Below are 57671 nucleotides of genomic sequence, written 5' to 3'. Positions count from 1 at the left end.
TCAAATTCACCGACAGATCGATCACTCCAATTATCTGGAATCTGATCACAGCTTTGAATATTACTGGATGGATGAGCTGGCATTTTGCCTCCGATGGATTAACGGTACTGTTCATCATATCGATTTAAAAACCGTTGAGCTAATGTATAACCATATTTATGCTCTTCATATGTTATTACGTTTTGACAGCGGTTCGACGGCGAATATCTACGTCAATGTTACTGCTGAAAAAACGGAACACCACAGGCTGGCAGCCAACAGTCATTATTTACTGGATTGTGACGTGATCAATCAATCGGTGCGGCTGGGCGAAGAAAACGAAAACGGTCATCTGTATTTCAACAAACAAACGTTCGATGCCTCTAAGTCGGCCGAACTTGCAGCACTGGAATTTATTAAATCGATTCAGTTTAATCGCTCCACTATTTATAACGCCTATCATCTGTGGGAGCTGAATAAGACAATGGATAAAATTAAAAAGCGACTTAGTCGGGTTTGATTAGATTTGGCGTTACCGTAGCTTCACTCTTAGTTACTGCCCCCTAATCAGTCATTCCGAGGAAGCCGTGATTTCCGGTGACGAGGAATCTCAAGTGGAGTTAAATGCAGTAAGTTTCAATTGGTAAAAGCCACTTTCAACGCCTGAGATCCCTCACAATGTTCGGGATGACAGAAAAGGGGAAAAGTTTTACAATTTTCTCATCATTGTGTTAGCTTTGCCGATTATCCCGGGTTAACTATTACGCTTATGCATCATCTTGAAAAAACCTTTTAACTCTTCTCGCGACCCCAGCTTATCAACAAAGTTAAACTGTCCTGCCGACAAGCGTTCTCCTCCGTCAATTACCACGCATTCCCCCGTCATATAGGATGCCATATCTGACATTAAAAAAGCAGCTAAATTCGCCAATTCATCCTTCTCACCATAGCGACCGGCGGGAATTTTCGAAAGAAATTTCTTTTCAGCCTCCTCATCCGGAATCAGCCGCTTCCAAGCGCCTTTTGTAGGAAAAGGTCCAGGAGCTATTGCATTTAGTCGGATTCCATATGTTGCCCATTCGTAAGCAAGTGACCGTGTCATCGCCAGCACGCCCGCTTTTCCACATGCTGAGGGCAGCACAAATGCAGACCCTGTATTCTCTGAATAAGTCGTAACCATGTTTAGAATATTGCCTTCCCGCCCTTCATCAATCAAGTAGTTACCAAAAACATGCGTACAGTTGAACGAGCCATGTAATACGATATCAACTACGGCTTTAAATCCACCGGGACTCAAATCCTCGGAGGCCGACAAAAAGTTACCCGCCGCATTGTTAACCAGTCCGGTCATCGATCCAAAATCTGCAATAATTTCCCTGATCATCTCTTCTATTCGATTATATTTCCGTACATCTGCCACATAATATTTTGCCGAGCTCTCATTGGCGCCCTCTTCTATTTTCTGAACGGCATCTTGAAGTTTTTCTTCTGTTCGACCACAGATAGCGATATCACTGCCGAGCGAGGCAAACTTTTTAGCCATGGCCAGTCCCAACCCGCTGCCACCACCTGTTATAAGTATCACTTGATCTTTAAGCGTATCTTCTGTGAACATAATTTAATTCCCAATTAAAAAGTTATTTGATCCAATTTATTATTTTGAATAGTAGTAATCAGATTCAATTTGATTTTGCTTTACTATGAGTACTGCTTACACAATCGGTCACTCTACTCGAGAAATCGACGAGTTTATCCGTCTCCTAAAAGAACATAATATTGAACTGCTGATCGATGTTCGTCGTTTCCCAGGCTCCCGGCGATATCCTCAGTTTAACAAAGGGAATTTAAAACAATCACTTAATGATGCTGATATCAACTATCAGCATATGGAAGTGATGGGCGGACGACGAGGAAAACCTGATAAAGACAGCGTAAACGACGGCTGGCGTAACAATGGCTTCCAGGCTTATGCAGACTATATCAATACTTCTGAAGTTCAGGACATTATCAACAATTTAGCCAAACTTGCAGAGAATACAAGGTATGCGCTGATGTGTGCCGAAGCCGTGTACTGGCGTTGTCACCGGAGGCTCATTGCTGACGCTCTCTTAGGAAGAAATATTACTGTTTACCACATTTTAGGTCCTGACCAACTTAATGAGCATTCCCTCAATGATATGGCTCAAGTTCTTGAAGATGGACGAGTTATTTATCCCTCCAATCAACAAAAATTATTTGACGATTAGAACGTCTAAACCGGAAAACATATTTGTGTTAAACCCGCTCAATCAGCGTAGTCTGTGTTCTATGTTATGTAAGATTCTCAAAAATACCGGCTGCTCCCATGCCGCCGCCCACGCACATGGTCACCAATCCTAATTGTTTGTCCAATCGCTTGAGATCGTGCAAAATCTGGGTCGTCAGCTTGGCACCCGTACAACCGAGCGGATGTCCCATGGCAATAGCCCCACCGTTGATATTGACGATATCCTCATCTAGTCCTAATTCTCTGATTACAGCAACAGACTGTGCAGCGAATGCCTCGTTGAGCTCAATCAAGTCAATATCGCTTAATTCCATGCCCATTTGCTTCAGCACCTTCGGCACCGCTTCAACGGGACCAATTCCCATGATTTCTGGTGGCACTCCGGCTACTGAAAAACCGTGATATTTAGCTATTGGTTCAAGGCCAAGTTCATCAGCCTTTTCGCGGCTCATGACCATAACCGCAGCTGCAGCGTCATTCATTTGGGATGAATTCCCGGCCGTAACTGTTCCGCCCTTCTTAAAAGCGGGACTTAATTTTGCTAGAATTTCTTCGGATGTATCACTTCGGGGACCTTCATCCCTATCAAAAATAAATTCTGTCTCCTCAACTTCTCCATCGGCCGTCACTTTCTTTTCTTTCACTTCAATCGGCACAATTTGATCATCAAAATAGCCTTTGTCCCATGCATCTAATGCACGTTTGTGACTTCGATATGCAAAAGCATCCTGATCTTCACGACTAATCTCATACTTTTCAGCAACATTCTCGGCAGTCAATCCCATGTTGATATATATTTCGGGGTAGTTATCAACCAAATCGGAATTAAGTCGCGAGACATATCCGCCCATTGGCACGAGAGACATCGACTCTACACCGCCGGCAATAATTACATCTGCGGCTCCCACCATAATACGCTCGGCAGCCTGGGCGATGGTCTGTAACCCAGATGAACAGAACCGATTCATCGTGGCAGCAGGTACAGAAGGCGGCAAGCCCCCTAGTGCAGCACATTGGCGGGCAATATTGAGTCCCTGTGCCGCCTCGGGAAAAGCACAGCCCATAATCACGTCATCAACCTGATCGGGCTGGAGGTTCGGAGCCTGCTCCAGCAGATTTTTTATCACTTCTCCGCCAAGCGTATCGGGCGGCGTAAATCGCAGTGATCCTTTATTCGCTTTTCCGGTCGGTGTTCGCGCAGCAGCAACAATTACAGCTTCTTTCATAGTTATTGGTTGTTGGTTGTTAGTTATAGAACACGGATGCAGCTGATTTAACCGATAACCGCTGATTTTAATCTGTAAATATCTGCTTAATCCGTGTAATCTGCGTTCTAGTTTCTCAACGGTTTTCCTTTCTTCAGCATGTGCTCAATTCGGGCTTGGGTTCGCTCATTTTCCAGCAGCTCCATAAAAGCCTCGCGCTCTAGACGTAGAATATAATCCTCCGGCACCTCCTGCGGCTCGCTCAGATCTCCCCCGCTCATCACGTAAGCAACTTTCTCGGCAACAACCTTATCATAATCGGTAATAAAATTCCCTTCGTGCATAATGTGTAACATCATCTTTAAGGAACTCAATGCCTGTTTCCCCAGTACTTTAATCATCGGTTTTTCAGGCGGATAGTAACCCGCATCTGCCATTCGTCGTGCTTCGGCCTTTGCATTAGCAATCAACAGGTCACGATTCATAATTACGAGATCAGAATCACGCAGATATCCCAGCTTCCTTGCCTTAGGTGCGCCGTCTGATACCTCGGCCATACCAATATTCTTGAATTTTCCTCTGATATTCGGCAGCGGATCGACCTGTTCATCTTTCATCAGATTTTGCATCGTTCGCAGAAGCATCTCTTTGGTGCCACCACCAGCCGGAAGCAATCCAACACCCACTTCCACAAGTCCGGCGTACAGCTCATGATGGGCAACCACTTTATCTGCATGCAAAATAAACTCTACGCCCCCGCCCAGAGAGCGTCCAAATGGTGCAACGACTACCGGAAACGGCTGGTATCGTAATCCAACTGCTGTATCCTGGAAATTCTTAGCGGCTTTTCGAACACGTTCCTTATCCCCCTGTTGCCAAGTCTGCATCGCCTCCATCAAGTTAGCGCCATATGTAAAATTGTCGCCATCATGGCTAATAACTAAGGCATCAAACTGCTTTTGAACCACTTCACAAGCTTTTTGCAGCGACTGCACAAGCTCAAAACCGAGCGTGTATTTTCGGGTTCGGAATTCAAACAGGGCTATGCCATTCCCCAGATCATACAGACCGGCGCTGTCGTTACCAAAGACTTCTTTATCATGGGCTTTCAGCGACGAAACAGTAATCGCCCCTTCAGCAGGTGGAGTAAGCTCATCAATCTCTCCCGTCACCAAATTATAAACAGTACCTTCTTCTTTGTCATAGAATTGATTGCGACCGCTCTCCAACATATCCACAACATTTTGCGGCACATTCAGTCCCTCATCTTGCATACGTTCGACTGATTCCTGAACACCGATAGCATCCCACCGTTCAAACGGACCCAGCTCCCAGTTGAAGCCCCACTTCATGGCACGGTCAATAGACTCTACAGAATCGGTGATTTCAGGAATACGATTCGCCGCATACAACAGCAGATCGCAATTAATCTTCCACAAAAACTGCCCGACTTCATCATCCTGATTGACTAAGAAACGAAGTCGTTCTTCCGAACTGGAAAATTTCTTTTTTGCTTCTGTCGCGCTTTCAAACTCCGGATCGATCTGAGATTCGTATTCGCCTGTCTCGGGATTGATAACTCTATACTCCTTTCCCGACTCCGTGCGTACTTTCTTATAAAAACCTTCACCGGCTTTATTGCCATGCTTGCCCTCCTCTACCATCTGCTCAAAAACATCGGGCAGATCAAACACTTCTCGGCGCTCATCATCGGGTATAGCGGGATATAAGTTCGTTGCTACGTGGTGAATCACATCCAGGCCCGACATATCGGCCGTACGAAAGGTAGCCGCTTTGGAATAGCCGGTAAGTGTACCCAACAGATAATCGATCTCTTCGGCACGAAAATCCCCATTAAAAAAGTGTGGCATGATACTGGCCATAGAAAATATGCCGATCCGATTGGCAATAAAGTTGGGGGTATCTTTGCACTGTACCACACCCTTGCCCAGATCCCGTTCACAAAATCGGGACATAAATTCTGTGACTGCTTCGGAGGTTGACTCTGTCGGAATAATCTCCAGCAGCTTCATATAGCGCGGTGGATTGAAAAAATGCGTACCCAGAAAGTGATTCTTAAATTCTTCGGAGCAATCTTCGCTGATCTTGCCAATCGGCAAACCGGAGGTATTTGAACTAATGATTGTCCCCTCCGTTCGCACCTCTTCAATTTGGGACATCATATCCTTTTTGATATCCATCTTTTCAATGATCGCCTCGCAGATCCAGTCCACATCACCCAGTACCTCTAAATCATCAGAAAAATTACCCGGCTTAATACGATCGGCGTATTCAGGCAAAGCCAGCGGGGACGGGTTCATTTTTTTCAGCTTCTTAATGTTATCGAGCACGATCTGGTTGGGATTTTCGCTCTCTTTATCTTTCAGATCGAGAAGCCAAACCTCTAATCCGGCATTCACACAATGCGCTGCAATTTGGCTTCCCATTGTTCCCGATCCAAGTACCGCTACTTTCTGAATAGAATAGTTATCTGAGCTCATATATATCTTTTTTAGCCGCGGATCAGCGCGGATATTTCAAATTTTATTTTATAATAAGATGATAAGATTTAACCTGCCTGAATGTTAAGCCGTTTCTTTTTTCTCCTCGTCATACATTGATTCTATTTCATCCTCATAACGTTCTTTCACCACTGGTCGTTTAACTTTTAGTGTTGGGGTAAGTTCTCCCGAATCAATAGAAAATGGCGTTTCGAGAAGCACGAACTTTTTAACTGTTTCCCAAGGCGAAAGCTGGCTGTTCACTTTATCTACTTCGCTCTGAATCAGATTCCGGACATCAGGATCTTCATTGATAGGTTCAGAAACAGATTTTCCGCGCCCTTTCAATCGCTTCTTGACGTTTTCATAATCAGGTACAATCAGTGCTGAACAGAATTTCCGCTGATATCCAATCACCATCGCCTGATCTATAAAGCCGCTTTCACTTAACAGGTTTTCCACTGTCTGCGGAGCTACATATTTACCTGTAGAAAGCTTGAATACCGATTTTTTGCGGTCGGTAATATACAGGTAGTTATCCTCGAGCTTGCCTACATCTCCGGTCATGAACCAACCATCCTCATTAAAAACTTCTTCTGTTTTCTCGGGATTGTTATAGTACCCTTCCATCACATTGGGTCCTTTGGCTAATATCTCACCATCATCGGCAATCCTAATATCCACATTGGAAAGAGGAGTTCCCGAACTGCCCACGCGCATGTGATTTTTATCGTGTACTGACAGTACCGGCGAAGTTTCTGTAAGTCCATATCCCTGCATGCAGATAAATCCCAGGGCATTCATAAACCGAAATAAATTATCAGAAAGCGCTGCGCCGCCACTTACCATGCCAAGCAGATTTCCGCCGAACATGTCCCGAATTTTAGAATAAACCAATTTATCGGCAATTTTGTGCTTTATGGCATCGAATCCGCTTGGCGGATTTTCAGGATCATAATTCTCGGCCCGATCAATAGCCCAGTAATACAGCCGTTTTCTCAGTCCGCTGAATTCCTGTCCCTTTACTTTAACACCGGTATGAATCTTCTCCAATAATCTCGGTACCGTAGCAAAATAGTACGGTTTTATTCGCGCAAAATCTTCTCGTATATCATCAACATCTTCAATGTAATATATCGGATATCCCATGTTCAGATACAGATAGGTAATCATCCGTTCAAATACGTGGGAGAGCGGTAAATACGAAAGCATTCGTTCGTCTTCGCGTACCGTCTCATCAAAAGGCACACGTTCCAGCGAAGCCAGCAAATTAGAGGCAATATTATTGTGGGTGAGCATCACTCCTTTGGGATCCCCTGTCGTGCCGGAAGTATATATAAGTGATGCCAGATCATCAGGTTTAACATTTGCCCTAAGCTCTTCAAAAAGTTCAGGGTTTTCGTCATGCTTTTGCTTTCCCTTTTCCAGGATAGCATCAAACGTTTTAAGCTTCTCATGCTTTGATCCCAAAATTGATATAACCGCCTTAACGTTTTCAATACCTTTGATGATCGACTTTGTATCGGCAAACAGTTCATCATTCGAGACGATATGAACTTTAGCTTCGGAATTTTTGAGAATGTATTTAATTTGTTCTCCGGGCTGGGTAGTATATATCGGAACATTAACGGCGCCGATAGAGAGAATCGCCTGGTCACAAATCACCCATTCGGCACTGTTTTCTGAATGCAGGCTCACCTTATCCCCTTGGCGAATACCCAGCTCATACAAACCCAATGCAAAGTTGCGGACTTTTTCACGGAATTCTGATTTGGACGTGTCTACCCATTTTCCGTTTCGCTTGGTAGAAATAAAAACTTCCTTGTCGTGCTTTTCGAGTCCCTTTTCAATTTCTGCAATAATAGTAGTCGGATCGTAAGCCATAGCTCTACTCTGTTTAGTTGATGATGACACCCTTTGTTAACTTAAACGAATATGGATGATTTAAAAGTCTGTTTAAATTTTTTATTGCGCCATTATAATTATCTTAACTTCCACTAATCAATTGTAACAGAATAGTTTATGTATATCCAACCCAATATTGAAAATCGCGTTAAAAAGTTCCTCGATATCTCTGAGAAAAATATGGGTGATGCCATGGGGATCACTTTTACTTCCTTTAAAGAGGATGAAGTAAAAGCCACCATGCCGGTCGATGAAAATACCATTCAGCCATTCGGACTGCTACACGGTGGAGCCTCTGTTGCCCTGGCAGAGACACTGGCGTCTATAGGAGCATGGCTGAATATCAAAGAGGAAGGGAAATCAGCTGTAGGAATAGAAATTAATGCTAATCACATGCGTGCTGTCAAGAAAGGCGGAAAAGTTATGGGAGTGGCAAAACCCATCCACCGGGGGCGACAAACACAGGTCTGGGAGATCAAAATTTATAACCAAGATGAGAAGCTGGTTTGTGTGTCGCGGTGTACGTTGGCGGTAGTAAGGCAGTCTTGAGTCGTGAGTCTTGAGTTGTAGGGATGTGTAGAAGATTTTTCGTAAGGAAGAATTAGGTTATCGGTCTTACATATAAAACAATCTTAAACGTAAGACTGAAAAATTATGAATAGATTTAAAAATCTGGAAATCTGGAAAAGAGCAGTCCCATTAGCCACTCAAATTTATAAAATCACTTCTAATTTTCCTGCTGAAGAAAAGTATGGCCTTGTTTCCCAACTACGGCGATGTGTTGTTTCTATAGGATCAAATATTGCTGAAGGAGCCGGACGGAATACAAAGAAAGATTTCAAACGGTTCTTAAGTCTATCATATGGATCTTCATATGAGCTTGAAACACAACTGATTATTGCTACCAATCTTGGTTTTGTAACAGAAGGTAAAAGCAAAAAGCTATGTCAAGAGATAAATGAGCTTCAAAAAATGATCTTTACATTTTCAAAAAAACTAGAGAGCAAATAGTATGATGCAGCTTTCACACCACTCTCATGACTCAAAACTCACAACTCATGACTACCCATAGAGCTGCTGCAAAAGTTTTCGCTTGGTAATCGGAAAAATTGTTTCGCGAAAAGGAAAATCGAGATCTGTGTCAAAAGCATACGTAGCGGGATTGGGCAACTTTTTATGCTCATCTATAAGCTGCAACTTAATGGCATTCGGCGAACGGTGAGCTCCTTTTTTATCCAGCCCCTTCAAAAAGGCCGTTTTCAGTGACCGATATTTGTCCTGAGAACTTTCAAAAACAGTAAGTTCATACTCGAATAACAACAATTTTGACTCCTCGTTATCAGGTACAAAGAAATAACCCTCATCGGTATAATTGGGGACAATCCCCACCTCTTCAAGCTTGATTTCATCATCTACAAACTCATAGATAGCTTTCCCTTCTTCGATTTTTGCCTTTATCTGCGGCAAAGCCCATTCAATTAAATCCTCTACCTTAGAAAGGTCCTCACCATCTACAAACACGACCTCATGCTCTATTACTTCGTTCACAAAGTCGATCTTTTTAATCCGCTTGGGGAACTCATTACGAAGATCACGCAGTCGATTCAGAATATCATCAAGCGTTTTGTACAGATCCACCAAATGACTTAAGTGCGGATATATCTTGTTCATCTGAAAATCATCTGATACCGCTTTAAGCGCTGCAAGAATCTTGTATTGCTGGGATTCAAAATCAGATTGAACACGCGTAAAAAGATCGAGATTAAGTGAATGACTCATGGAGACCTCTAACTTTTTTAACCGTAACGTAGATAATGTTTCCTAAACCTTAAGTAATAACGACGTTAGGGGCAAATTTTATTGTGTTTATTGTGATGAAGGGTGCAAGTTTCAGGAATCAGAAAATCCTAACATGGATTAATCCTCTTTAAATTGTACATCTTTCCACTGCTCAAAATGATGTGTCACCTTTCGACGCTGATATTTCCCCGTTGATGTCACCGGAATATCATCTCCAAAAACTACCACTTTGGGAGACTTTGAAAACGGCAAATGCTGCCTGCAAAATTCCAGGATTGCCTCTTCATTTTCGTCAGCTCCCTCTTTAAGCTGAACGTATGCCCCCACTTCTTCACCGTACCACTCGTTTTCAAATCCCACGGCGATCCCCGCCTTAACGCCGGGCGCCTTGTTGATCACTTCATCGATCTCTAACGGAGCCAGATTTACCCCGCCGCGAATAATCAACTCCTTAAGACGACCGGTAATAAAAAAGTAAGGACAACCCTCCTCATCTTTTACATAAAAACCTTCGTCGCCGCTGCGAAACCAGCCGTGCTTGAACGTTTCTTCATTCGCTTCCTGATTATTATAGTATTCCAGCATCACGTTCACACCACGGACAACAATTTCACCGCGCTCCCCTTCATCAAGATCATTACCATTCTCATCATGAATAGCCATTTCATTTGCCGGAATAGGTATACCTATACTGGGATATCCATAGTCTGATATCCACTTTTTATGCTCTTCTTCGTCCAAATCAACAGGCAGAAAACAGGAGTAACAGGTAGTCTCCGAAAGTCCATATCCGTGAATAATAGGAATATCAAATCGCTCTTCGAACGTTTCGGCAACTTTGATGGTCAAAGGACCCGCACCGCAGATCACATGGTGTAATGTAGAAGTGTCTGGCTGTTCTTCATCTTTATAATAATTGTTGAGATACTGAAGTAGTGTCGGCACCATGCTCACAATATGTACACCCTCTTCTTCGATAATGGGAAAATAGCGACTGACCCGGAACCGCTGATTCAGCACCGTAGATCCGCCAGCAAAAAAAGGAGTGATTAACGTGACTACGGTCCCGTTCACGTGATGAATAGGCAACACACACATCATGCACGTATCTTCATCAATCTCATGCCAATCAGCAATGCTTCGTGCATCCTCCAGCAAGTTACGCTGACTCAATACCACACCTTTTGGCGCGCCGGTAGTACCTGATGTAAACACTATAAATGCCTCTGATTCGGCCATAGAATCATCAGGAATATCTAATTCTCCCTCGGCTTTGGTGAACGTGTCTTCTCTTTCCTCACAAACAATCCATTCGATATGTTTTAAATTGTCATACGTTTCCAACACACCGCGAAGACGATCCCGGTAGTCTGTACGTACAAAAGCCAGCTCTACCTGACCGTTTTCAAGAATATAGGCAATCCGCTCATCATCTTCGCTAAGGCTGACCGGCACCACTACCAATCCCAACAGCCAGGCCGCAAAATAATGGACTACGGTATGCCAGTGATTATGAGAAATTGTGGCAATTCTGTCTCCCTGACTCAATCCCGAATCCTGCAAAAAACGAGCACAGTTTAATACTAGCTGAAAAAATTCTGAATAGCTTAGTTCCGTCCGATTATCATCTTCATCAATATAGGTTAGAAAATTTCTCTCATCATTTGCTCTATTTTGTATCAGCTCCCGAAAATCCTCAAATGGTATCGGAGGAGGCGGATTTTCCAAACTGCGTGCGTGATCGATTTTTTTCCGAAGCTCTTTATAATCCATAGTACTATTATTATTTCTCTTTCAGCCTGTTTCCCAATTTTAGTTCTTCAATTGCGGAAAGGCAAGCGTACCCACATTAAGATGAACTAAAGATGTTCTGTTTATCGTTTTAAAAACAGAATAAAACAAGGAGATCACCATGAAAATTACTCAAAACTTACTTCTTTGCCTTTTTCTCATAAGCACTATAGGCTGGTTTTTTTCGGATGACAGAGCTCCCCAGCCTTTCCACGAAAATGCCACAATTGATACACCAGCCGATACTGTCGAATGGAATCGTCCGCGTTTCTCCGAGCGTGAAGATGATCGGCACGAAATGGTGGAAAAGGGTATCAAGCAACAGGGTGTTACCGATCCCGATGTACTCGAGGCCATGAGAAACGTACCCCGGCACCTGTTTGTACCGCGTCCCTATCAAGAGCATGCTTATCTAAATCGACCGCTGCCCATCGGTCACGACCAAACAATATCACAGCCCTATATTGTGGCTTATATGACCGAAATGCTGGACCTTGAAGCTGGTGAAAAAGTTCTGGAAATCGGCACCGGCAGTGGATATCAGGCAGCGGTGTTATCCGAATTAACCCCGTATGTATATACTATCGAAATTGTTGAACCACTGGGAGAACAAGCACGTCAGAGATTTGATGAATTAGGCTACCATACAATTGAAACCAAGATTGGCGATGGATACAAAGGATGGCCAGAACACGCCCCCTTCGATGCCATTATATTGACGGCGGCTCCTGAAGAAATTCCCAAACCATTAATTGAACAGCTAAAACCGGGAGGCATTTTAGTTGGACCAGTTGGCAGCACTGACGAGGCGCAGTTTTTAACAAAAGTCACAAAATCCAAAGATGGTGAAATAGAATCACATCGAAAAATCCCGGTTCGCTTTGTTCCCATGACCGGTGAATCGCAAAAGCACTAGTCAGCGAAATGTTTTCACAGAAATGATACTCCAAACCGACGCTTAGAGCCAACAATCCGTTTTTGGTGACAAAAAATAGACAGTAACTCCTGTTTGGGAGTACAACTCCCTCACAACTAAACCGGTTAATGGCACAAATATAACTAAGACAAAAAGACACCGGCTAAAGTCGCCGGCGCCTTGTCAGTTGCCTCTAATTTATTCATTCAAATAACCCATCTTTTCTTTGGGGGAATCCAATATCCGGGTAGTAGTCAATTCAATATCGGCATATTTCCAGGCCTCATCGAACTGTTTTCTCACCTTTTGAGCTTCTTCTGTTCGTCCCTGCGCCATCAAACTTTGATGCAATCCAAACAATGACCAACCATTATTCGGAAACTCCAGAAGATCTGTACGATATACCCGCTCTGCTTCGACTGGTTTTTGAGCATCAAGCAAGACGGCACCGAGATTGTGCCGCACCGGGAAAAACCAGTCCGGCGGTTCGTTATAGCTCATCTGATCCTCTATAGCAATTGCTTCGTTCAATAACTCGACCGCTCTGTCATATTCTTGATTGGCAGCTGCTATTTCTCCCTCCAAAACGCGTTTGGCCACTTGCATCAAATCATAAGCATTATTCATAATTATAACTTCCTTCAGAGAATCGTCATCAGCAATGGTATGTAATTTTTCCAGCTCTTGCTCTGCATTTTCGATTTCTGCGCTGGCAACATACGCCATACCACGTGCATAATGCCAGACACCGCGAGGATAGCGCAGGTCATGGTCTGGTTCTGGTGTAGCCAAAATTTCATCCCACTCTCCAAATCGCACATTTCCGTACAGCGGAATAGTCCAGAAATGCTGAAGTATTCCCATACCCGGCGCCCGCATAATCTCTGTATCAACATGTTCGAAAGTATGCTTAGCGGCTTCCATACTTAACTTTTTCCGTCCCTCCAATGTAGCAGTGGCCCACAAAAAGTGATGATTGTGGGGTATATATCCTATTGGATAAATACCCTGCTGATGACATTGAGCCACATATTCATTATCCGACTCAATCGCCCGCTGATTAGCCAGTGATCCTTCATGATACATACCCAGGCGAATATAGGTGTGAGCCGGCATATGCACTAAGTGTCCTGCACCGGGTACAGCATCGCCAAGTCTATTTGCACTCTCCAGCGCTTTTTCGGGATTGGGCGACGCCTCTGTTGCATGGATGTACAAATGATTGGCCATCGGGTGATCGGGATTCTTTTCTATCACCTGCTCCAATACCTCCAAAATTTCCGGTGTCCATGGCTGTATCTCTTTTTCTTTTGTCCAGAAATCCCACGGATGCAGATCCATCAATGCCTCAGCATACAACACTTGTGCATCCAGATCATCGGGATATTTTTCGGCTACTTTCTCCATTGCCTCGGCATAGGCTTCATCCAGCGGCGTACGATCCTCAGGCGGACTTTCGGAATAACGTTTTGCCAGGGCATCAATATATTCACGCTCTCGCTCTGTTCCGTTATCCCTAAGCTCTTTGGCTTTTTGGATAGCTTCCCACGCCACGGGAACGGACTCGGGCAGCATCGGTAAATTCAGATTTGGTCCCTGCACTAAAGCTACCCCCCACCAGGCCATCGGATGGTCAGGCTCCAATTCTGTAACCTGGCGAAATGATCGTTCGGCTTCTTTATGGTTAAAACCGTAAGTCAGCATTATGGCTTGATCAAAGTATTTTCTGGCCAGAGTATCCTCCAGTGATACATCAAAATGATGATCTCCCATCCCTTCCAACAGCGGGGCCATTTGATCGCTAAACAAATTTTGACCTTCTGATTTTTGCTCACATGACATAGTCGAAATTGCGACTAATATCAGCAGCATCAGAGAAGCCATCTTTATCCCGGGTAATAAATAACTTTCTTCATTCATATCTCCCTCTAATTTTTTGTTTTTGCTATCTATGTTGTTTATCCACAGATTGTTTCTTTCAGAGAAGCAATCAGGTAGTCGCGGATTCAAAAGTTCCAGATAATCCCCAAGTTACTATTTTTATTTTATTTACAGAACAAAATATTTCATTAAGGATTAATAAAACACTCATTAAACCACATAAGATATTTAGCTAAAATAGTATTGAATAAAAGTTCTTTCCGCACTAATAAATTATTCTTAGCTTTTAATTTATCAGCAGATCTGTAAATCATTATCACATATATCATGATCAATTATCGTCTTATTTTCATTGCTATTTTTGTTGCGCTATTACCTGCTATGTTGATGGCTCAATCGCAGACGATGACAACTGCCGAAACGATTGATGTTATAATTGAAGAAACCAGTGTTAGCGGAGAACTTAATCAGCCAATAGATGAATTGGAGATGCAGTTTTCCCAAAATCCCTTTGGGTTGCCGGCCCAGCAAAATGAAAGATTGATGGAGCTATACTCAGAAGCTTTTGAACCTGAATCGACGCTACAATCTATACGTAATACATTTGATAAAAAATTTGATCCCCAGTATGCTGAATCGGTTATGGTCTGGCTGGAAGATGAAAATACACAGGAAGTCCATGAGGCCGAAAAGGAGTTCTATACAATTCAGGGTACCCGCAAACGGATTGTCAGCAAATACGAACTGGAGCAAAATCCGCCCGGGCAAGAACGAATCCAACTGATACAATCTCTGGCTCAAAGAACATCAGCTGCTGATACAGAAATAGAATCACGAGTAATCATCTTTAGAGCTATGATTAATGCTTTTAGCGAACTTAGCACACAACAATCATTTTCCAGCAGTCAAATTGACGGTTTTGCCCAAAATTTTCGTAATCAGATGAAAGCACAGGTTAATGATCAAGTTACCAATCACCTGTTGACAAAATATCACGGTATAGATAATACTTCGCTTGAAAAATATGTTTCTTTCTATGATACAGAGGCAGGCCAATGGCTAAGTAAAACAACGTCGGAGTCGATATTTGCGGCTCTGGAAACTGCTTCTGAACAGCTAATTGAAAGCGTAGATGAAGTAGAGTAAATGCACAAAATATTCTCCCAATAAATTAATGCACGCTGATTCCATGAATAAACAATCGCTATTAATACTCGCTCTTTCAATCATCTTTTACAGCTGTTCTACAACAGAACCAGCTACACAGCCTGATTCCACTCCCGAAAAAGAACAGCAAACACAAGAAGAACCTGTTGACTTTTCTACGATGCTGGAACCGCCCAAAGGCTGGCACCATCTGGATGAAGAAGAAAGTCAGTTTCGCGGTATTAGCAGTCAGCTGGCTTATGAAACGATCCTCAGTGACAAGTCTCCCGAAAAAGAAGTGGTTGTTGCGGTCATTGACGGCGGAGTTGATGCCGAGCACGAAGACTTGCAAAACGTGATGTGGGTTAATGAGGATGAGATACCAGATAACGGTGAAGACGATGATGGAAACGGCTATGTGGATGACGTGCACGGATGGAATTTTATTGGCGGTGAAGACGGGGATAATGTTAACCATGATACATTTGAGCTTACGAGGCTATATCAGCAGCTGCAGCCGCAATTCAGTGATGTTGATACAACTTCGCTAAGTCAGGAAGAACAAGAGCAGTTCGCCTATTACAAAGAGATAAGATCGGCGTATGAGGATAAGGTCAAAGAGCTGGAACAACAGTATAATAATATTGAATCTCTGGAACAGAGCAAGGAAGAGGCGGAACAGATCCTGCAAGAACATTTCGGCGATACCACCTACAGCTATGAAGATGTTGTTGAGCTGGAGCCCGCCAATCAAGAAGTTGGTTTTGCCAAAAACGTAATGACCTATGTGCTGGAAAATGAAATCGACTCTACCCTCATTGCAGATCAAAAGAAACAGATTTACGAATTTGCTAAATACGGTTACAACCCTGAGTTCGATCCCCGGGATATTGTGGGCGATAACTATGAAAACAAAACGGAGCGTGTATACGGCAATAATGATGTCGCCGGTCCGGATCCGAGTCATGGGACCCACGTTGCGGGAATTGTTGCTGCCGAAAGAAATAACGGCGTGGGCGTAAACGGGGTTGCTACCAACACACGAATTATGGCGATCCGCGCCGTTCCCAACGGAGACGAACGAGATAAAGATGTGGCCAATGCCATCCGCTATGCCGTGGATAACGGAGCCGATATCATCAACATGAGTTTCGGTAAAGGCTATTCACCTCACAAAGAAGTTGTCAATGAGGCTATAAAATACGCTGATGATAATGGTGTCTTGATGGTTCACGGTGCTGGTAATGAAGCTAAGAATTCGGATCAGAGCTCCAGCTATCCTACCGATAATTATGGCGGAATGTTCAGCGACTCATCAGCTACACTCTGGCTTGGTGTGGGAGCTACAACCTGGAAACCCAATGAAGAATTTGTTGCCAATTTTAGCAACTACGGCGAAGAAACCGTCGATCTTTTTGCACCGGGTGTTGATATATACTCCACGATGCCCGATAACGAGTATGAATTCCAGGAAGGTACGAGCATGGCTTCGCCGGTGGTAGCTGGTACCGCTGCTCTGATCATGGCTTACTATCCGGAACTTTCTCCTCAACAAATCCGACAGATTATATTGGATAATGTTGTTCGGTATCCTGATCAGGAAGTTCGCCTGCCTCACGAAGGTAATCCCGAAGAGTCCGAAACTGTTTTATTTCATGAGCTATCGAGTTCGGATGGTGTAGTAAATGTTCATCGGGCACTTCAGGCGGCAGAGGAAATGAGCGACTAAATATTAGGCTTGCTAAGTTTTTTGAAACTTAGCAAGCCTTAGAGCCTGGGGATTCTTAATAGCATCATTTTTTCATCACGTAGTAATCATTCTGGATATCATGCTCCAGCCGGTGGATCTCGATGTCTTCAAATCCCGCTTTATTCAGGAGTTCCTGTGCTTTCTCACGGCCCCACATAGCACCAAGTCCATCTCCGCCCTGAGCAAGTGAAACAGACATGCAATGCATTGTTGAGACAGTGTAAAGTGCCGGACCCAGCGGGTGATCCATATTTTTATGCACGTGTCCCATGGAATGAATATCCTGCATCAGGTACAAACCACCCTGCTTTAGCGTTCGCTTGATACCTGTCAATACGGAAAGTGGATTTGCCTGATCATGGATGGCATCGAAAGTCGTTACAAGGTCATAGGTATCCGGTTCGGCCGTCTTATCAAAATCACTGGCATCGCGGACCTCAAACTCTATGTTATCTAAACTTCTATTATCAGCTTCGCTCCTGGCCCAGCTGATAGCTTCTTCTGAAAGATCCAGGCCTTTGAATTTGCTTTTCGGGAACATCTCAGCCAGTTTCAACATTGCTTTGCCGCGGCCACACCCAACATCTAAAACAGAAATGCCTTTTTGAAGTTTTTCTGTAAGCTCCGGAACTAACGGCAGAATGTGATCTTCAAGCGCATCCAGCACAGTCATTCCACTGTCTTCGGCCATCACATCATGAAATCGATCATATTTTTCATAGGGTACACCTCCGCCGTTGCGGAAACATGTAACAACGTCATCTTCAACGCTGCCCATCACCGAAATCCACTGCGACATGGCAGCCAGATTATCAAGTTCTGTATCACGGGTTAAAAACTGAGCGTGCTCCGGAGGCAATCGGTAGCTATCGGATTCATCTACCTGTACGACACCTCCTGTAGCCATCGCTCCCAGCCATTCTCTTACATATCGCTCATTTAAACCAGCCTTTTCAGCCAATTCTTCGCTATTGGTCCATCCTGTTTGAGCCATTGTATCAAACAGTCGGGTACGATGGCCAATTGAAATCATCAACATTAAAGCACCGCTATTCAATGCAGTGACAAACCACTCATCAAAACCTGTTTCAGTACTTGCCGTTTGAGGCATCGTGATTGCTGGATTACACATATCTTCCTCCTTAATAATGAATTAACATACCAACTAGTCGGTATGTTAAGTAAAAAGAGATACAATAGTCAAATTAAATTTTATTTTATGGCTTTTGTTTCCCTATAAAATTATTTAAGCAGCAATTAAAGGGCTGCTGACACTTAAGATTGCAACATACCAACTAGTATGTTATAATTCGATCTATGAAAAAGAATTCAGAAAATACACGTAGTAAGATTATGGATGCCGCCCAATCCCTTATCCTGGATAACGGGTTTGGAGGTACGACTATTGATTCGGTCATTGAAAAAGCTGGAGTCAGCAAGGGTGCTTTTTTTCATCACTTCTCCAGTAAAGCTGAACTTGGTCATAAACTGGTTCAGCGATATGCAGAAGAGGATGCCGAACACCTGGAGGAAACGCTTGTTAAAGCTGAAGGTCTTAGTGAGGATCCACTGCACCAATTGCTTATTTTTATAAAGCTTTTTGAGCAAGAGATAGAATCACTAGAAGAACCGTTTCCTGGATGCCTTTTTGCCTCGTACCTTCAGCAATCAGAACTATTCGACAGCGATATATTGGATATCATACATGAATCAATGCTGCTATGGCGCTCAAGAGTTCTTGATAAACTCAAAAGTATTGAACAACAGTATCCTTCACGTAAGGAGGTAGATCTTGAAAGTCTGGCAGATATGCTGATGGTGATATTTGAGGGAGCATTTGTTTTATCTCAATCCCTGAATGAAAATAAAATCATTGCCCAGCAGCTATCGCATTATCACAATTATCTTAGCTTGTTATTTAATAAGCAGTAAATAGTTTTGTTTATAATTGGACTTGCCAAGTTTTGAAAACCTGGCAAGTCTCGCTTGATTTCATTTCGGTACTGCTACTGAATCTTCGGCCGTTACCGGTTCCATGATATAATCGACCCTTGAAATCTTATCAGCCGGGAATCCACTACGACGGGCGTGTTCCATAATCATCTCCTCATTGGGAGCGACATAAACACAATGCGTTTTATCTTCACTTACATACGAATGGATCCACTGAATATCCGGTCCAATTTCTTTGAGTGCCCGCAGCGACTTCATTGCTGCAGCTTTTCTATCACGTCCCACAAGTTTATGGACGCCAGGTACATTTCGTTCTATGACATATTTAGGCATGACTCTCCTCTATCTTTTTAAGTTAATGTGGTATTAAAGTAATAGCTGACAGAGTTATATTTTCTCTCCAGTAACAATCACGAACTCTCCCGGTATCTTGTATCCGGATTCATTTCTATACGGTTTGATAGATTCAATATACTCTGAATGCACTACTTCTTTCGTTTTCTCACCAAATTTGCGATAGGCCAGTGCTACGGCTCCGCCTAAAAAAGCACCTACTATCGCTTCTTCATCAGTTTGATAGGGTAAATCAACCTCAAACCGATCCATACTGATATTTTGAAAGCCGGCTTTTTGAAATTCATTCTGCAAGTTATTTCCGGTTCCCATCTGAAAGAAAAGAGGACACACATCCGATTCCACTTGTCGATCTACAATGGGGAAAATTTCGGCCCATCCGCAGGCACTACGTCGTCCCCAAACAAGCGCGGCTGCACGTCCCCCGGGCTTAAGAATCCGATACATTTCCTGTATTGCTTTATCAGGATTGGGATAATACATCAATCCAAGCGAATTAATGGCGACATCAAATGAAGAGTCAGGCAAGGTTAGCTCTTCGGCATCCATATGTTCAAAGTTCACATTTGAGAGCTCCATTGCATCAGCTTCATCCGTTGCCTTTTCAATCATTCCTTCCGACAGATCGATACCTGTCACCGAACCGTTGGGGCCAACTTCTGCTGCTATGGGAAACGTTACCAGTCCAGTACCACAGGATATATCCAGGACCTTCTCTCCCGGCTGTATAGCAACGGCATTGAGCAACCGTTGTTGAGCCGGCCGCAGCTGATTTTGCCATCCTTTTTCATAATGGGGAGAAGAATAATCCCATCCATAGCGTTGGACTCTTCGTTGTAATTCCGGTCTCATGATTAATTATGGGTTTATAGGTTAAAAATGCAATCCAATTGACTCTGATCAGCTCTCTTTCATTGCTACTACACAATAGGATTCAAGCTGCAGCTGATCTCCATTAAACTCAATGGGTGAATCCAGCTGCTTTCGTGTCTCCAGGGGGAAAAATCCATTTTCCTTTAAGATGTTCTTCCACTCTATTCTTCCATAAAGATTGAATCCATGCTTTACAAAAGGAAAAGAAGTCATACTCTTACGACTTCGTATTCCGGTACAAAATCTTCCACCTGGTTTAAGTACGCGGCGGACCTCCTTCAGATGTTTTTCTGGCTGATCCCAAAAATAAATCACCATATTGCAATATATCTTGTTAAAATACCCGTCGGGGAAAGGAATAGCATCGCTGCTGCCCAACCGCAAGTCCAGTTTTCCCGAAGTCATCGAGTTCAGGTTATTATTCTTTGCAATTTCAACCATCTCTTCAGAATAATCTATTCCGCTCACGTATAGGTCCTTTTCCCTGGTAACCAGCTTGTTAAAAAACTTACCGGTGCCAAAGCCTATCTCCAGAATTCGGTCACCGGGTTGGGGCTCCATCACCTCCAGCGTTAAATCATAGAGTGCTTCATTAACCTTGTCCATGTTATCTCCAACCTCTTTTGCATATTCGCCCGAAGGTTTTCGGAGCTGTTGAGCAATAAACTCCGGATCCGGCGCAGATGGTTTAAACAATGCCAAAAAACGCTGCAGAATATTGGATTTCATGATGATTTTTCCGTCATAGATTTAATATTCACTTCTCGTTCTACCGGTATAGCTCGTTTAAAATCATCGAGCACCGGACTGTGAGCATCTGCTTCTTCTATCATCTGCATAATCTCTGCCTCTGGTGCCGGACTTTCGATATATACTTTATACCGCAGCGCATCAAAACCGGGCGGCTGGTCACTGAGATGCAACATTCCCCGGGCATCAAAATCCGACTCTACATCCACCTCAATTTTGTCAATGGGGATATCCAGTACAGCAGCTCTTTGTGAGTATGCTATTGCCAGGCAGCTTCCCAACGCGCCGCGCTCTAATATTCCCGGTCCCGGCCCAGCGTCATTACCACCTTCTGCTTTTCCAATATCCACTTTGAACTTCCAATGTTTATGTTCTACCTCACAAGTAGTACCATCAAATAAACGTACTTTGGTTACCGCTGTGCTTTTGGCCTTGGATGGACGGAGCTCTAAGGCCTGCTGATTTCGTTCAAAAGCTTCTTTTATTGTTTTCGGGTCTGCCATAACATTCTCTATCCTTTTCCTTAACTCTAATTAATTTCTTCATATTAGGTAATAAAATTATTGAATCTATCCCCTCATTATTTCCGTCTATACTTACTCCCCTCCCTCTGCAAAGCTTTTGGCTTCGCTAATTTCAGGGCGCTCTGATTCACCGACACTGGCCAGTAATCGCTCATAGTAATCTTGGGCGGTAAGTTTGTCACCGGCTTTGTTTGCCGCACGTGCAGCACCAAGCAGGGTATTGTAGCGTCCCGGCCAAATGGAATCGGAGGCTTCATAAGCCTTAAGTGCTTCTTTAGGACGATCGAGTTCCATATATAAATCACCGAGAGCTTCGTTCGGGGGTAGCAGTGCTCCCGGAGTAACCGGATGTTTTTCAACAGCATCCTCAAGGTCGGCAGCCGACTTTAACAGCTCAATAGCTTTATCTTGCTCTCCTTGTTTATGTGCTATCCATCCAGATAGTATTTGGCGGTCTACTTCGATATAGTTAGCCATATCCTGAGCACCTTCTTTTTTTGCCCCATCTCGAAGTTCTTCAAGTCGCTGTTCAGCTTTGCTTGCAGTTTCCAGATCACCGGAATGAGCAGCACCCAGTCCTTTTGCAAGCCAGGTTAAGCCTTCGGCCCAGGGCGATGCATCCCAGGGTAAATATTCAGGAGTACGCGGCTCTAAGTCTACAGCTTTTTCCCAGTCACCCTGCTCTACTGCTATTCGGGCAGGTATTGCAGCCATGTGAAATGAAGCAACAAAGGAACCCTGGTGTGGATCTCGAGACCAGACTTCTTCTGCAACAGTTTCCGCTTTACTATCTTCTCCCCTTTGCAAATAGGCATAAACCAGATAATCAATGGCGTGTGCATAGTGGTGTGATATAGCACCATCTACCGGATGATTCAGAGCAGCCTCGGCAGATTTTTTATTCCAGTTGATTACTTCAGACCAATCGCCCAACCGTACATATATATGAGTAGGCATATGCAAAGCATGTGGTACATCCGGGGCAATTTTACCATAAGCTTCTACCATATCCAACGCATTTTCAGCACGCCCGTCAACGTCTGTGGCGTGAATACTGTAGTGTATGGCTCCGGGGTGGGTAGGAATATCCTCATAAACTTCGCGAAGAATTTTCTCTGCTTCGTCATGACATGGATTCCTATCATCAGCACGTTGAGCTATGGTCAAAAGTGACAACCCATATAAAGCAGTAATGTCTTCGTCGTCAGGATATGCTTCATAAGCAGTTTCCATGCCATCCGCCCAGCGATCGATACGCGTCCAAAAATCAGCATCTTCGGGATCGCGGAAAAAAGCTGCTGTAGATTCGACCAGTAGTTTCTCCCGCTCCGAATTTACCAGTTCTAAGGCCTTACTGCTGTTCTTCCAACCCTGTTGCAAATCATCCCCACTAGGTCTCGTGCCCCAAAGTGGTTGGAATAATGTAGTTGCTACTCCCCAGTAGGCCATTGCACAATTCGGATCGGCTTTGGTTATATCGGCAAAATCTTTCCGCGCCGTCTCATACATCATATTGTGCAACATGGCCAGGGCCCGATCGAAATCAGCCTGGACATCCTCCTTACAAGAAACATCAAAATCAACTTCACCATACCGAGACTGGGCATCCAGCTCCTGGCTAGATATCATCAATAGAAATGCGATACCATACAAACTTAAAAGAATTATCCTCTTCATAAGTACTCTCCTTTTTGGGCTCAAATTTAAGCTCTTTTATATGATCAATATATCACTGTTATATGATCAATATATCACTGTTTCACAGCAAAAGCATCAACAGGTTTTTCAAATGCAACAAACAGAACACAGGGTTCATCGGAGATACAGGAAGCTTCATGCGACCTCTCTGCGGGTCCATAACCATAGGTACCGGCTTTCATCACTTCTGCTTCTTGCCCTTCATACTTAACTTCCAACTCTCCGGATATCAATACCATGCGCTCGGCTGAGTTATGCCAGTGATTAGGTGCTGTTGTATGCGGCTGTAACTTGAAAAATATATCTGCGTTGGGTTTTGCAGGATCTCCCTGCAGTAAAGCAATCTGGCAATCCTCAGGCATAAATTCGGGACAGGCGCCCCATTCTAACTCTTGTTGATCTGCACTCCAAAGAAAAGCTTTTTCATCGGTTTCACTACTCTGTGCCTGGACTACCGTTCCTAAAAGAAGTACAAGCATCAATCCTGCTGAAAAGGTAAATGGGTATGTGCGTGTTTTCATATCTCTTTATTTTATATTTTATTTTTTGATGTTATATAAACCCATAGAACTGGTGGTATTCGATAGAGTTAGCTTAAATGATCAGGGATATTCGTTCTCTCTGTATTTAATAGCGGTTCGTTATTCTAAAGGCAAAAGCAACTCTATCCCTATATTATTACCTAATAAAGCTAGCTTGTAAAGTAGGCAAGGGCAATTTTAAACAGGTCAACAATAGGTAAACAAAGGAGGGTTTAAGCGGGGGGTATGGATTTATTGGATTTGCTTTTCAATATCCATCATAAATTCTGTGAGATTCTCTTCTGTTTCTATATCCAGCTTTTTTCTCAGGCGATAACGGGCTGTCTTTACACTATTGGGTGTAATTCCCATAATGGTCGCAATCTCTTTGATGGTAAGATTCAGTTTTGCAAGAGCAGCAAGGCGCAGCTCATTGGTTGTTAAATCAGGGTATTTTTCTTTAAGCGTATCAAAAAAACCATCATGTATTTCTTCAAAGTAAAGCCGAAACTGCTTCCAGTCTTCATCAAGATTAAAACTATAATCCACTAAATTTTCCAACTTCTGCAAACGGGCGTTAATATCTCCATTACCATTCTCTTGAATGTTATTCACCTTTTCCTTCAATTCTTTCATCGTTTCATTCTTTTGTACCAGATGCAGAGTACGGGACGTCAACTGCTTATTTTTGAACTCAATATCCTGTTCAAGCTGTTTCTCTTTCAGACGTATGTTATCCAGCTCTACACGATTCTTTTTTAGCTTTAAGCGCTGCCGATTGTATATCAGAATACCGATCACAGCCACCAAGAAAAGTACCAGAAGCAAAGCATTTCGCATCAAAGCTTTTTGCTCATTTTCTTGCTGAAGTATTGCTATCTCTTGTTCTTTTGCCTTTGTATCGTACCGGGCTTGCATCTCAGCAATCTGTCGCGACTTTGCCTGATTGAACAAACTATCTTTCACTTCAAGTAACTTTTCCTGCGCCCATAACGCTCGTTCTAATTCTCCGTTCTTCCGATATCCTTTTAAAAGAGTTTCCAGCAATTGGCGACTGTATTCAAAATATTTACCATTCTCGGCTTGTTTTAATGCCTTTTCTGAAACATTAATTGAATGAGTCATCTCCCCCATTAAAAAATAATTGCCGGCAATCCGGTTTTGCGCATCTAATACTTCATCATTCATTCCGCTCTGCTTAAACAAAGGTAACGCTTTAAACAGAAAATCATTGGCAGTCTCATAATCCTCCAGCTCTGTATGAATGATAGCAAGATTTTTCAAACTAAGTGCTTGTAACCTACTATCAGACATTTCCTGGGCTCGTTTTAAGGCCTCTTTATTAGCATCTATAGCCTGCTGGTATGAATCTTTACTTTTATAAAGTTCACTAATCTCAAGTAGAACAGTTGCTGTTGCATGTTCTCCCGGCAGCTCTTTTGAAGCTTCCAAGGCCCTCTCCATTGTCTCGAGGGCCTTCTCTGTTTCACCCTGCGAGGCATAGGCATTTCCCAGTTGAACAGCGTTAATAGCAATATCACTTGCATTGTCATTTTGTTGGCTGATGGACAAGGCTCGTTGATAAAATTCAATCGCCTTATCCATCTGATCCAACCTTTCATTTATAACACCGATATTGCTAAGTGTATGAGGTAAGTCAGCTTGATTATTTTGCTGTTCTTTTAACTCGAGTGCGCGGTAATAGTATTCAAGTGATGTCTGATAATCACTTTGCCTGCGATATAATGCCCCCAGGTCCTCCAAAGTACTAGCTCTTTTTGCGGCATCTCCTATACGCTCAAAAATATGATTAGCCTCTGACAGGTACTCCAATCCTTCCGGATGATTTCCATTTTTAGAAAGTAATTGTCCCAGTTTCCTGTAACTATCTGCCCGGAGACTTTCTTCATTCAAATATTCAGCAAGCTCAACCGCTTCGCGGGCATATTTTAAAGCAGCATCAATATCTGACCTTTTTAAGTGATCACTGAGTTGAAGTAATACTTCTACTCGCTGCTCTCCCTGTACTTCCTGAAGAACTGATTTCAAGCTATCCGGTTTAGGGGCAAGTTGTCCATAAAGGGATGAAATCGAAAAACAAAAGATAGCTAATACACTAAAAAGGTATCGAACAAAATAAGCCTTTATGTCCCTGTTTAAATGCCCCTTCCCTTCCAAATATGCCATAACCTCAATCCCCTTTTAAGATCAGTACAGAATAAAATCCCAAACCAGTTTTAGCGATGATACCAAGCAGGTGATCCTGCCGGAATGAGGTAAATTACTCTTCGGCTTCAATTTTTTGTTTTTCCTCTTCTTCAATCCAGGTATACGGATAGCTGTCGTCATCCAGCTTTTTCGCTTCTGTTGTAAGATGCAGTGGATGAAAGGTATCTATCATCACAGCATATTCATCGGTTTCTTCCTTACCGATACTACCTTCATATTTCCCGGGATGCGGCCCGTGTGGTATACCGCCGGGATGCTGTGTAATGCTGGCTTCTTCCACACCTTTACGACTCATAAAATCGCCCTTTACATAGTAAAGTACCTCATCGGAATCCACGTTGGAGTGAGCGTAAGGAGCAGGTATTGACTTCGGATGGTAATCGAATTTACGTGGACAGAATGAGCAAACCACGTAATTATTACCCTTGAATGTCTGATGCACGGGCGGTGGCTGGTGAACTCGTCCGGTAATAGGCTCGAAATCCTTGATATTGAAAATCCAGGGATACAGATAGCCATCCCATCCTACTACATCAAAAGGATGGTGTTCATACCAATAGGAAGTATACCGTCCCTGTTTTTTGATACGGACTTCAAATTCGCCTTCTTTATTTACGAAAATTGGTCCTTCGGGACGACGGATATCACGCTCACAATAAGGGCTATTTTCCAGAAATTGCCCCTTGTCGGATAGATAGCGATCGGGAATATCGACAGGACCTGTGGAATCAACAGTCAACATCCGATTTTTTTCGGTCTCAAAAACTATTTGATAGATTGTGCCGCGCGGAATGTAGATGTAATCGCCCCAACCAAAATCCAGTTTGCCAAACATGGTTTGCACATAACCTTCTCCCTCATGGATGAACAACAGCTCATCGTGCTCTCCATTTTTGTAGAAGTAATCCATCGGCTCAGTGGGACGTACTACCCCTATCTGCACATCATTGTTATAAAGCAACACTTTGCGTCCCATCACCGGATCACCGCCCTTTTCTAAATTGGCGGTCCTTAGGTGATGATGACGCAGCATTCCTTCATCCCATTTTTCAATCTTTATTTCCTCTCCTTTTTCAACCTTAAACGTTTTTGTAGGAGGATTGTGGTGATACATCAGGGATGAAATTCCGTGAAATCCTTCCGCACCAAATAAGTGCTCTTGATACAACTGTCCATCAGGTCTGCGAAATTGCGTATGCCGCTTATGCGGGATCTTTCCTAGTTGATGATAAATCATGGCTGACACCTCATTTTAGTCTTGAGTCGTAAGTCCTGAGTTGTGAGTAAAAACATTTGCTTTCGGTAAGCTCATGACTCACTACTCGATACTCACCGACTAATTACAAATTACCTCGCTTTTCCTGTTCGCGTTCAATAGCTTGAAATAGCGCCTTAAAATTACCTTTACCAAATCCACGTGCTCCTTTTCGCTGAATCATCTCAAAAAAGAAGGTCGGTCGATCAACAACTGGCTTGCTAAAAATCTGCAACAGATACCCTTCATTATCACGATCGACCAAAATCCCTAATTCTTCCAGTCGATCGATCGGCTCGTCAATAGTTCCCACTCGATTCTCAAGTTCTTCATAATATGTTGTGGGTACATGCAGAAATTCGAGTCCGCGCCCCTTCAACTCTTCAACAGTTTGAATGATATCACCCGTTAATAGTGCTATGTGCTGCACGCCCGGACCTTCATAGAAATCAAGATATTCCTCAATTTGTGATTTTTTCTTCCCTTCTGCCGGTTCATTAATCGGAAACTTGATCATTCCACGCCCGCCGGCCATCACTTTTGACATCAATGCAGAATATTCCGTTGAAATATCTTTGTCATCAAAATGGATATACTGCGTAAAGCCCATTACATCACGATAAAAATCAACCCATTCATTCATCTTTCCTTTCTCAACATTGCCCACACAATGATCCACATACTCTACACCGACCGGCTTAATATTACGCAATGGTGATTCAGCCGGTTCAAAGCCGGGCATAAAAATTCCATCGTATCCTGATCGATCAATTAAGGTGTGAATGGTATCACCATACGTTGCAATAGCTGCTTTTCGGATACGACCTTGTTCATCTTCCAAATAATGCGGCTCCTCAACCCCCGTCGCACCGCGTTTAACCGTCTCCTTATATGCGCGATCCACATCTTCTACATGCATTGCAATATCTCGCACACCATCTCCATGACGGGCAATATGATTGGAAATCGGGGAGATGCTATTTAAAGGGGAAGTCATTAAAAAGCGAATATTCCCCTGCTCAAGCAGGTATGAAACCCGATCTCTGTTACCGGTTTCCAACCCGCTATAGGCTTTGAGATCAAAACCAAACACAGTCTGATAAAAATGACTAGCTTGTTTGGCATTACCGACATAGAACTCCACGAAATCTACATCTTGCAATCCAAGATGATCTTCAAATTCCTCTTCTACCGGTCGTTCTAAAGTAGCTGCTCGATCTTTTTGTTCTCCCATCCTCTTTTTACCTCTTTTAGATCCTTATTATTGTAAGTAAAGTTAATATAGTATCCAATGCTATACGTCTCAAATAATTTAATAAGATCAGCAAGATACCTATAACTTTAACATATAAACTGTATTTATAGTTGAATCTATTTGTTTAATTTACTGTTCATGTATATGTTCAAATCCTTGAAAAAGATTCTTACGAAAACCAGACGCTATGGAAGAGGAAACAAATAAAGAGAAGTTTCAGCGACGCATAGACAACGGCGAAACCATCGAGCCAAAAGATGATATGCCTGATCGCTACCGGCAGCAGCTAATACGGATGATGTCGCAACACGCACATTCTGAAATTGTAGGCATGCTGCCTGAAGGTAACTGGATTACACGTGCTCCTTCATTGCGACGTAAAATGATTCTGCTTTCTAAAGTCCAGGACGAAGCGGGACACGGCCTCTACCTATACAGCGCCACTGAAACACTTGGCGTAAGTAGACAAGAGCTTATTGATCAGCTACTGGAAGGCAAGGCCAAATATTCGAGCATTTTCAATTATCCCACCCTAACCTGGGCCGATGTAGCAGTTATCGGCTGGCTTGTGGATGGGGCTGCCATTATCAATCAAACAATGCTGGCACGCAGCTCTTACGGACCTTATTCACGGGCAATGGTTCGCATCTGCAAAGAAGAGAGTTTTCATAAAAAGCAAGGGTATGAAATGGTGGCTAAGATGGCTGATGGTACGCCCGAACAGCAAGAGATGATCCAGGATGCGGTTAACCGCTGGTGGTGGCCCACATTGATGATGTTTGGTCCTCATGATGAGGACTCACCAAACAGCGCCGAACTAATAAAATGGGGGGTTAAATCCAAGACAAACGATGAGTTGCGACAAAGTTTTGTGGATCGCCACGTTTCTGAGGCTCATGCCGTTGGCATTGAAATTCCCGATCCGGATCTGGAATATAATGAAGAAACCGGACATTGGGAGTTCGGCGAAATCGACTGGGATGAATTCTGGAATGTTGTAAAAGGCAATGGTCCCATGAATCGGGAGCGTATGAAAGCGCGTCGTGAGGCACATGAAAAAGGCAAGTGGGTTCGCGAAGCCGCCGAAGAATATGCACGCAAAAAGAAATTGAGCGAAGAAAAAGCATCATAGAACGCGGATTACGCAGATTAAGTTGATGATCACTGATTAATTGATTTTTGTTTACTGATTCTGCAATACAAATATTAACAAGCTTTATATACATGAGTAAAGAAAACGGTAAGGAATCTGAAGACACACAATGGCCGCTGTGGGAGGTTTTTACCCAGCCCAGAGATGGCAAACCTCATGAGCATGCAGGTAGTGTACATGCTCCCGATGCTGAAAAAGCACTTGAAAATGCCCGCGATGTCTATACGCGCCGCAAAGAGGCGGTAAACATCTGGGTAGTACCCAGCGATCAAATTGTGGCCTCAAAGGGTGAAGATGAAGGACCCTTTTTCGATCCGGCTGATGACAAACCCTATCGGCATCCACAGTTTTATAGTGTGCCAAGAGTTTCAAAACGACGATCATGAGTACAGCTACTGAGACATTAACAAAACAGGAAGCACTCTTCGAGTATTTAGTCCGCTTGGCCGATGATCGACTCATTTTAGGTCATCGCCTCTCTGAGTGGTGCGGACACGGTCCTATTCTGGAGGAAGATATAGCTTTGGCAAATATTGCCCTGGATTATATCGGTCACGCTGCAAATTTATATGAATATGCGGTAGAAATAGAAGGTGAAGGACGACACCGCGATGATCTGGTTTATTTTCGGGATGATCCCGAATACACAAACCTGAAAATCGTCGAGTTGCCAAAAGGTGACTTTGGATTTACCATTGCGCGGCAGTTCCTGTTTTCTTCATTTAGTTACTATCTGTATCAGCTATTGTCGGATGTTAAGGATGAGCAGTTCAGAGGAATAGTTGAGAAGCATTTTAAAGAAATAAAATACCACCTGCGACACAGCCGCGAATGGGTACTACGACTTGGTGACGGTACAGAAGAAAGTCACGAACGAATTCAAAACGCATTCGATGAGATCTGGATGTACACTGGCGAACTTTTTTACCAGGATCAGATTGAGCATTTTTTACAGGATGAAGGACTCGCTGCTGATACAGAAAGTTTTAAATCCGACTGGAAAGATCTGGTTACGGACACTTTGGAAGAAGCCACGCTGGATGTGCCTGATTTTGACCAGTACATGGCCGAAGGAGGACGCGAGGGGTTTCATACTGAGCACCTGGGACATCTGCTGGCTGAGATGCAGCACCTGCGTCGGTCGTATCCGGATGCCGATTGGGAATGAGAGAATTGTTGAGTTGTTGAATGATTGATTTTTGATTAGTGATTTATGTCGAATTCAGTGGCCACATATAATAAAGAGGAAATTTGGGATCTACTGTCTGAAGTTAAGGATCCCGAAATCCCCGTACTTTCTATTATCGATCTGGGAATTTTGCGCGAGGTTACGGTTGATGAAGATAAAGTGGTCGTCCGAATCACCCCCACCTACTCGGGATGTCCCGCGATGAAAGCCATCGAGCAGGAAATCGAAAAAACGCTTAAGATGAATGGCATTCAGAACTTTGAAGTCAATAAAGATTTCTCAGAAACCTGGACGACGGATTGGATGTCGGATGAAGCAAAGAAAAAGCTGAAAGACTATGGCATTGCTCCGCCCGGTAAAACCGATAAGGATAATGACTTCCTTAAGACCCTGAGGGGATCTAGCAAAATTATCCCCTGTCCCTATTGCGATTCCACCAACACCGAACTACAGAGTGAATTTGGTTCTACTGCTTGCAAATCACAATACTACTGCCACGATTGTGATGAGCCCTTTGAACATTTTAAGTGTATTTAGGCCGCGGATTTACGCGGATCTTAACTGATTCTGTTTCTCTAACTTACATTTTTATCATACCACAAAGTTGTACAGAGAAGGCCCAGAGTTACACAAAGAGCGATTTTCTTTGTGGTATTTCGTGATTCTTTGCGTATCTCAGTGTTATAATATACATCGGTACAATATGTCGCTGGTCTATTGAATCAATTTTTTTATCTGTTTAATCTGTGGCAAAAATAATTTACTATGAGCAAATTTATTTCTGCATCTCTTGAAGACAATACACTAACTATTACTCTTGATCGGCCTGATAAGCTCAACAGTTTTGTCGAGCCGATGGCGAAACAATTGCAGGAGGCTCTCGCTGATGCCGGCGAAAATAACGAGGTGCGATGTGTGCTGCTCACCGGCAAAGGCAAAGCTTTTTGTGCAGGACAGGATCTGCCGGAAGTGGTCGATAAAGGTAAAGATTATCAGCTAGGAAACACCGTACGCAACAGCTATAATCCTACAATAAAAGGTATTCGTCAGCTTGAAAAGCCTGTGGTTTGTGCCGTGAATGGCACCGCAGCGGGAGCCGGAGCCAATATCGCTCTTGCCTGCGATATTGTACTGGCATCTAAAGAAGCAGTCTTTGTACAATCCTTCAGCAAGATCGGTCTAATTCCCGACAGCGGAGGCTCGTTTTTCCTGCCGCGTCTGGTCGGACTACAACGCGCCAATGCGATGTACCTGCTGGATGAAAAAATATCCCCAAAAAAAGCTGAAGAAATCGGGCTTATCTACAAAGCTGTTGATGCGGATAATCTCATGGATGAGGCCCGATCTATCTGCCAAAAACTAGCTAAAATGCCTACCAAGGGATTTGCTCTTTATAAGCAGGCAATCAATCAGTCTCTGTCCAATAATCTGGAAGAGCATCTCGAACTGGAAGCTGACCTGCAAACAGAGGCGGGTAATACCCATGATTACCATGAAGGCGTGCAGGCGTTCCTGGAGAAGCGAAAGCCGGAGTTTGAGGGGCAATGACTCAGTAATCGAGTTTCTTCACATATTCATCAAAAGGGGTATTCGACATTCCATTAACCAGCCGTTTATCCGCGGTATAAAAAATCCCCTCGTGATCAACGGCTGCTGCTAAATAAGTGGCATCATACAAAGTGATCGGAAACTCCGTTGACAGGCGAAAGGCAAATTCTGCAATCTCATCAAAAGGAATTAATTTATACGGCAACTGTCGGAATACTCTCCTTTTTTGAAAAGAATCTGCAATTTCCAACTCACCTTTTCGAACCTTTTTTGTTAGAATAGCATCAATTTCTAAAAGAAATAGATCCGGCACCCAAAAAGAGCTCAATTCGTCGAGTAACTGCTGCGCTTCTTCGGTCCCCTCCTCCCAGATAAACCATTTGATCGCTACGGAAGCATCTATGACTAAGTTTTTCACCGCTCTCGATCTTCTCTGATATCTTTAGTACTGTCAGAAAATTTTCGGCCTTCCGCTTTGTATTTACGGATGGATTCTCGGGCCATTCGGCGGACCTCCTCAATATCAGGACCAGCATGCATTTCGAGAAGCTCTTTGAGCTCTTCTTGCAGTGATCTATTGTTGGCTGCCGCTTTCTTTTTCAGCTTTTTGAGCGTTTCTTCATCGATATTTCTTACAAGTACATTTTTAGACATAATAGCTATTATTTATTAGTTTGATATCATGATGATATCATTTTTTGCTGGTATTTCCAAACTGTATTTCACAGGCACATGGGTTGGTTTTAAAACTGAAATCGTTATTTTCACAGTGCATAAAATGAAAACCAATTATTGCTAATAATGGAGAACGACATCATTGGTGTTGTGGGCGCTGGCACAATGGGACAAGGAATAGCCCAGATTGCATCTCAAAACAATCACCAAGTCTACTTATATGATGCCTATCCCGACCAATTGGGAAAGGCGAAACATGCACTTCGAAAAATTCTGCAGCGTCAGGTAGAGAAAGAACGTATGACGCAGGATGAAGTGGACGGCATTATGGACCGTATCCATTTTGTGGAAGATTTGACCAATTATGACGAATGCAGTTTGGTCATAGAAGCCGTTGTTGAAGATCTGGAAATCAAACAAGATGTATTTAAACGACTGGAAGGAATTGTACAGCGGGATTGTATTTTGGCTACAAATACCTCTTCCCTCTCAATTGCTTCGCTTTCATCAGCCCTCAAAAAGCCGGGACGTTTTTTGGGAATCCACTTTTTTAATCCCGCCCCGATTATGCCACTGGTTGAGATTGTACCGGGAATTGCTACTTCTGATGAAACCACAAAATCAGCCCGACAGCAAATTGACGACTGGGATAAAGTCACAGTTCTGGCTAAAGATACCCCCGGATTTATTGTCAACCGTGTAGCACGTCCATTTTATAGTGAAGCTATTCGCATGTATGAAGAAGGAGTGGCCGATGTACCTACAATCGACTGGGCCATGAAAGAGATCGGCGGGTTCCGAATGGGTCCGTTTGAACTGATGGATTTTATCGGTCATGATGTAAACTATAAAGTAACAGAAACGGTTTTTAAGGAGTTTTTCTATGATCCTCGTTTCAAACCATCCTTTACACAAAAGCGTATGGTCGAGGCCGGCTGGCTGGGCAAAAAATCGGGAAAAGGATTTTACGACTACGGGGATGATGCTGACAATCCCGAACCGACTAAGGACGAGGAACTAGGACAACAAATTGTTCATAGAATAGTGGCTATGCTCATTAATGAAGCTGCCGATGCGGTATTTATGAACGTGGCTACTGTTGAGGATGTGGATCTTGCCATGACCAAAGGCGTCAACTATCCCAAAGGATTGCTCAAATGGGCGGATGAAATTGGTTTACAGGAAGTGCTCGATCGTATCTCTCGACTTCAAACAGAATATCGCGAAGATCGCTATCGACCAAATCCACTGTTGAAAAGAAAAGTGAGGAATGGAGAAACATTTTATTAAAAATCAGAACTCAGAATACAGGAGTCAGAATTCAGAATGACATCCGAATTTCTCCTGGATTCTGAATTCAGAATCCTGAGTTCCTATGAACAAAAGCACATTAGCCGAAAAGGTTGTTCAAAAAATGTATGACAATGATGCCTTCAGCCAGTGGCTGGGCATCGAAGTCATTGATATCAAACCCGGATTCGCCAAATTGGAAATGGAAATCCGAAATGAGATGGTTAATGGATTTAATGTTTCTCACGGTGGAATCGCTTTTTCGCTGGCGGATAGCGCGCTGGCTTTTGCATCCAACAGTTACGGCAGAGTGGCAGTAGCAATGGAAAATAATATCTCATTTATGAAAAAAGTTACGGCAGGAGATATACTTACCGCCGAAACGGAGGAATTGAGTATCGGCCGGAGAATTGCTGTCTACAACATCGACGTTTCCAATCAGGATAATGAGCAAGTAGCGCTATTCCGTGGAACCGTTTTCAGAACCAAGGAACAACATTTCAGGAAAGATAATTAGAAGGAGTAGTAAAGACGTTTTATTTCACTACTCAATACTTAAAACTTACTACTAAATTATGTCTGAAGCTTATATCATTGATGCTATACGAACGCCAATAGGCAAATACCGCGGTGCCCTCTCTCCCATCCGTGCCGATGATCTGGCTGCACTGACAATCGAAGAACTGATGAATCGAAATTCGGAAGTTGATCCCGAGCGAATTGAGGATGTTATTTTCGGATGCGCCAACCAAGCAGGTGAAGATAACCGGAATGTAGCTCGTATGGCTTCTCTGCTGGCGGGACTCCCAACCTCGGTACCCGGAGAAACTGTAAACCGACTGTGTGCCTCGGGCATGAGTAGCGCAGTGATGGCCTATAAATCCATTAAAGTGGGAGAAGGGGATCTTTTTATCACCGGTGGTATGGAACATATGACCCGTGGACCGATGGTGCTGGGCAAAGGCTCTGAACCTTATTCTGGCACAACCGAAATGCATGATACCACCTTCGGTTGGCGCTTCGTCAATCCCAAAATGGAAGATAACTACAGTACTGCGGCAATGGGTGAAACCGCCGAAAATATCGTCGAAAAATACAATGTAAGTCGCGAAGATCAGGATAAGTTTGCGGCTTGGTCGCAGAAAAAAGCAGCCCAGGCTACAAAAAGCGGACGCATGGCCAAGGAAATTATGCCGGTGGAGATCCCACAGAAAAAAAGTGATCCCATTATTTTTGAGGAAGATGAATTTATCCGTCCTGAAACCACAGTAGAAGTGTTAAGTAAGTTGCCAGCTGTTTTTCGGGATGGCGGAACGGTAACTCCGGGTAATGCAAGTGGCATCAATGATGGTTCATGTGCTATGCTGGTAGCGGGAGATTCAGCTATTGAGGATTTTGATCTCGAGCCAATGGCACGAATTGTAGCTTCGGCAGTTGTTGGCGTAGAACCGCGTATTATGGGGATGGGGCCGGTCGGTGCAACAAAAAAAGTATTGAACAGAACTAATCTTACGCTGGATGATATTGATATCATTGAACTAAACGAAGCTTTCGCTGCACAAAGTTTGGCTGTACTTCGAGAGCTGGGAGTAGACGATCATGATCCACGTGTTAACCAACACGGTGGTGCTATTGCGTTGGGACATCCGCTTGGTATGTCGGGTGCACGACTGCTGCAAACGGCATCGATTGAGCTTCACGAGCAGGATAAACAGTATGCTTTATGTACTCTTTGTGTCGGCGTGGGACAGGGCATGGCAGTAATTTTAGAAAAAGCGTAACTCTGATTAATCAGATTTAGCTGATTTCGTGATTAAAATCTGCTAAATCAGTGAAATCAAAATAATCTGTGATATGATTTATGAGTTTGATGGATACAAGCCGGTAGTTGATGAAAGTGCCTATATCCACCCGCAGGCTGCGGTGACGGGCAATGTAGTAATCGGCAAGAATGTCTATATCGCTCCCGGTGCGGCGATCCGTGGTGATTGGGGGAAAATTGTGATCAAAGATGGCTGCAACGTGCAGGAGAATTGTACGATCCATATGTTTCCGGGTGTAACTGTGGTTTTGGAAGAAAGTGCTCACATTGGTCACGGAGCCATTATTCACGGGGCGCATATCGGACGTAACTGCCTGGTGGGAATGAATGCGGTGGTGATGGACGATGTGGAATTGGGAGATGAAAGCATCGTAGGAGCTCTCGCTTTTTTGAAGGAGGGCATGGAGATCCCGAAAAGAAAAATGGTGGTTGGAAATCCGGCCGAGATTGTCAAAGATGTTTCGGATGAGATGATCCAGTGGAAAACAGAGGGGACGAAATTATATCAACAGCTGCCAGGGCAGCTCCATGGCTCGCTGAAAGAATGTGAGCCTTTGAGGAAGGAACCGGAGGGTCGAGCGAGCCAGTCGGCAAATTATGAAACCTGGAGAAAACGGAGCGCTGATTAATTTGATGACACGGATTTCACAGAACAAATATCAATTAAATTCTAGCCAAATCAGCGTAATCAACGAAATCAATTTAATCTGCGAATTATGAAAGTACGAAGCTATATCAAAGGCGAATGGGTCGACGAAGGTGAAGAAAAGGATCTGATCAGTGCGGTAACCGGTGAGCCGGTGGCGCAGATGCTGGAGGCCAATCTGGATTACAAAGGCGCCTGCGGATATGCACGTGAAACAGGTGGACCGGCCCTTAGGAAAATGAGTATTCACGACCGGGCGTTCAAGATCAAGTTTCTGGGTCAGTACTTGATGGAGCGGAAGAAGAAATATTATGAGCTCTCAACGCATACCGGTGCTACTAAAAAGGATTCATGGATCGATATCGACGGGGGAATCATCACCGCCTTTCTGATTTCCAGCAAGTCGCGGCGGGAGCTGTCGGATCTCCCCTATCATGTAGAAGGCAGTCACGAACGTCTGTCACGAAAAGGATCGTTTGTGGGACAGCATGTCTGCGTACCGCGTCATGGTGTGGCTGTACATATTAACGCGTTTAATTTCCCGGTATGGGGAATGCTCGAAAAGATGGCCCCGGCTATCATTGCCGGCATGCCTGTAATTGTGAAGCCGGCTCCGGATGGTTCGTATCTGGCAAACGCCGTCTTTCACGATATAATTGAGTCGGGACTGCTGCCCGAGGGATCCGTGCAATATATCGCTGCCGATAAACCGGGCGATCTGCTGGATCATCTAATCAGCCAGGATGTCGTGGCTTTTACCGGGTCGGCCGAGACAGGAAAAAAGCTTAAAGCTCATCCAAACATAGTCGCTAACAATGTTCGTTTTAACCTTGAGGCCGATTCACTGAACTGCTCGATACTGGGAGCTGATGTCACTCCAGACATGCCGGAATTCGATCTTTTTGTTAAGGAAGTGGCTAATGAGATGACGGTAAAAACCGGACAAAAATGTACGGCTATACGTCGGACGATTGTCCCTGAAGATCGTGTTACTGATGTTATTGAAGCGCTGAAAAAAAGACTTGAGAAAACAACGGTCGGCGATCCTGCTGAAGAAAAGACAGGAATGGGTCCGTTGGCCAGCGCCGAGCAGGCGGACAGATTTGACCGGCAGCTTCAGCAGCTCAGCGAAATTACGGAAACCGTTTATGCCAATGGAAATGGCAGACAAGGCGACGCATTTACTGATCCCCGCGTATTGCTCTGTCACCAGCCGATGAAAGTAGATGATGTACATACGCTCGAAGCATTCGGACCGATGACCACAGTAATGCCGTACAAGAATAATGAAGAGGCTATTAAGATAGCGAATAAGGCTGATGGTTCGCTGGTAGGATCACTCTTTACGGCTGATGATGATATTGCCCGAAAGATTACGCTGGGTTGTGCGCCATACCACGGACGTTTCATGGTAATCAACCGGAACAGTGCAGAAGAATCGACCGGACACGGTTCCCCGATAGGATCGCTGGTGCACGGCGGACCCGGACATGCCGGAGGCGGAGAGGAACTGGGCGGTTCTCGGGCGGTCCTCCATTATATGCAGCTGGTAGCTCTGCAGGGATCGCCGACGACGCTGATGAACATCACCAATCAGTATATCAAAGGAGCCGAGACTAAAGAAGCCGACACGCATCCTTTCCAGCAGTATTTTGAAGATCTTGAAGCCGGCGAAGCATATACGACCGATAAGCATACGGTAACTGAAGAAGATATTGAACGATTTGCAGATCTATCCGGTGATGAATTCTATGCCCACACCGATCCTGAAGCTGCCGAACGCTCCATCTTCGGCGAAATTGTAGCACACGGTTACTTCGTGCTTTCAAGAGCGGCAGGCTTATTTGTCCATCCGGATGAGGGACCGGTAATGCTAAACTATGGATTGGAAAATCTACGGTTCCAGACACCTGTTGCTCCGGGCGATACGATACAAGCCAAGCTGATTGTAAAGCGAAAGAATGTGCGTCAGAAAAAAGCGGATGATAAATACCCGTTCGGTGTCGCCTACTGGGATGTAGAGGTGTTCAACCAGGATGAGCAAACAGTGGCCGACTATACGATATTAACGCTGGTCAAACGTCGTAACAAGTTAGATATTGACATTTTTGAAGAGGAAGAAGATTAAGGACGATTACCTACAATAAAGCAACTTATGTAATGATTCTCTTTTAAACAGATCATACTATTAAGGAATACAGAATTCCGAAGTCTGAAATCAGAATAAAATCTACTTATCATGAGAAAACCAGCTAAAACGTTTAAGGACTTGATAGTATGGCAGAAGGCACACGAATTTGTTTTGGAAATTTATAATTATACAAAAGATTTTCCTAAATCCGAGCTGTATGGATTGACTTCTCAGTTTAGGAGAGCCGCCGTTTCTACTGCAGCAAATATAGCTGAAGGTTTTAAGAAGCGAAGGAAAAGAGATAAGGCAAGATTTCTGAATATATCTCAAGGTTCACTCGAAGAATGCAGATATTATATCATCCTGTCAGAAGATTTGGGATATGGCGAAATGCCAGAATTAAATCAAAAGTTAGAGGATGTCAGCAAGTTGATTGATGCCTACTCCAAAGCCATTCTGAATTCTGACTCCTGAATTCGGAATACTTTATCTGACTCAAAAATTAAAACTACTTAAATACAAATGTCTGAAAACGGAGAAATAACTACCGACATCAAAGACAACATTGGAACTATTGAATTTTATCACCCAAAAGGAAATTCACTGCCGGGACAGATGCTGCGGGACTTGGCTGATACCATTACAAAGATGGGTAATAATCCCGATGTCCATGTACTGGTGCTAAAAAGCCGAGGTGATGGAGCTTTCTGTGCCGGGGCTTCGTTTGACGAGTTGATCGCCATCGACAACTACGAGGAGGGCAAACATTTCTTCATGGGATTTGCGCTGGTTCTCAATGCCATGCGTCAGTGTCCAAAATTAATTGTCGTACGTGTGCAGGGCAAAACGGTAGGCGGCGGTGTAGGAATTGCATCCGCAGGAGATTATACCATTGCACACGAATCTGCCGCTATAAAGCTGAGCGAGCTAGCACTGGGCATCGGTCCTTTTGTAGTGGGACCGGCTGTGGAGAGAAAAGTTGGCACCTCTGCATTCAGTACATTATCTGTTGATGCCTCCAGCTGGAATTCGGCCGAATGGGCTCGTGAAAACGGATTGTTTTCGAAGGTGTGTGAATCTCACAATAAACTGGATGAAGAAGTAGATTCACTGGCCAAACAGCTTTCAGACTACAGTCCGGATGCTATGAAAGAGCTCAAAAAAGTGCTGTGGAAAGACACCGACAATTGGGATGAGCTACTGGAAGACCGGGCAGAAATCAGCGGTCGGCTGGTCCTTTCTGATTTTACCAAGAATTTTATAGAAGAATTCAAAAAATCTTGATTCAGGATCAGATGGATTGTACCGAGGTACAAAACAAATTGCGTGATATAGCTGATCCGGAAATTGCTGAGCATTCACAGCGATTTTTTAAAACTGCTGAAGGTGAGTACGGCGAAGGCGATCGGTTCCTCGGCATTCGAGTTCCCAATATTCGAAAAATTGCACGCAAGTTTAAAAACCTGCCTCTCAAAGAATCAGAACATCTTCTTCATTCCGAATATCACGAAGAGCGGTTGTGTGCCCTTATTATACTGGTGAACAAAATGAAAAAAGCTGATGCCGAAGAACAGAAAAAGATCTATAAACTCTACATTGACAATACGCAATTCATAAACAGTTGGGATCTGGTTGACACCTCTGCGGAACATATCGTTGGAGTTTATTTATCTGATAAAGATCGTACGATTTTATATCAGTTGGCTCAATCAGATCATCTTTGGGAACGAAGAATTGCTATCATAAGCACCTTTCATTTCATCAAAAACAACAACTATGACAATACTCTGCAAATAGCTGAACTTCTATTGAATGATGAACATGATCTCATTCATAAAGCTACTGGATGGATGCTGCGAGAAGTGGGCAAGCATGACCTCAAGACCTTGGAAATGTTTTTAGATCAGCATAAGGCAAATATGCCGCGAACAATGCTGCGCTATGCTATAGAAAAAATGCCAGAAAAAAGGCGGCAGTATTATTTATCGTAGCATTTCATACTATCAATCAATGCGGAATTTTCTTGGATGGTTCATCTCTTACAAATTCAAGCGTAAATTTTGTTCCCCTTTCTGTATTTTCAAATAAATACTCTCCTTCCAGCTGTTTGCACAAGGAATCTACCAGCGTAATACCCAAACTTTCTCGTCCATTTTCATCAAAATTTTCAGGTAGTCCCTTTCCATCATCCTCAACTGTCAAAATTATGTGATTCCCCTCATTGGTAATGTGAATAAGAATTGATCCTTTTTCCTGATCTGTGAAAGCATGTTCAAAAGAATTGCTTATAACCTCATTTAGTATTAACCCACAAGGGATTCCCTGATCTACACCCAGCTTAAAATCATCAACCTCAATCTCAACATTGATTTCTTTGTACGGATTTCCAAGCGAATAGGCGATAATATCAACCAGCTCTCGTACATATTTTTCAACGTCAATTTCTGCCAGTCGTTCATTTTGGTACAGTTTCTCATGGATCATGGAAATTGATTGCACCCGGCGCTGGCTTTCGGCTAAAATTTGATTTGCAAAATTATTATCAGCATAACCCATCTGTAATTCCAGTAATCCTGAAATTACCGCCAGGTTATTTTTCACGCGGTGGTGAATTTCTTTGATCAAAACTTCTTTTTCATCAAGAGCTTCTTGCAAATCTTTGGTCTTTTCGTTCACAAGCTCTTGTAGACGACTTTTCTCTAACATCCCCAGCCTAATTTTAATATAGCCATAAACTATACCTAAAACACTAATGAAAGCTATACTATAGAACCAGGAGGTCTGCCAAAAAGGATAAGCGACAGAGAAGCTATAGCTTGCCTCGCTGGATTCCCATGAGGACTCTCCAGTGCGGGCCTGCACGACAAAGGTATAATCGCCGGGCTCCAAATTGGTATACGTAGCCGAATTAGCTGAAGTAGCAGGCATCCATTTATCTTCAAACCCTTTCATTTTGTATCGGTACATAACGTTTCTGGGATGTCTGTAATCCAATCCGATAAAAGAAAACGTGTATGAATGCTCTCCATGAGGAAAAGTAACCGATGGAAAAAGCAGCCTGCCGGACTTATAGTTAATTTCCGCTGTAAATGAATTCCAATTTATAGGTTCAGCATTTCTCTTTACATTAGTAAGATGAACCTTTGGAGGTTTATTATTCTTACCTAGCTTTAATTTTGCGGGATCCAACTTCAAAACTCCATCCATACTTCCGAACCAGGCATTATTTTGTCTGTCTTCTGCAATGGCTTTGAAATTAAATTCAACCCCCAATCCTTCATCTGACAGAGCATACTGCACTACATTCATCTCTCCGGACTGCCAGTATTCGGATATATTAAGTCGGTAAAGTCCCCCGTTTGTCCCCTGCCACAAATATCCGTCCTCATCAAACCAAAGAAAGTGGGTGGCAAGCATATTCAGCCCGTCTTTTTTGTCAAAATTAATAATTTCATAGTCATTTTTGTTATTCTCAGGCTGAAGCACAGAAATTCCTCCATCAGTCCCAAGCCACAAGTTACCTTTTACATCTTGAGTAATAAAATTAATCCTGGTATGTGCCAGGCCTCCATCGATATCTACATTTTTGAATGAGTTGCCGTCGTAAATGCTCAGACCTGAGGTTGTACCTATATATAGATTGCCATTTTTGCCTTCGTAAATATGTTGCACCACATTACCTGCCATGCCGTCATCGGCTGTAAAATGCCGCAATTCTTCCTCCTCTAATCGATATAACCCTTCATCTGTAGCAATCCATAAAATATCATTTGAATCCACAAACAGATCATACGTAAACCATTTCTGCAGATTCTTTCTTGAAGTAAAATTATCGAAATGCTGCCCGTCATACTCCATAAGAGTATAATCGGGCATTAAAAAAAGGAGGTTACCATTAGGCAGCTCTTCTATTTCCCAAACATAATTATTTTCATATTCACCAGGCAGCGGGTAATGCTGTATTGTCTCTCCGTCAAAAGATTCAATCCCCTCCATAGTCCCCAACCAAAGCATACCTTCACTATCAAAATTTAAACTCAAGACCTCGTTTGTCGAAAGGCCAAAATCTTTATTGTAAAATATAAAAGCATCTCCCCTAAAAATATTTACTCCATTTTCGTCCGTCGCGATCCACATATTATTATCATTATCCTCGAACAGGGAATAGATATAGTTGCTACTTAATCCATTTCTCTTTGTAAAGTGAGTATACTCTTCGCCATCATACACAAAAACACCTTTCGTCTCAGTACCTATCCAAACCTTGTTATCTGATGCAACTTTTACATCGAATATGTAGCCTAATGTGATCCCATTAATCTTTTTGATCGTCCTGAAATCTTCTCCGTTCCAGATGGTTAAACCATCACTGGTAGCAAACCACTTATTCCCTTGCTGATCTTCTGTAATGCGATAGACCTTATTGCCACTTAACCCATCATCGGTTGTATAATTCGTAACACCTCCTCCCTTCTTTAATACAGAAACACCTTCTTGTGTGGCAATCCAGATAGTTCCATCTTCATCTTCCCAAAAATCCCAAATGGAATTACTAATCAGACCATCGGCGGTCGTTAAGCGGCTTAATTCATTATTTTTTCAGGATATAAATTCCTCCCTTATAAGTGCCAAACCAAATTTCATTATTTTTGAGCTCTTTGATTTGCCACACTTCATACTGCGAAAGCGAATCGTCAGGAAAGGGGTTAACAAGGCTATCTTCTTCAAAAGTAACCACTCCTCCGGGAAAGTTTGCAACCCAAAGGTTACCACGAGAATCTTCTAACAACTGTTGTACAGCGTTATTTCTCAGCCCATCATCGGTAGTATATGTCTTAAACCTTTTCCCATCGAACCGGCTTAAGCCTCCTCCGTTGGTTGCCATCCAGATAAAACCATCCTCTGTTTGCTCCATATCATGGACTTGTCCCTGGGGCAGTCCGTTGTTTACCGAATAGATCTTAAAATCATAATGTTGGGCTATAACTGAATTTGCAAGACCAGCAAAAACTAAAAAAGATACAACAAGCCCACCTACTATTTTATGCCATCTGTATCTCATTATTTTCTAAATCAACTTAGCGAAGAGAAAATCTATTCCCGGTGTCTGTTGAATTATTCACATTATTCAAAAAAACAATATTCCCTTCAGCTTTTAAAATTTTTTTTTAAAAAACTAACCGGGTACTTTTGGAGAAGCTTCCTCTTTTTGAAATTCCAGTATAAATTTGGCTCCTCGGGTCGTATTATGAAAAGAAAAGTCACCTCCCAACTGGTCGCATAATGTTTCGATAAGGGTTAATCCCAATGTTTCTCGCTGGCTACTGTTAAAATCTTCCGGCAATCCTTTACCGTTATCAGCCACAGTAAGAGTTATAGTATTATTTTTTTTCTCTTTAGCCACTACTTTAATGGATCCCTGACTCTGATCACTGAATGCATGTTCAAAAGAATTGCTTACGAGCTCGTTTAATATGAGTCCGCAGGGAATTCCTTGATTAACCCCGAGCTTAAAATCTTCGATTTCGATGTTTACGTTAATTTCTTTCTCGGCATAATTGAATGAATAAGAGATAATATCGATTAATTCATGGACATATTTTTTAAAATCTATCTCAGCCAACCGCTCGTTCTGATACAATTTTTCGTGAATCATAGAGATTGACTGTACCCGGCGTTGACTTTCAGATAATACCCGATTTACAAATTCATCCTCTGCATAGCCCATTTGTAATTCAAGTAAACCTGAAATTACTGCCAGATTATTTTTTACTCGATGATGAATTTCTTTGATCAACACTTCTTTCTCTGCCAATGCCTTCTGCAAATCCTCGGTCTGTTCATCTACAAGTTTTTCAAGTCGCTGTTTTTCTAACACTCCAATCCTGAATTTGATATATCCATAAATTAAGCCTGCTAAAGTAGTTACTATCAATCCATAGAACCAATAAGTCTGCCAAAAGGGATAGGCAACAGCAAACTTAAATTGTGCTTCTTCTTCTCCCCAGTTAGAGTTTACGGTTTTTACCTGGACGGTGAATTCATATTCACCGGGATCTAAATTTGTGAATACAGCTTGTTGAGAATTTGTAGGATTCGACCATTCCTCCTGAAAACCCTTTAATTTATACCGATACCTCAAGTTAGAGGGATTTCCAAAAAAAGGTGCTTCATAATCAAATGTATACGTATGCTCTCCATACGGAAATGTGACTTCAGGATATGCTAATCGGCCAAATTTGTAGGTTAGAGAATCGGTATACTCATTCCATTCTATATCCTGAGAATTTCGCTGGATAGCTGATATATGAAGGTTGAGATCTTCCGAATCCTCTTTAATTTCATCCGGATTTATTTCAAGCAATCCCTCCATAGTTCCAAAAAGGGCCCGGTTATCTTCTAACTCCAATACTGCTTTTTGATTTGTTTCTATACCCAATCCATCATCCGATAGTTTAAAATGGGTCAAATCCATCTCTCCTGTTTTCCAATATCCAGGAACATCCAATCGATGAATTCCACCGTTGGTACCCTGCCAAAGCTTTCCGGAATCATCAAACCAAAGGATTTGCGTTGCCTCCAGTTTCATACCAATTTCTTTGCCAAAATTTTCTATGGCAGTCACATCTCCGTTAGTATCCAGTTCCAGTAACGTGATGCCTCCTCCCGTACCAAGCCATAGATTGCCTCTACTATCTGATGTGATATAAGAAATATCTCTGTGCGAAATACCGTCTGATGTGGTATAGTTTTTAAATTCTGATCCATCAAACCTGCTGACGCCATTATATGTGGCAATCCACAGATATCCCTTATGTTTGTAAACCTGATACGTGATATTAGAAGACAGACCTTCATCTGTAGTATAATGCCTCAAGTCATCTCCTTTCTTATGGAATAATCCTTCTTCAGCTCCGATCCAGAGTGTATCATTGTCATCAACAAATAATTCATAAATCCACCATGTATCCAAATCATTAGCTTCAGAATAATTAGAAAAAGTTTCCCCATCATATTTGTAGATGGCATTATCAGGCATAACAAATAAAATGCCCCCATTGTCTAATTCTGCGATACTCCAAACCTCTTTAGGACTTTCATATCCTTCAGGAAAAGGAACTTCACTAAACTCTCCATCTTTGAAATTATATATACCTTCGCGCGTGCCCACCCATATACTATTTTTGCTATCTTTATGAATACTATAAACTTGCGAAGAAATAAGTCCGGACTCTGTTCCATAAAAAGTAAATGCTTCTCCCTCATATCGATTAATTCCGGCCTCATCCGTAGCTATCCAGATATTTTCATTATGATCCTGATAAAGATCGTAAATATATTTACTGCTTAGTCCATTGTCGGGTGTGATATGTCTTGTAGAGCTTTCAGACTGTACGATTACACCATTCGAATATGTGCCTATCCACATTGATCCGTCCGCCCCTGCAATAAGATCATAAATATAATCAAGTTCTATACCGTCGATTTCGGTAATAGCTGAAAACGACTGGCCATCCCACACGGTAATTCCATTGCTACTCGCAAACCAAACCTCCCCATCTGAACGCGGAGCGATGCGATAAATACTTTCTCCGCTCAAACCATCGTCAATAGTAAAATTTTCGAATTCAACACCCTCTTTTACCCTGTTATCTTGCAGTATAGATATCCCGCCATTGGTTGCAATCCAGACATTTCTCTCTTCATCTTCCCAAAAGTCCCAAATAAAATTACTGACCAACCCATCCTCTTTGGTCAAATGGTTTAGTGTGGATCCGTCATAGATAAAAATTCCGGCCTGACGGGTACCAATCCAAAGCTCTCCATTTCTTAATTCATTTATAGCATATACATCTGCTGTATCCAGCACACTATGTTTAAAGGGATAGACAAACTTGTCATCCTCCATTTTTCCGATGCCAGTGCCATATGTGGCAACCCATAAATTTTCTTTACTGTCTTCAAAGATGAATTCTACACTGTTATCTTTAAGACCATCTTCAGTGGTATAAGTGTAAAATTCGCTCCCGTCAAACTTTGTCAACCCCCCATATGAGCCTATCCACAAATAACCATCAGTAGTCTGATGTATAGCATGTGCCTGGGAATGGGGAAGCCCCTCGCTTACTGAAAAGGTTTTAAAGTTATATCGCTGCGCCTCCGTAGAAGTTATAGCTACAAATAAAAAAATCAGGCAATAAAACAGAACCCTGCATTTAAGCCGAATGTATCCCATAAACCCCCTAAAGCACATACCTTATTTTTAAAAAACAAGAAGAAACTTTTGTAAAATATATTAAAAATATCTAATGAATACCCAATTTTTAGGTATCTATGACTTCTTCTTTTTCAAAAAATACAGTAATCTTTGCTCCTTTATCATTATTGATGGTAAGATCACCATTTAACTGCTTGGCTAAAGTATCTATCAAAGAAATTTCGGGAGAGTCAGAATCTGGTTTAAGTTTTTGAAACCCTTGCCCATTATCTTCTACGGTCAATTTTATTTTACTTTCAATCTTTTCTATTGATACGTTAATAGTACCCTTTTCACCCTTGTCGAATCCATACTTAAAAGAATTAATCACCAACTCATTTATAAGCAATGAACAAGGAATAGCCTGATTTACATTCAATATAATATCTTGCAAGTTGGTTTTAATTTCGATATTCGATTCGTCGTCAAGATAAGTATTGCTTATTGCCTGTAGTAGATCCTCTATATAGTTATCAAATTCGATATATGACAGGCTCTCAGACTGGTACAGCTTTTCGTGTACAAGTGCGATACTTCGAACCCGAAGCTGGCTTTGCTGCAATGCGGAAGCTACCTTTTCATTTTTAGCCTCCCAAATTTGCATCTGCAAAAGTCCTGAAATAACAGCTAAATTATTTTTTACCCGGTGGTGGATTTCGGCAAGAAGAACTTCTTTTTCCTTGAGAGACTGTTTAATTTTTTCTTGGGCTTCTTTTTCTGAACTAATATTACTAGCAACAATCACATAACCATCAATCGTCCCCTGACGATCCCTTAACGTCCCCTTTGAAACATTTACAGGCAACTCTTTGTCATTATCGATCAAGAGTTCAGTACCTTGAATCATCGACTTTTCAGATTGATTTTCGTCATCAAACAGTATTGAATCCTCTCCATCTTTAAATATAGTCGTCACCGATTCATCCAATAGTTCTTCTTCTTTGCAGTTCAACATCATCAATCCCGCAGAATTAATCCGTGAAATGTTATACTGTTGATCTGTCACAACCAACAGATCTGCCATCGACTCAATAATACTATCCACGTAGTCACGGGATACAGTGGTACGACTAAGACTCTCAGCCATATTATTAAACGTCTGGCTTAACTGTCCCAGCTCATCATCTGACTGATAATCTATGCGTTCGTCCAAATTACCCCGGGCAATATTCTGTGCCGCATCTGCCAGCTTTTTAATAGGATTAGCAATAGATCGATAGAGAAAGAACGTAAGTGATATCGCTACCACTAGGGCAAATATAGTAGCAATGCCTAACATATAACTCACCTGATCGAGTTTACTGTTGAGGCCAGCAATTTTCTGCTCGTGGTTTATCTGAATCTCATTACGCACTTCCTCAATCAGAGGCAATAAATTTGTCCGAAAATAAGGCTCAATTGTTACTGTGAAAAATTCTTTCCCGTCATCATAATTTTCGATACTCAGCTGTTGAAGTTGCTCCACAAGGGAAGTATAAATATCAAAATTCTTCTCCAACCTGTTGAGCAACGTCAAAACTTTCGAAGTATCGGTTGTATCGCGAAATAACAGTGAATGATCCTGCTTAATAAGCGCTCTGGTATTTTGTATACTTTCACGAAAATTTTTGATAGAGCTATCAATATCTTCCATTACCATTTTATTAGAAAGCTCTCTCTCATTAAAATCACTGGACAAATTGTGGCGATACTGTTCTTCAAGGAGATATTGCGTTTTTGTCAGACTCTGATAAAGCTGAAGCCCCATCTCTCCCGCAAGCTTTACTTCTTCAATCGCTTGCTTGCTCTCTGTTGTTACCTGATCTTTAACCGATTCATTTATATATGATGAGGTTATACCTATACCTCCCACCAACAGAACAACTACTGAAAAACTTAATATAAGTTTAGTGCTTAACTTCATCTAAATAAATTTGAACTTCCGCCGATTTGCCAACTGGTTTTAGGATTAACAGATATACAAAAATTGTACTCCTAAATAACAAAATTAAATATCCACTTTCAGGAAGTATGGGATATCAGATTATAGCCGACAGATTATCTGTTATTTGATTTAATAAAACCTTATGTCCTTCTTTTAAAATGAAACAACCTTATCGATTTTATTTATAATTTTTTCGGCATTTGGCAAAACCGAGTTCATTAAACCCACATTATAGGGTACGGGAATATCCGGCATTGTTAATCTTTCGATAGGGGCATCCAAATATTTGAAAGCCTGTTGCGATAAAACAGCACTGATCTCAGCGCCAAAACCAGCCGTTTGGGTATCTTCGTGAACAATAAGACAACGGTTGGTTTTTTTTACAGATTTAAGAACGGCTTCTTTATCCCAGGGCATAATAGAACGCAAATCCAAAATATCGGCTGATATATCCATATTATCTATAGCTTCTTCGGCCTGTTCACACATCGCGCCCCAGGTAACAATGGTGAGATCTTCCCCCTCCTGCAGTTTTTGAGCCTTTCCAATTGGCACCACAAACTGATCTCCGGGATAAGGTTTACGAGCATATTTGGCATCCAGCAAATTACGGTGCTCAAAAAATATAGTGGGATTATTACTACGCATTGCCGAGCGGAGCAATCCAACAGCATCACGGGCATTGCTGGGCATTACAATCTGCCATCCGACAGCATGCGCAAAAAAAACTTCGTTGCTCATACTATGCCAGGGATCACCGCATTTGGCAAATCCTCCGGGCATACGAACCACAATAGGTGCTGCAAACTTGTTAGCTGTACGCCAGCGAATTGTCCCGCAATTATTAAGCTGCTCGGTAGCCGGATCAGCATATTTGCGAAACTGGATTTCAGCTACAGGCATTAATCCTGAATAGGCCAGTCCAACAGATCGGCCAATAATACCTTCTTCCGAAAGGCTGGTATCAAATACTCGTGAATCTCCATGTTTTGTCTGCAGCCCCATTGTTACTGCATGAACCCCTCCTTTTGCTCCTACATCTTCACCAAACACCATCAATCTGGGATTAGTCTCGAGCTCATAATCCAATGTTTTTCGGATGGCTTCAACAATATTAATACGCTGTTTTCCTGATTCGGGTGTTTCAGAGCTTTCAGGAAAAGTGTGATCTGAAGACATTAAACCGCCGATAAGTTGAATATCTTCCTTTCCGTCGTCTGTCTCTGAAAAAACATACCGCTCAGTCTTTTCGGGATCTGGTTCGGGTCGTGCAAGCGCTGCCTCAGCAGCTTCTTCAATATCCTGTTCAGTCTTTTTTTCCAGGCTATTCCATTCGTTTTCAGATAATTGATCAGGAATCAAAAACGACTTTAAATGATTCAACGGATCGTTTTTCTGTTCTTCTTTGAGCAGATCATCAGGTTTGTAAGCCTGGTTGTCTTGGTAAGAGTGGCCATTAAGACGGGGCATTGTTAAATGAATAAGAGCAGGTCCCTTACGCGCTCGCACATACTCTGTCGATTGCTGTATAAGATCAGCGGCTTCTACCGGATCTGTACCGTCTCCGTCAAATATTCTGATATTTTTAAATGAGTATAAATTTTTGGCAATATTTCCTCCGGGAGTTTGAAAGTCGCCCGGAACAGAAATGCCATAGCCGTTGTCTTCAATAAAAAATAACATAGGTAAATCCTGCGTGGTAGCTATCGTCAGGGCCGACCAAAATCCGTTGGTCGCTACTGAACCTTCACCGCCAAGAACCACCGAAATAGCACCTTCATATTCTTCGTGGCCAAGTTCATTTAAGTGATATTGGATGCCCTGAGCCCACCCCACAGCCGGAGTATACTGAGAGCCGACATCACCAGCCATCGGCAAGACAGTGGTGCCATCCAATCCGGGTTTGTTGCAAACTACGCCAATATCACGTCCATCGCTGTATCCTCCCGATTTACCCATCGGTGCCGCCATGGCATCTTCTAAGCTTAGGCCGAGTGTCAACATCAGCGGACGAGAACGATAATACGCACTGGCAGCATCGTGTTTATGATTCAGCTGTGATCCCAACAAAATTTGTGCTAATTCATGCCCTCGAGCCGAAAACTGATAAAGCACTTCTTTATTTGGTACAAGTTCATTCTCTTCTTTATCATCCATGGCTCGTGAAGCAAGCATCAGTTCAGCGATCCGCCGCCAATCAATAGCTGCCACTTTTTCTGAAACATCCCGATCCACTTCTTTCTTTGTCGGCATAAATCTTTAAATCAATATTTTTCTTAATATTCTTGTGTTTCCAGCACTTCTTCGAAACTGTGCTCAAAGTGTTTCATCTCTTTTTTACGACCAATGGTAATACGTACACCGTTCGGCAAACCAAAAGAATTTGTTCGACGTAATATTACCCCTTTCTCCAACATAGCCTGTGTAAATCTAATCGCCTGTTGTTCATCAGGCAGTATCATCATAACTGAATTTGATATCGAAGGGATATAGGAAACATTATGTTTTTCAAAAAATTGATATAATCGTTGTTTACCTTCCTCAACAGTATCTCTGGTCTTTTTTACAAATGCCTGGTCTCCCAATGCTGCTAATGCCGCAGCCTGTGCCGGCGTTGTAGGTTCAAAGGTAAGCTTCGTCTTGGACATATTGCTGATAATCTCTTCCCTGGCAATGGCATATCCTATACGGAAACCAGCAAGGCCGTACGCTTTTGAAAAAGTACGGAGAGTAATTACGTTATCGTATTCATAATCAAGTGAGTGGGGATAATCGCCCATATCTCTTGCAAATTCGTAATAAGCCTCATCCATAATTACCAAAACATCATCAGGTACCCGTCGCATAAATCGTCTGAATTCAGAATCCGTTACATAAGTTCCTGTTGGATTATTTGGGTTGGCGATATAGATCATTTTGGTGCGTGCACTGATAGCATTCGCCATGGCCTCAAGGTCATAACGATAATCTGAAGTAACAGGAATTTTTTTTAAAGAAACGCCACGAATATTAACCTGAACAAAAAAGCCGACAAACGTAGTGTCGGCTGTAATTGCTTCTTCGTTATTTAGAAAAAAGGTACGACAAAGAATAGCAATAATGCTTTCTGATCCAGCAGCAATAAGGATGTTTTCGGGTTTTACATTATTTATATCAGCCAAAACATCACGCAGCTGTTTTGAAATAGGATCAGGATAATCTTGAATCTCCTGCAAAGCTTTTATTACTTGGGGCTCTACATTTGGACTGCAACCCAAGCGATTTTCGTTAGATGCTAACTTTGAAATCTGCGGTGGCTGATACTCATTCTCAACCTCTGTAATCGTCTTTCCTGCTACATAAGGGGATAAATCACGGATGTTATTGGGGACTAATGGACGATTGCCAGAACCAACCATAGAACTGTAAGTGTTGTATTATGAGATTGCCTGATTACTATATCAACCGGCTATAAATATGGTCAAAAATGGTCAGATTAACAATGTAAACCAAACAAATCTTTTTGGATAAACAGGAATTGTAAGGACGATATTCGATTTGTACCTTCAGAAAAAAATTTCTTTTAACTATGTCAAAAACTGCTATTGTTACAGGTGCAAGCCGAGGGATTGGTTTTGAAACATCTCAACAGTTAGCCCGAAACGGACATCAGGTTATTTCTGTAGCACGATCCGCTGATCTTCTACAAAAACTTAAAGAAACCGCTCCCGACAAAATTACTGCTCAGCCGACTGATCTCACAGAGGAAAAGGATATTTCAGAACTTGTGAAATTAGTTGAAGAGAAATTCGGGCAAGCAGATATTTTAATAAATAATGCAGGAGCGCTAATTAATAAACCCTTTGCTGAATTAACGCTGGATGATTGGCGCTCCCAAATTGAAAGTAATCTTATAAGTGCAATTCAAATAACAAAGCAGTTGCTTCCCTTCTTTGCCGAAGGTGCTCATATCCTCAACATTAGTAGTATGGGAGGCTTTCAGGGAAGCGCCAAGTTCCCTGGGCTCTCAGCGTATAGCGTTTCAAAAGGAGCACTCAGTATTCTCACCGAATGTCTGGCTACTGAACTGTCTGAGCAAAATATTAAAGCTAATGCACTATGCCTTGGAGCCGTACAAACGGAGATGCTGGAACAGGCATTTCCCGGTATCGAAGCTCCTGTTACAGCTCGGGAGATGGGAGAATATATTGCTGACTTTGCCCTCAATGGATCTGCTTTCTATAACGGGAAAATATTACCTGTGGCTCTTGAAGATCCGGAGTAGTGAAAGAAATGGGAATCTTGTAGTAAAATTTCTACATTTGTCCTAAAATTCACTAAAGGCAAGAGTCGTGAAAAAACATCTACTTTTATTTTTAACTTTTATTTTTGCAGGTAGCCTCTTTTGCAACTCCACAAAAGCCCAAACACTTGAGCTATTGGCGGGTAACACTCTAAATGGAGCTATGAACGGGGTAATTTTGGGGGGAGCTACAATGGCTCTTCAAAATACCAACGAATTTGGTCCGGCACGAGTGGGTCTTGGAGCAGGAACTTTGTATGGAATCGGAGTAGGAATTTATGACATCACTAAAACCACACAAGGTCAACAATTTTACATCTCCGGTACATTTAATGATGCTACAAATTCCTCTGTTCTGGTGTTATTAGATACGGTATATGGTGCTGCGGGTGGTGCCATAATTGCTTCATCAATATCTTTGATTCTTCAAGAACCGCTGGGGACTGCTGTGCAATATGGAGCCGGTTCAGGGGCGTGGATAGGCTTTGGATTCGGACTGATAGACGCTTTTATGCTTACAGAGGGACCTGATTTTGCGCAGGCTGCATCATACTCATCCCCAAACAATGTCAGCGGACTTCTCACCTATCGTAATAAAGATGAATCGCTACAAGTGGGAATGTTAAATCCTGAACTAACTACTCAAAAAAATATCTCAACAAATACAGTCAGCACTACCTATCATCCATCAATGCAGGTATTAAAACTGAAGGTTAACCTCTGATCTTATTCATCTGTACCTTCATAATCATCCGGTGTTTCTAAGCTAGCTCCTTCTTCCGGCTCCTTGGCCAGAGCTAGAAAACGGATTAATTCTTTAACCGTATTCGTGTGACCTGAAAGTGAGGGATGAAGTCCGTCACTCAGATAATTCCATGCGGCAGGGCCTTCATTTTCCCCTTCGTTTTCCTCTTCACTGACGCGCTCATCTTCATCATTCATACGCGTACCCATAGGATCTACGATATACCCTTTTTTACTCGTAAGGATCTCGCGAATCTTTGCCAAATCTTCCTCAAATAAATCAAAGTGGAAAAGGCGAATCTGCTGCTGCATCTCAGTGATGACAGGAGGTGGTGTAAGCCAAATAAGCGGATTGTCAGTAACCTCATTCACATTTTCTTCGATGGTATTCAAATTTTCCCAGTAATCAGCAAGTGATACCAGCGGTCGATCTGGTGATACATGCAGCCGCTGGGCATCAAAAGTACCGAGTGCTACAATTACCCAATCCGGGCCATGATCCAGTACATCACGATTTAGCCGTTTCAATGCATCCGTTGAGGTATTATAGGAAACACCACTATTTATAAAATTGAAACCTGGATCTTCGAGCCCAATCTCCAATACATGAGCAAAGATGTTAAACCATCCCTGTAGATCATCGGTGATAGAATCTCCCAAAGCAACAATAGTATCTCCTTTTTCAAATGGTAACTCTTCAATCCATTCAGCAATTTCAGGATCTTCAAGGAGCTCAACAGCTGCTTCTTTGGCATTTTGGGCAAAGCGGTTACGAAGTTTCTGCAATTCTTCCAGTTCCAATCCCATTAATCCCGCCATTGCTTCTTCATTTTCTATACCGGGCAACAGAGGAAACCTTTTTTCAAGATTGAGAAATTGTAAAAGATATTTTTCTAAAACTTCTTTTTCCTCTTCCGTCGCTTTATACTCAGACATAAATTTAATCTACTCTTTAAACAAAATTGTGCATTAACTTTCTAGTAATTCTTCTACCAGCTTAGGCGTTCCTTCAGCAGCCCGTTTTTTGATATGATTCCATCTGGATAAATCACGTAATTCAGGAAAATTCGGATCAATGATATATCTGGGAATATTGTCAGAAACTAAATCTACCAAACCTGCTGCTGGATATACAACGAGCGAAGTTCCTATAACAATAAGGATATCTGCCTGGGGTACAATCGTTGCGGCTTTTTCCATATTTGGTACCGGCTCACCAAACCAAACAACATGCGGCCTTAATTGTTCACCATCTTCCGCGGTATCTCCCACTTCGATAGTGTCGCCACCAATATCATAAATTAACGAAGGATCTTTCTCGCTGCGAACTTTAGACAACTGGCCGTGCAGGTGTACTACATCCGTGGAACCAGCTCTTTCATGGAGAGAATCAACATTTTGGGTAATAATAGTCACGTCATAGGATTCCTCGAGTTGTGCCAGCGCTTTATGTCCTTCATTGGGATCAACAGAATGTTCCTGCTTTCTACGCTGATTATAAAACTCAAGCACCAGTTCTTTGTCTCGTTGCCAAGCCTGTGGCGTAGCAACCTCCCGGATGTCGTGTCCCTCCCACAGGCCATCAGAATCGCGAAAAGTTTTGAGTCCGCTATCGGCACTCATTCCAGCGCCAGTTAGCACTACTACTTTATCCATGACCCAGGCAGAGTTGTATTAACAAAACTATCATTAGGAGTGGGCGTATTGAGGTAAAATAGATTCAAGCCAAGAGCTTGATTCCTCATAGTCTTCTACAACATCCGGTGCCTTTTCATTTACAAAGGTAGATACTCTGCGCTCAACATCTGTACGCAAAGTTTTTATAGCATTTTCAATTAATTTCTTATTAAAACCTTTATCGCTTAACCGCAATGTAAACTCAAGGGATATAACGCGGCTCAAGATTCGGCCTAACTCCACTAATTTATCTTGGGCCAGCTTGTTATTGATTTGGAAGTCCAAAAGGTCAGAAAAATAGTCAGATGCACGCTCAGTTAACTTATATTCGCTGAGAAATTCATATAAGTTCTTTAATTTAAGCTTGCGCATCTGTTTTAAGACCGACTCTGATATTTGCTGGTAAAGAATATCATTTGAGCCTTCAAAAATTTGAAACGGACGACTATCAACTAATGCACGACCAGCAATATGATCAAGCCGATACCCCTTTGCTCCGGTAAGCTGTAAGAGTGATTGGGCAGCTTGTTGCATTAAATCAGTTGTATACGTTTTAATCGCATTGGCCGTAAGATCCATATTTGAAACATCTTTCGTAATCGGCACATTTTGACCGGTAAATGCGCACATGGCCGAGCAGATTGTAAATGACGATTGGAGCCTGTTTAGGCGTTTCTTTACCTGTCCATAATTAAATAGGCTTTGTCCTCCCACATACCGCTGTTTACAATGTGCTATTGCTTCATCCATCATCCGTTTCAAGAATCCGATACCCATTCCAGGGAACTGGAGACGACTTCGATGCAAAATATCCAGCATCATTTTTATTCCTATAGATTTAGGCTGCAACTTATATTTTTCAGGGACGGTAATATCTATTTTATTCCGTCCATAAGGGAGCATATACAACCCTAAATTTTTATAATATTCTTCGACTTCAATACCGCCACGTCGACTATCATGAACAAAAAAACCGATATCTCTGCCCAACTCTCCATCTCCATTCGCTTTTCGTGCTGTAATAAGCCAAAAGTCAGCTGCGCCTGTTAATCCAGCCCAGTGTTTTGTTCCGGTAATCTTATATGAACCGCCTTCTGTTTTCTTGAAAGAGGTTTCCATATGAAGGGCATCCGAACCGAAATCAGGCTCCGTAATCATTAAACCGCCCATATTATTTTCATGGAGAAATCGATCAAAGATAGGTTGTTTTATTTCTTCAGAGCCATAGTTTATCACCGGCTGTAGAAATAGGGCGCCATTTATTCCCATCATCAGAGATAACGGAAGGGATTCATAAGAACTTGCTTCAAGCATGGCCAGAGCTTCGTGTGTATGAGCTCCTCGCCCTCCATATTCTTCAGGGATAAATACGCTCAACGGCTTGCAATCCATTACTTCGTTAAAAATTTCATCAGGCAAACCGCGCTCCAAACTAAGATCATCTATATCATCTTTAACATTGAATAAACTATGAAGTTTATTTTTGTAATGATTTATATATTCTGAAAAATCCATATCCCTTTCAATCAGATTAAAGAGGTTTTAGCTTCTTTAATAAAGCTTTAGAATGTTAGATAAGCAATATACCGAATATATTATCTTGGTAAAAACGCCCTAAGATAACTCCAACATATTTTTACGCTCTTATGTTTCTATTACCAATAATAAAACCCTTCATGCGGTGAGCATGAAGGGTTTTTGTAATAATTTAAAGAGCAGTCGGGGACCTACGCTTCCGGCCTCGAGGGCCAGTACCATCGGCGCTGCCGGGCTTAACGGCC

The 57671-nt window shown here is 42.5% G+C and carries 51 protein-coding genes (1 of these 51 running past the window's edge); 23 read left to right on the top strand and 28 right to left on the bottom strand.

Going from position 1 to position 57671, the window contains the following annotated elements; translation table 11 throughout:
* Window positions 1–499 carry the 3' portion of a hypothetical protein gene (locus ACT3ID_RS17170; RefSeq protein WP_491543293.1) on the top strand. It extends 344 nt beyond the left edge of the window, so 499 of the gene's 843 nt are visible here — the last part of the coding sequence; its start codon lies off the left edge, out of view; its stop codon occupies window positions 497–499.
* A gap of 234 nt (window positions 500–733) precedes the next feature.
* Here the strand turns inward: ACT3ID_RS17170 and ACT3ID_RS17165 are convergent, their stop codons facing one another.
* Window positions 734–1594, bottom strand: coding sequence for an SDR family oxidoreductase (locus ACT3ID_RS17165; protein ID WP_491543292.1), 861 nt, complete (start codon window positions 1592–1594; stop codon window positions 734–736).
* Between the two features lie 85 nt (window positions 1595–1679).
* Between ACT3ID_RS17165 and ACT3ID_RS17160 the strand changes: the two genes are divergently transcribed.
* Window positions 1680–2225, top strand: coding sequence for a DUF488 domain-containing protein (locus tag ACT3ID_RS17160; RefSeq protein ID WP_491543291.1), 546 nt, complete (start codon window positions 1680–1682; stop codon window positions 2223–2225).
* Between the two features lie 64 nt (window positions 2226–2289).
* Here ACT3ID_RS17160 and ACT3ID_RS17155 read toward each other — a convergent pair whose 3' ends face one another.
* From ACT3ID_RS17155 to ACT3ID_RS17145, 3 genes are all read right to left on the bottom strand, one after another.
* A complete protein-coding gene (locus ACT3ID_RS17155; RefSeq protein ID WP_491543290.1) occupies window positions 2290–3471 on the bottom strand; it encodes an acetyl-CoA C-acyltransferase in 1182 nt (393 codons plus the stop codon).
* Between the two features lie 107 nt (window positions 3472–3578).
* Window positions 3579–5951: a 3-hydroxyacyl-CoA dehydrogenase/enoyl-CoA hydratase family protein gene (locus ACT3ID_RS17150; RefSeq protein WP_491543289.1), complete on the bottom strand. Its 2373-nt coding sequence runs from the start codon at window positions 5949–5951 to the stop codon at window positions 3579–3581.
* An 84-nt stretch (window positions 5952–6035) separates the two neighbouring features.
* Entirely contained in the window at window positions 6036–7835 is a 1800-nt protein-coding gene (locus ACT3ID_RS17145) for an AMP-dependent synthetase/ligase (protein ID WP_491543288.1), read from the bottom strand.
* 138 nt (window positions 7836–7973) lie between these two features.
* Here ACT3ID_RS17145 and ACT3ID_RS17140 point away from each other — a divergent pair, with 138 nt between their 5' ends.
* Window positions 7974–8405, top strand: coding sequence for a hotdog fold thioesterase (locus ACT3ID_RS17140; RefSeq protein WP_491543287.1), 432 nt, complete (start codon window positions 7974–7976; stop codon window positions 8403–8405).
* A gap of 105 nt (window positions 8406–8510) precedes the next feature.
* Complete coding sequence (locus tag ACT3ID_RS17135) at window positions 8511–8867, top strand: four helix bundle protein (RefSeq protein ID WP_491543286.1); 357 nt, start codon at window positions 8511–8513, stop codon at window positions 8865–8867.
* A 51-nt stretch (window positions 8868–8918) separates the two neighbouring features.
* Here ACT3ID_RS17135 and ACT3ID_RS17130 read toward each other — a convergent pair whose 3' ends face one another.
* Together ACT3ID_RS17130 and ACT3ID_RS17125 are read right to left on the bottom strand one after the other, a co-directional pair.
* Window positions 8919–9635, bottom strand: a complete 717-nt coding sequence (locus ACT3ID_RS17130) for a hypothetical protein (protein WP_491543285.1) — start codon at window positions 9633–9635, stop codon at window positions 8919–8921.
* Between the two features lie 138 nt (window positions 9636–9773).
* Window positions 9774–11429, bottom strand: a complete 1656-nt coding sequence (locus tag ACT3ID_RS17125; protein WP_491543284.1) for a class I adenylate-forming enzyme family protein — start codon at window positions 11427–11429, stop codon at window positions 9774–9776.
* Window positions 11430–11568: 139 nt separating this feature from the next.
* On the opposite strand from ACT3ID_RS17125, the gene ACT3ID_RS17120 reads away from it, so the two are divergent.
* Window positions 11569–12363: a protein-L-isoaspartate(D-aspartate) O-methyltransferase gene (locus ACT3ID_RS17120; RefSeq protein WP_491543283.1), complete on the top strand. Its 795-nt coding sequence runs from the start codon at window positions 11569–11571 to the stop codon at window positions 12361–12363.
* A gap of 198 nt (window positions 12364–12561) precedes the next feature.
* On the opposite strand, the gene ACT3ID_RS17115 is transcribed toward ACT3ID_RS17120, so the two are convergent.
* Window positions 12562–14283 (bottom strand): tetratricopeptide repeat protein, encoded by a 1722-nt coding sequence (locus ACT3ID_RS17115; protein ID WP_491543282.1) that lies wholly within the window; start codon window positions 14281–14283, stop codon window positions 12562–12564.
* 288 nt (window positions 14284–14571) lie between these two features.
* Between ACT3ID_RS17115 and ACT3ID_RS17110 the strand changes: the two genes are divergently transcribed.
* Window positions 14572–15390, top strand: a complete 819-nt coding sequence (locus tag ACT3ID_RS17110) for a hypothetical protein (RefSeq protein ID WP_491543281.1) — start codon at window positions 14572–14574, stop codon at window positions 15388–15390.
* Between the two features lie 43 nt (window positions 15391–15433).
* Window positions 15434–17119 (top strand): S8 family serine peptidase, encoded by a 1686-nt coding sequence (locus tag ACT3ID_RS17105; protein ID WP_491543280.1) that lies wholly within the window; start codon window positions 15434–15436, stop codon window positions 17117–17119.
* Between the two features lie 64 nt (window positions 17120–17183).
* On the opposite strand, the gene ACT3ID_RS17100 is transcribed toward ACT3ID_RS17105, so the two are convergent.
* Window positions 17184–18272: a class I SAM-dependent methyltransferase gene (locus tag ACT3ID_RS17100; RefSeq protein ID WP_491543279.1), complete on the bottom strand. Its 1089-nt coding sequence runs from the start codon at window positions 18270–18272 to the stop codon at window positions 17184–17186.
* 185 nt (window positions 18273–18457) lie between these two features.
* On the opposite strand from ACT3ID_RS17100, the gene ACT3ID_RS17095 reads away from it, so the two are divergent.
* Entirely contained in the window at window positions 18458–19072 is a 615-nt protein-coding gene (locus ACT3ID_RS17095; protein ID WP_491543278.1) for a TetR/AcrR family transcriptional regulator, read from the top strand.
* Between the two features lie 60 nt (window positions 19073–19132).
* On the opposite strand, the gene ACT3ID_RS17090 is transcribed toward ACT3ID_RS17095, so the two are convergent.
* The 9 genes from ACT3ID_RS17090 to hppD form a co-directional block, all read right to left on the bottom strand.
* Complete coding sequence (locus ACT3ID_RS17090; RefSeq protein WP_491543277.1) at window positions 19133–19426, bottom strand: DUF4242 domain-containing protein; 294 nt, start codon at window positions 19424–19426, stop codon at window positions 19133–19135.
* Between the two features lie 54 nt (window positions 19427–19480).
* Window positions 19481–20299 carry a class I SAM-dependent methyltransferase gene (locus ACT3ID_RS17085; RefSeq protein WP_491543276.1) on the bottom strand — a complete coding sequence of 273 codons (819 nt, stop codon included), beginning with the start codon at window positions 20297–20299 and terminating at the stop codon, window positions 19481–19483.
* 48 nt (window positions 20300–20347) lie between these two features.
* A complete protein-coding gene (locus tag ACT3ID_RS17080) occupies window positions 20348–21049 on the bottom strand; it encodes a class I SAM-dependent methyltransferase (protein ID WP_491543275.1) in 702 nt (233 codons plus the stop codon).
* Window positions 21046–21573, bottom strand: coding sequence for an OsmC family protein (locus ACT3ID_RS17075; RefSeq protein WP_491543274.1), 528 nt, complete (start codon window positions 21571–21573; stop codon window positions 21046–21048). The genes ACT3ID_RS17080 and ACT3ID_RS17075 overlap by 4 nt, the downstream gene beginning before the upstream one ends.
* Before the next feature lie 93 nt (window positions 21574–21666).
* A complete protein-coding gene (locus ACT3ID_RS17070; protein ID WP_491543273.1) occupies window positions 21667–23271 on the bottom strand; it encodes a tetratricopeptide repeat protein in 1605 nt (534 codons plus the stop codon).
* A 74-nt stretch (window positions 23272–23345) separates the two neighbouring features.
* Window positions 23346–23813 (bottom strand): cupin domain-containing protein, encoded by a 468-nt coding sequence (locus tag ACT3ID_RS17065; protein WP_491543272.1) that lies wholly within the window; start codon window positions 23811–23813, stop codon window positions 23346–23348.
* A 252-nt stretch (window positions 23814–24065) separates the two neighbouring features.
* Window positions 24066–25862, bottom strand: coding sequence for a tetratricopeptide repeat protein (locus tag ACT3ID_RS17060; RefSeq protein ID WP_491543271.1), 1797 nt, complete (start codon window positions 25860–25862; stop codon window positions 24066–24068).
* Between the two features lie 232 nt (window positions 25863–26094).
* Window positions 26095–27279 (bottom strand): homogentisate 1,2-dioxygenase, encoded by a 1185-nt coding sequence (locus ACT3ID_RS17055; RefSeq protein ID WP_491543270.1) that lies wholly within the window; start codon window positions 27277–27279, stop codon window positions 26095–26097.
* Window positions 27280–27382: 103 nt separating this feature from the next.
* Complete coding sequence (gene hppD / locus ACT3ID_RS17050) at window positions 27383–28531, bottom strand: 4-hydroxyphenylpyruvate dioxygenase (protein ID WP_491543269.1); 1149 nt, start codon at window positions 28529–28531, stop codon at window positions 27383–27385.
* A 208-nt stretch (window positions 28532–28739) separates the two neighbouring features.
* Between hppD and paaA the strand changes: the two genes are divergently transcribed.
* The 5 genes from paaA (at window position 28740) to ACT3ID_RS17025 (ending at window position 32442) form a co-directional block, all read left to right on the top strand.
* Window positions 28740–29684, top strand: coding sequence for a 1,2-phenylacetyl-CoA epoxidase subunit PaaA (paaA, locus tag ACT3ID_RS17045; protein WP_491543268.1), 945 nt, complete (start codon window positions 28740–28742; stop codon window positions 29682–29684).
* Between the two features lie 92 nt (window positions 29685–29776).
* Window positions 29777–30091 carry a 1,2-phenylacetyl-CoA epoxidase subunit PaaB gene (gene paaB / locus ACT3ID_RS17040; protein ID WP_491543267.1) on the top strand — a complete coding sequence of 105 codons (315 nt, stop codon included), beginning with the start codon at window positions 29777–29779 and terminating at the stop codon, window positions 30089–30091.
* Window positions 30088–30873 carry a 1,2-phenylacetyl-CoA epoxidase subunit PaaC gene (gene paaC, locus ACT3ID_RS17035; RefSeq protein ID WP_491543266.1) on the top strand — a complete coding sequence of 262 codons (786 nt, stop codon included), beginning with the start codon at window positions 30088–30090 and terminating at the stop codon, window positions 30871–30873. The genes paaB and paaC overlap by 4 nt, the downstream gene beginning before the upstream one ends.
* A 45-nt stretch (window positions 30874–30918) precedes the next feature.
* A complete protein-coding gene (gene paaD, locus ACT3ID_RS17030) occupies window positions 30919–31431 on the top strand; it encodes a 1,2-phenylacetyl-CoA epoxidase subunit PaaD (protein ID WP_491543265.1) in 513 nt (170 codons plus the stop codon).
* 228 nt (window positions 31432–31659) lie between these two features.
* The gene (locus tag ACT3ID_RS17025) at window positions 31660–32442 is read left to right on the top strand and encodes an enoyl-CoA hydratase-related protein (protein WP_491543264.1); all 783 of its coding nucleotides are present in this window, start codon (window positions 31660–31662) and stop codon (window positions 32440–32442) included.
* Between the two features lies 1 nt (window position 32443).
* On the opposite strand, the gene ACT3ID_RS17020 is transcribed toward ACT3ID_RS17025, so the two are convergent.
* Window positions 32444–32860: a type II toxin-antitoxin system VapC family toxin gene (locus tag ACT3ID_RS17020; RefSeq protein WP_491543263.1), complete on the bottom strand. Its 417-nt coding sequence runs from the start codon at window positions 32858–32860 to the stop codon at window positions 32444–32446.
* Window positions 32857–33096: a FitA-like ribbon-helix-helix domain-containing protein gene (locus tag ACT3ID_RS17015; RefSeq protein WP_491543262.1), complete on the bottom strand. Its 240-nt coding sequence runs from the start codon at window positions 33094–33096 to the stop codon at window positions 32857–32859. The genes ACT3ID_RS17020 and ACT3ID_RS17015 overlap by 4 nt, the downstream gene beginning before the upstream one ends.
* Window positions 33097–33243: 147 nt before the next feature.
* On the opposite strand from ACT3ID_RS17015, the gene ACT3ID_RS17010 reads away from it, so the two are divergent.
* From ACT3ID_RS17010 to ACT3ID_RS16975, 8 genes are all read left to right on the top strand, one after another.
* Complete coding sequence (locus ACT3ID_RS17010; RefSeq protein WP_491543261.1) at window positions 33244–34407, top strand: 3-hydroxyacyl-CoA dehydrogenase NAD-binding domain-containing protein; 1164 nt, start codon at window positions 33244–33246, stop codon at window positions 34405–34407.
* An 85-nt stretch (window positions 34408–34492) separates the two neighbouring features.
* The gene (paaI, locus tag ACT3ID_RS17005; protein ID WP_491543260.1) at window positions 34493–34924 is read left to right on the top strand and encodes a hydroxyphenylacetyl-CoA thioesterase PaaI; all 432 of its coding nucleotides are present in this window, start codon (window positions 34493–34495) and stop codon (window positions 34922–34924) included.
* Between the two features lie 58 nt (window positions 34925–34982).
* Window positions 34983–36188, top strand: coding sequence for a 3-oxoadipyl-CoA thiolase (gene pcaF, locus ACT3ID_RS17000; RefSeq protein WP_491543259.1), 1206 nt, complete (start codon window positions 34983–34985; stop codon window positions 36186–36188).
* 73 nt (window positions 36189–36261) lie between these two features.
* The gene (locus ACT3ID_RS16995) at window positions 36262–36858 is read left to right on the top strand and encodes an acyltransferase (protein WP_491543258.1); all 597 of its coding nucleotides are present in this window, start codon (window positions 36262–36264) and stop codon (window positions 36856–36858) included.
* Between the two features lie 87 nt (window positions 36859–36945).
* On the top strand, window positions 36946–39003 hold the full coding sequence (paaZ, locus tag ACT3ID_RS16990; protein ID WP_491543257.1) for a phenylacetic acid degradation bifunctional protein PaaZ: 2058 nt from the start codon (window positions 36946–36948) through the stop codon (window positions 39001–39003).
* Between the two features lie 111 nt (window positions 39004–39114).
* Window positions 39115–39480 carry a four helix bundle protein gene (locus tag ACT3ID_RS16985; RefSeq protein ID WP_491543256.1) on the top strand — a complete coding sequence of 122 codons (366 nt, stop codon included), beginning with the start codon at window positions 39115–39117 and terminating at the stop codon, window positions 39478–39480.
* 48 nt (window positions 39481–39528) lie between these two features.
* Window positions 39529–40290 carry an enoyl-CoA hydratase/isomerase family protein gene (locus ACT3ID_RS16980; protein ID WP_491543255.1) on the top strand — a complete coding sequence of 254 codons (762 nt, stop codon included), beginning with the start codon at window positions 39529–39531 and terminating at the stop codon, window positions 40288–40290.
* Between the two features lie 11 nt (window positions 40291–40301).
* On the top strand, window positions 40302–40997 hold the full coding sequence (locus ACT3ID_RS16975; protein WP_491543254.1) for a DNA alkylation repair protein: 696 nt from the start codon (window positions 40302–40304) through the stop codon (window positions 40995–40997).
* 16 nt (window positions 40998–41013) lie between these two features.
* Here ACT3ID_RS16975 and ACT3ID_RS16970 read toward each other — a convergent pair whose 3' ends face one another.
* The 6 genes from ACT3ID_RS16970 to hisC form a co-directional block, all read right to left on the bottom strand.
* Window positions 41014–43236, bottom strand: coding sequence for a two-component regulator propeller domain-containing protein (locus ACT3ID_RS16970; protein ID WP_491543253.1), 2223 nt, complete (start codon window positions 43234–43236; stop codon window positions 41014–41016).
* A gap of 361 nt (window positions 43237–43597) precedes the next feature.
* Window positions 43598–44068 (bottom strand): ligand-binding sensor domain-containing protein, encoded by a 471-nt coding sequence (locus ACT3ID_RS16965; protein WP_491543252.1) that lies wholly within the window; start codon window positions 44066–44068, stop codon window positions 43598–43600.
* A gap of 114 nt (window positions 44069–44182) precedes the next feature.
* Window positions 44183–47242, bottom strand: a complete 3060-nt coding sequence (locus ACT3ID_RS16960) for a two-component regulator propeller domain-containing protein (protein WP_491543251.1) — start codon at window positions 47240–47242, stop codon at window positions 44183–44185.
* An 88-nt stretch (window positions 47243–47330) separates the two neighbouring features.
* Window positions 47331–49166 (bottom strand): histidine kinase dimerization/phosphoacceptor domain -containing protein, encoded by a 1836-nt coding sequence (locus tag ACT3ID_RS16955; protein WP_491543250.1) that lies wholly within the window; start codon window positions 49164–49166, stop codon window positions 47331–47333.
* A gap of 174 nt (window positions 49167–49340) precedes the next feature.
* Window positions 49341–51440, bottom strand: coding sequence for an alpha-ketoacid dehydrogenase subunit alpha/beta (locus tag ACT3ID_RS16950; RefSeq protein ID WP_491543249.1), 2100 nt, complete (start codon window positions 51438–51440; stop codon window positions 49341–49343).
* 23 nt (window positions 51441–51463) lie between these two features.
* Entirely contained in the window at window positions 51464–52585 is a 1122-nt protein-coding gene (hisC, locus tag ACT3ID_RS16945) for a histidinol-phosphate transaminase (protein WP_491543248.1), read from the bottom strand.
* A 170-nt stretch (window positions 52586–52755) separates the two neighbouring features.
* Between hisC and ACT3ID_RS16940 the strand changes: the two genes are divergently transcribed.
* Both ACT3ID_RS16940 and ACT3ID_RS16935 read left to right on the top strand, forming a co-directional pair.
* Window positions 52756–53451 carry an SDR family NAD(P)-dependent oxidoreductase gene (locus ACT3ID_RS16940; RefSeq protein ID WP_491543247.1) on the top strand — a complete coding sequence of 232 codons (696 nt, stop codon included), beginning with the start codon at window positions 52756–52758 and terminating at the stop codon, window positions 53449–53451.
* 67 nt (window positions 53452–53518) lie between these two features.
* Window positions 53519–54193: a hypothetical protein gene (locus ACT3ID_RS16935; RefSeq protein WP_491543246.1), complete on the top strand. Its 675-nt coding sequence runs from the start codon at window positions 53519–53521 to the stop codon at window positions 54191–54193.
* A 2-nt stretch (window positions 54194–54195) separates the two neighbouring features.
* Here the strand turns inward: ACT3ID_RS16935 and ACT3ID_RS16930 are convergent, their stop codons facing one another.
* The 3 genes from ACT3ID_RS16930 to ACT3ID_RS16920 are packed head-to-tail and all read right to left on the bottom strand — an operon-like array spanning window position 54196 to window position 57405.
* A complete protein-coding gene (locus tag ACT3ID_RS16930) occupies window positions 54196–55149 on the bottom strand; it encodes an SGNH/GDSL hydrolase family protein (protein ID WP_491543245.1) in 954 nt (317 codons plus the stop codon).
* Between the two features lie 33 nt (window positions 55150–55182).
* Entirely contained in the window at window positions 55183–55869 is a 687-nt protein-coding gene (locus ACT3ID_RS16925) for an SIR2 family NAD-dependent protein deacylase (protein ID WP_491543244.1), read from the bottom strand.
* Between the two features lie 33 nt (window positions 55870–55902).
* Window positions 55903–57405, bottom strand: a complete 1503-nt coding sequence (locus ACT3ID_RS16920) for an acyl-CoA dehydrogenase family protein (protein WP_491543243.1) — start codon at window positions 57403–57405, stop codon at window positions 55903–55905.
* Window positions 57406–57671: the final 266 nt, after the last annotated feature.

It is taken from the genome of Fodinibius sp. GM108, assembly GCF_058386985.1.
The sequence above is the reverse complement of the archived record's forward strand: the minus strand, read 5'-3'. Positions and strand labels throughout refer to the sequence as shown.

Coding starts and splice junctions, on each gene's coding strand:
- ACT3ID_RS17095 (WP_491543278.1), top strand. CDS start 18,458: ATGAAAAAGAATTCAGAAAATACACGTAGTAAGATTATGGATGCCGCC.
- ACT3ID_RS17015 (WP_491543262.1), bottom strand. CDS start 33,096: ATGTCTAAAAATGTACTTGTAAGAAATATCGATGAAGAAACGCTCAAA.
- ACT3ID_RS17140 (WP_491543287.1), top strand. CDS start 7,974: ATGTATATCCAACCCAATATTGAAAATCGCGTTAAAAAGTTCCTCGAT.
- paaB (WP_491543267.1), top strand. CDS start 29,777: ATGAGTAAAGAAAACGGTAAGGAATCTGAAGACACACAATGGCCGCTG.
- ACT3ID_RS17055 (WP_491543270.1), bottom strand. CDS start 27,279: ATGATTTATCATCAACTAGGAAAGATCCCGCATAAGCGGCATACGCAA.
- ACT3ID_RS16965 (WP_491543252.1), bottom strand. CDS start 44,068: ATGAGATACAGATGGCATAAAATAGTAGGTGGGCTTGTTGTATCTTTT.
- ACT3ID_RS17090 (WP_491543277.1), bottom strand. CDS start 19,426: ATGCCTAAATATGTCATAGAACGAAATGTACCTGGCGTCCATAAACTT.
- hisC (WP_491543248.1), bottom strand. CDS start 52,585: ATGGTTGGTTCTGGCAATCGTCCATTAGTCCCCAATAACATCCGTGAT.
- ACT3ID_RS17165 (WP_491543292.1), bottom strand. CDS start 1,594: ATGTTCACAGAAGATACGCTTAAAGATCAAGTGATACTTATAACAGGT.
- ACT3ID_RS17105 (WP_491543280.1), top strand. CDS start 15,434: ATGAATAAACAATCGCTATTAATACTCGCTCTTTCAATCATCTTTTAC.
- ACT3ID_RS17145 (WP_491543288.1), bottom strand. CDS start 7,835: ATGGCTTACGATCCGACTACTATTATTGCAGAAATTGAAAAGGGACTC.
- paaC (WP_491543266.1), top strand. CDS start 30,088: ATGAGTACAGCTACTGAGACATTAACAAAACAGGAAGCACTCTTCGAG.
- ACT3ID_RS16960 (WP_491543251.1), bottom strand. CDS start 47,242: ATGGGATACATTCGGCTTAAATGCAGGGTTCTGTTTTATTGCCTGATT.
- hppD (WP_491543269.1), bottom strand. CDS start 28,531: ATGGGAGAACAAAAAGATCGAGCAGCTACTTTAGAACGACCGGTAGAA.
- ACT3ID_RS16975 (WP_491543254.1), top strand. CDS start 40,302: ATGGATTGTACCGAGGTACAAAACAAATTGCGTGATATAGCTGATCCG.
- ACT3ID_RS17080 (WP_491543275.1), bottom strand. CDS start 21,049: ATGAAATCCAATATTCTGCAGCGTTTTTTGGCATTGTTTAAACCATCT.
- ACT3ID_RS16985 (WP_491543256.1), top strand. CDS start 39,115: ATGAGAAAACCAGCTAAAACGTTTAAGGACTTGATAGTATGGCAGAAG.
- ACT3ID_RS17110 (WP_491543281.1), top strand. CDS start 14,572: ATGATCAATTATCGTCTTATTTTCATTGCTATTTTTGTTGCGCTATTA.
- ACT3ID_RS16925 (WP_491543244.1), bottom strand. CDS start 55,869: ATGGATAAAGTAGTAGTGCTAACTGGCGCTGGAATGAGTGCCGATAGC.
- ACT3ID_RS17100 (WP_491543279.1), bottom strand. CDS start 18,272: ATGTGTAATCCAGCAATCACGATGCCTCAAACGGCAAGTACTGAAACA.
- ACT3ID_RS16995 (WP_491543258.1), top strand. CDS start 36,262: ATGATTTATGAGTTTGATGGATACAAGCCGGTAGTTGATGAAAGTGCC.
- ACT3ID_RS17125 (WP_491543284.1), bottom strand. CDS start 11,429: ATGGATTATAAAGAGCTTCGGAAAAAAATCGATCACGCACGCAGTTTG.
- ACT3ID_RS16930 (WP_491543245.1), bottom strand. CDS start 55,149: ATGTCTGAGTATAAAGCGACGGAAGAGGAAAAAGAAGTTTTAGAAAAA.
- ACT3ID_RS16950 (WP_491543249.1), bottom strand. CDS start 51,440: ATGCCGACAAAGAAAGAAGTGGATCGGGATGTTTCAGAAAAAGTGGCA.
- ACT3ID_RS16920 (WP_491543243.1), bottom strand. CDS start 57,405: ATGGATTTTTCAGAATATATAAATCATTACAAAAATAAACTTCATAGT.
- paaI (WP_491543260.1), top strand. CDS start 34,493: ATGAACAAAAGCACATTAGCCGAAAAGGTTGTTCAAAAAATGTATGAC.
- ACT3ID_RS17155 (WP_491543290.1), bottom strand. CDS start 3,471: ATGAAAGAAGCTGTAATTGTTGCTGCTGCGCGAACACCGACCGGAAAA.
- pcaF (WP_491543259.1), top strand. CDS start 34,983: ATGTCTGAAGCTTATATCATTGATGCTATACGAACGCCAATAGGCAAA.
- ACT3ID_RS17085 (WP_491543276.1), bottom strand. CDS start 20,299: ATGAGACCGGAATTACAACGAAGAGTCCAACGCTATGGATGGGATTAT.
- ACT3ID_RS17120 (WP_491543283.1), top strand. CDS start 11,569: ATGAAAATTACTCAAAACTTACTTCTTTGCCTTTTTCTCATAAGCACT.
- ACT3ID_RS17115 (WP_491543282.1), bottom strand. CDS start 14,283: ATGAATGAAGAAAGTTATTTATTACCCGGGATAAAGATGGCTTCTCTG.
- ACT3ID_RS17130 (WP_491543285.1), bottom strand. CDS start 9,635: ATGAGTCATTCACTTAATCTCGATCTTTTTACGCGTGTTCAATCTGAT.
- ACT3ID_RS17160 (WP_491543291.1), top strand. CDS start 1,680: ATGAGTACTGCTTACACAATCGGTCACTCTACTCGAGAAATCGACGAG.
- ACT3ID_RS16955 (WP_491543250.1), bottom strand. CDS start 49,166: ATGAAGTTAAGCACTAAACTTATATTAAGTTTTTCAGTAGTTGTTCTG.
- ACT3ID_RS17065 (WP_491543272.1), bottom strand. CDS start 23,813: ATGAAAACACGCACATACCCATTTACCTTTTCAGCAGGATTGATGCTT.
- ACT3ID_RS17025 (WP_491543264.1), top strand. CDS start 31,660: ATGAGCAAATTTATTTCTGCATCTCTTGAAGACAATACACTAACTATT.
- ACT3ID_RS17010 (WP_491543261.1), top strand. CDS start 33,244: ATGGAGAACGACATCATTGGTGTTGTGGGCGCTGGCACAATGGGACAA.
- paaZ (WP_491543257.1), top strand. CDS start 36,946: ATGAAAGTACGAAGCTATATCAAAGGCGAATGGGTCGACGAAGGTGAA.
- ACT3ID_RS17075 (WP_491543274.1), bottom strand. CDS start 21,573: ATGGCAGACCCGAAAACAATAAAAGAAGCTTTTGAACGAAATCAGCAG.
- ACT3ID_RS17135 (WP_491543286.1), top strand. CDS start 8,511: ATGAATAGATTTAAAAATCTGGAAATCTGGAAAAGAGCAGTCCCATTA.
- ACT3ID_RS16980 (WP_491543255.1), top strand. CDS start 39,529: ATGTCTGAAAACGGAGAAATAACTACCGACATCAAAGACAACATTGGA.
- ACT3ID_RS17070 (WP_491543273.1), bottom strand. CDS start 23,271: ATGAAGAGGATAATTCTTTTAAGTTTGTATGGTATCGCATTTCTATTG.
- paaD (WP_491543265.1), top strand. CDS start 30,919: ATGTCGAATTCAGTGGCCACATATAATAAAGAGGAAATTTGGGATCTA.
- ACT3ID_RS17150 (WP_491543289.1), bottom strand. CDS start 5,951: ATGAGCTCAGATAACTATTCTATTCAGAAAGTAGCGGTACTTGGATCG.
- paaA (WP_491543268.1), top strand. CDS start 28,740: ATGGAAGAGGAAACAAATAAAGAGAAGTTTCAGCGACGCATAGACAAC.
- ACT3ID_RS16940 (WP_491543247.1), top strand. CDS start 52,756: ATGTCAAAAACTGCTATTGTTACAGGTGCAAGCCGAGGGATTGGTTTT.